The organism is Devosia lacusdianchii (assembly GCF_022429625.1).
GTDB lineage: Bacteria > Pseudomonadota > Alphaproteobacteria > Rhizobiales > Devosiaceae > Devosia > Devosia lacusdianchii.
In genome coordinates this window covers 1,763,172-1,819,912 of record NZ_CP092483.1, presented here as the reverse complement: position 1 = coordinate 1,819,912, position 56,741 = coordinate 1,763,172, and the positions used below count along the sequence as shown (strand labels likewise).

58 protein-coding genes (1 of these 58 only partly in view) are annotated in these 56,741 nt (G+C 63.2%); 23 read left to right on the top strand and 35 right to left on the bottom strand.

What is annotated here, in order from left to right; genetic code table 11:
- Positions 1–227, top strand: partial view of a hypothetical protein gene (locus tag MF606_RS08710; RefSeq protein WP_240233405.1) — the 3' end only. Its footprint begins 301 nt before the window's first position; 227 of the gene's 528 nt are visible here — the last part of the coding sequence; its start codon lies off the left edge, out of view; it ends in the stop codon at positions 225–227.
- Between the two features lie 32 nt (positions 228–259).
- Here MF606_RS08710 and map read toward each other — a convergent pair whose 3' ends face one another.
- The 4 genes from map to MF606_RS08690 all read right to left on the bottom strand — a co-directional run bounded on the left by map (position 260) and on the right by MF606_RS08690 (position 4,109).
- Positions 260–1,015, bottom strand: coding sequence for a type I methionyl aminopeptidase (map, locus tag MF606_RS08705; RefSeq protein WP_240233404.1), 756 nt, complete (start codon positions 1,013–1,015; stop codon positions 260–262).
- Positions 1,012–2,649, bottom strand: coding sequence for a glucose-6-phosphate isomerase (gene pgi, locus MF606_RS08700; RefSeq protein WP_240233403.1), 1,638 nt, complete (start codon positions 2,647–2,649; stop codon positions 1,012–1,014). The genes map and pgi overlap by 4 nt, the downstream gene beginning before the upstream one ends.
- A 21-nt stretch (positions 2,650–2,670) precedes the next feature.
- The gene (gene tgt, locus MF606_RS08695; RefSeq protein ID WP_240233402.1) at positions 2,671–3,810 is read right to left on the bottom strand and encodes a tRNA guanosine(34) transglycosylase Tgt; all 1,140 of its coding nucleotides are present in this window, start codon (positions 3,808–3,810) and stop codon (positions 2,671–2,673) included.
- Between the two features lie 158 nt (positions 3,811–3,968).
- Positions 3,969–4,109 (bottom strand): hypothetical protein, encoded by a 141-nt coding sequence (locus MF606_RS08690; RefSeq protein ID WP_240233401.1) that lies wholly within the window; start codon positions 4,107–4,109, stop codon positions 3,969–3,971.
- A 29-nt stretch (positions 4,110–4,138) separates the two neighbouring features.
- Here MF606_RS08690 and MF606_RS08685 point away from each other — a divergent pair, with 29 nt between their 5' ends.
- From MF606_RS08685 to MF606_RS08675, 3 genes are all read left to right on the top strand, one after another.
- Entirely contained in the window at positions 4,139–4,345 is a 207-nt protein-coding gene (locus MF606_RS08685) for a hypothetical protein (protein WP_240233400.1), read from the top strand.
- A gap of 135 nt (positions 4,346–4,480) precedes the next feature.
- A complete protein-coding gene (locus MF606_RS08680) occupies positions 4,481–4,909 on the top strand; it encodes a hypothetical protein (protein WP_240233399.1) in 429 nt (142 codons plus the stop codon).
- Positions 4,906–5,307, top strand: a complete 402-nt coding sequence (locus MF606_RS08675; protein ID WP_240233398.1) for a hypothetical protein — start codon at positions 4,906–4,908, stop codon at positions 5,305–5,307. The genes MF606_RS08680 and MF606_RS08675 overlap by 4 nt, the downstream gene beginning before the upstream one ends.
- A gap of 99 nt (positions 5,308–5,406) precedes the next feature.
- Here MF606_RS08675 and ampC read toward each other — a convergent pair whose 3' ends face one another.
- The 10 genes from ampC to MF606_RS08625 all read right to left on the bottom strand — a co-directional run bounded on the left by ampC (position 5,407) and on the right by MF606_RS08625 (position 12,818).
- The gene (gene ampC / locus MF606_RS08670) at positions 5,407–6,507 is read right to left on the bottom strand and encodes a class C beta-lactamase (protein ID WP_240233813.1); all 1,101 of its coding nucleotides are present in this window, start codon (positions 6,505–6,507) and stop codon (positions 5,407–5,409) included.
- A 130-nt stretch (positions 6,508–6,637) separates the two neighbouring features.
- Positions 6,638–7,702, bottom strand: a complete 1,065-nt coding sequence (gene queA / locus MF606_RS08665) for a tRNA preQ1(34) S-adenosylmethionine ribosyltransferase-isomerase QueA (RefSeq protein ID WP_240233397.1) — start codon at positions 7,700–7,702, stop codon at positions 6,638–6,640.
- 69 nt (positions 7,703–7,771) lie between these two features.
- Positions 7,772–8,221: a DMT family transporter gene (locus MF606_RS08660; RefSeq protein ID WP_240233396.1), complete on the bottom strand. Its 450-nt coding sequence runs from the start codon at positions 8,219–8,221 to the stop codon at positions 7,772–7,774.
- A gap of 82 nt (positions 8,222–8,303) precedes the next feature.
- Positions 8,304–8,564, bottom strand: coding sequence for a hypothetical protein (locus MF606_RS08655; protein WP_240233395.1), 261 nt, complete (start codon positions 8,562–8,564; stop codon positions 8,304–8,306).
- A gap of 118 nt (positions 8,565–8,682) precedes the next feature.
- On the bottom strand, positions 8,683–9,162 hold the full coding sequence (locus MF606_RS08650) for a peptidylprolyl isomerase (protein ID WP_240233394.1): 480 nt from the start codon (positions 9,160–9,162) through the stop codon (positions 8,683–8,685).
- Positions 9,163–9,396: 234 nt separating this feature from the next.
- Entirely contained in the window at positions 9,397–9,984 is a 588-nt protein-coding gene (locus MF606_RS08645) for a peptidylprolyl isomerase (RefSeq protein ID WP_240233393.1), read from the bottom strand.
- Positions 9,981–10,475 (bottom strand): pantetheine-phosphate adenylyltransferase, encoded by a 495-nt coding sequence (gene coaD / locus MF606_RS08640; RefSeq protein ID WP_240233392.1) that lies wholly within the window; start codon positions 10,473–10,475, stop codon positions 9,981–9,983. The genes MF606_RS08645 and coaD overlap by 4 nt, the downstream gene beginning before the upstream one ends.
- A gap of 47 nt (positions 10,476–10,522) precedes the next feature.
- Complete coding sequence (locus tag MF606_RS08635) at positions 10,523–10,981, bottom strand: GNAT family N-acetyltransferase (RefSeq protein WP_240233391.1); 459 nt, start codon at positions 10,979–10,981, stop codon at positions 10,523–10,525.
- Positions 10,978–12,198, bottom strand: a complete 1,221-nt coding sequence (locus MF606_RS08630) for an MFS transporter (protein WP_240233390.1) — start codon at positions 12,196–12,198, stop codon at positions 10,978–10,980. Before MF606_RS08630 ends, MF606_RS08635 begins: the two co-directional genes overlap by 4 nt.
- 2 nt (positions 12,199–12,200) lie before the next feature.
- A complete protein-coding gene (locus MF606_RS08625) occupies positions 12,201–12,818 on the bottom strand; it encodes a LysE family translocator (RefSeq protein ID WP_240233389.1) in 618 nt (205 codons plus the stop codon).
- A gap of 170 nt (positions 12,819–12,988) precedes the next feature.
- Here MF606_RS08625 and MF606_RS08620 point away from each other — a divergent pair, with 170 nt between their 5' ends.
- The gene (locus tag MF606_RS08620) at positions 12,989–13,489 is read left to right on the top strand and encodes a DUF805 domain-containing protein (protein WP_240233388.1); all 501 of its coding nucleotides are present in this window, start codon (positions 12,989–12,991) and stop codon (positions 13,487–13,489) included.
- A gap of 64 nt (positions 13,490–13,553) precedes the next feature.
- Here MF606_RS08620 and gyrA read toward each other — a convergent pair whose 3' ends face one another.
- Positions 13,554–16,316 (bottom strand): DNA gyrase subunit A, encoded by a 2,763-nt coding sequence (gyrA, locus tag MF606_RS08615; protein WP_275693138.1) that lies wholly within the window; start codon positions 16,314–16,316, stop codon positions 13,554–13,556.
- Positions 16,317–16,501: 185 nt separating this feature from the next.
- Here gyrA and MF606_RS08610 point away from each other — a divergent pair, with 185 nt between their 5' ends.
- The 3 genes from MF606_RS08610 to MF606_RS08600 all read left to right on the top strand — a co-directional run bounded on the left by MF606_RS08610 (position 16,502) and on the right by MF606_RS08600 (position 18,462).
- Entirely contained in the window at positions 16,502–16,843 is a 342-nt protein-coding gene (locus MF606_RS08610; RefSeq protein WP_240233387.1) for an ArsR/SmtB family transcription factor, read from the top strand.
- Between the two features lie 2 nt (positions 16,844–16,845).
- On the top strand, positions 16,846–17,340 hold the full coding sequence (locus MF606_RS08605; RefSeq protein WP_240233386.1) for an SRPBCC family protein: 495 nt from the start codon (positions 16,846–16,848) through the stop codon (positions 17,338–17,340).
- A gap of 129 nt (positions 17,341–17,469) precedes the next feature.
- Positions 17,470–18,462, top strand: a complete 993-nt coding sequence (locus MF606_RS08600; RefSeq protein WP_240233385.1) for a S66 family peptidase — start codon at positions 17,470–17,472, stop codon at positions 18,460–18,462.
- A 45-nt stretch (positions 18,463–18,507) separates the two neighbouring features.
- On the opposite strand, the gene MF606_RS08595 is transcribed toward MF606_RS08600, so the two are convergent.
- Positions 18,508–18,909 carry a winged helix-turn-helix transcriptional regulator gene (locus tag MF606_RS08595; protein WP_420842246.1) on the bottom strand — a complete coding sequence of 134 codons (402 nt, stop codon included), beginning with the start codon at positions 18,907–18,909 and terminating at the stop codon, positions 18,508–18,510.
- Positions 18,910–19,057: 148 nt separating this feature from the next.
- Between MF606_RS08595 and MF606_RS08590 the strand changes: the two genes are divergently transcribed.
- From MF606_RS08590 to MF606_RS08575, 4 genes are all read left to right on the top strand, one after another.
- Complete coding sequence (locus tag MF606_RS08590; RefSeq protein ID WP_240233384.1) at positions 19,058–19,936, top strand: SDR family oxidoreductase; 879 nt, start codon at positions 19,058–19,060, stop codon at positions 19,934–19,936.
- 150 nt (positions 19,937–20,086) lie between these two features.
- Positions 20,087–22,486, top strand: a complete 2,400-nt coding sequence (locus MF606_RS08585; protein WP_240233383.1) for an efflux RND transporter permease subunit — start codon at positions 20,087–20,089, stop codon at positions 22,484–22,486.
- A gap of 133 nt (positions 22,487–22,619) precedes the next feature.
- The gene (locus MF606_RS08580; protein WP_240233382.1) at positions 22,620–23,147 is read left to right on the top strand and encodes a hypothetical protein; all 528 of its coding nucleotides are present in this window, start codon (positions 22,620–22,622) and stop codon (positions 23,145–23,147) included.
- 93 nt (positions 23,148–23,240) lie between these two features.
- Positions 23,241–24,572 (top strand): GGDEF domain-containing protein, encoded by a 1,332-nt coding sequence (locus MF606_RS08575; RefSeq protein ID WP_240233381.1) that lies wholly within the window; start codon positions 23,241–23,243, stop codon positions 24,570–24,572.
- 67 nt (positions 24,573–24,639) lie between these two features.
- Here MF606_RS08575 and ssb read toward each other — a convergent pair whose 3' ends face one another.
- Positions 24,640–25,158 carry a single-stranded DNA-binding protein gene (gene ssb / locus MF606_RS08570; protein ID WP_240233380.1) on the bottom strand — a complete coding sequence of 173 codons (519 nt, stop codon included), beginning with the start codon at positions 25,156–25,158 and terminating at the stop codon, positions 24,640–24,642.
- Between the two features lie 409 nt (positions 25,159–25,567).
- On the opposite strand from ssb, the gene MF606_RS08565 reads away from it, so the two are divergent.
- From MF606_RS08565 to MF606_RS08540, 6 genes are all read left to right on the top strand, one after another.
- Entirely contained in the window at positions 25,568–26,212 is a 645-nt protein-coding gene (locus MF606_RS08565; RefSeq protein WP_240233379.1) for a LysE family translocator, read from the top strand.
- A 216-nt stretch (positions 26,213–26,428) separates the two neighbouring features.
- Positions 26,429–29,326, top strand: coding sequence for an excinuclease ABC subunit UvrA (gene uvrA / locus MF606_RS08560; protein WP_240233378.1), 2,898 nt, complete (start codon positions 26,429–26,431; stop codon positions 29,324–29,326).
- Positions 29,327–29,455: 129 nt separating this feature from the next.
- Entirely contained in the window at positions 29,456–29,722 is a 267-nt protein-coding gene (locus MF606_RS08555) for a hypothetical protein (protein WP_240233377.1), read from the top strand.
- A gap of 200 nt (positions 29,723–29,922) precedes the next feature.
- The gene (locus MF606_RS08550; RefSeq protein ID WP_074797262.1) at positions 29,923–30,072 is read left to right on the top strand and encodes a DUF1127 domain-containing protein; all 150 of its coding nucleotides are present in this window, start codon (positions 29,923–29,925) and stop codon (positions 30,070–30,072) included.
- 202 nt (positions 30,073–30,274) lie between these two features.
- Positions 30,275–31,657, top strand: coding sequence for a methylenetetrahydrofolate--tRNA-(uracil(54)-C(5))-methyltransferase (FADH(2)-oxidizing) TrmFO (trmFO, locus tag MF606_RS08545; protein WP_240233376.1), 1,383 nt, complete (start codon positions 30,275–30,277; stop codon positions 31,655–31,657).
- Positions 31,654–32,106, top strand: a complete 453-nt coding sequence (locus tag MF606_RS08540; RefSeq protein ID WP_240233375.1) for a YiiD C-terminal domain-containing protein — start codon at positions 31,654–31,656, stop codon at positions 32,104–32,106. Before trmFO ends, MF606_RS08540 begins: the two co-directional genes overlap by 4 nt.
- Here the strand turns inward: MF606_RS08540 and MF606_RS08535 are convergent.
- The 4 genes from MF606_RS08535 to yajC form a co-directional block, all read right to left on the bottom strand.
- Positions 32,103–32,948, bottom strand: coding sequence for a phytoene/squalene synthase family protein (locus MF606_RS08535; protein ID WP_240233374.1), 846 nt, complete (start codon positions 32,946–32,948; stop codon positions 32,103–32,105). The genes MF606_RS08540 and MF606_RS08535 overlap by 4 nt on opposite strands.
- Entirely contained in the window at positions 32,948–33,331 is a 384-nt protein-coding gene (locus MF606_RS08530; protein WP_240233373.1) for an Mth938-like domain-containing protein, read from the bottom strand. Before MF606_RS08530 ends, MF606_RS08535 begins: the two co-directional genes overlap by 1 nt.
- Before the next feature lie 11 nt (positions 33,332–33,342).
- The gene (gene secD / locus MF606_RS08525) at positions 33,343–35,892 is read right to left on the bottom strand and encodes a protein translocase subunit SecD (RefSeq protein ID WP_240233372.1); all 2,550 of its coding nucleotides are present in this window, start codon (positions 35,890–35,892) and stop codon (positions 33,343–33,345) included.
- A gap of 62 nt (positions 35,893–35,954) precedes the next feature.
- Positions 35,955–36,308, bottom strand: a complete 354-nt coding sequence (gene yajC / locus MF606_RS08520; RefSeq protein WP_240233371.1) for a preprotein translocase subunit YajC — start codon at positions 36,306–36,308, stop codon at positions 35,955–35,957.
- A 206-nt stretch (positions 36,309–36,514) separates the two neighbouring features.
- On the opposite strand from yajC, the gene MF606_RS08515 reads away from it, so the two are divergent.
- Entirely contained in the window at positions 36,515–37,396 is an 882-nt protein-coding gene (locus tag MF606_RS08515) for an ATP-binding protein (protein WP_240233370.1), read from the top strand.
- On the opposite strand, the gene MF606_RS08510 is transcribed toward MF606_RS08515, so the two are convergent.
- Positions 37,393–38,187: a hypothetical protein gene (locus MF606_RS08510; RefSeq protein ID WP_240233369.1), complete on the bottom strand. Its 795-nt coding sequence runs from the start codon at positions 38,185–38,187 to the stop codon at positions 37,393–37,395. The two genes, MF606_RS08515 and MF606_RS08510, sit on opposite strands and share 4 nt — an antisense overlap.
- Positions 38,188–38,272: 85 nt before the next feature.
- On the bottom strand, positions 38,273–39,100 hold the full coding sequence (locus tag MF606_RS08505) for a M23 family metallopeptidase (protein WP_240233368.1): 828 nt from the start codon (positions 39,098–39,100) through the stop codon (positions 38,273–38,275).
- A 662-nt stretch (positions 39,101–39,762) separates the two neighbouring features.
- On the opposite strand from MF606_RS08505, the gene MF606_RS08500 reads away from it, so the two are divergent.
- Positions 39,763–41,184, top strand: coding sequence for a TIGR03808 family TAT-translocated repetitive protein (locus MF606_RS08500; protein ID WP_240233367.1), 1,422 nt, complete (start codon positions 39,763–39,765; stop codon positions 41,182–41,184).
- Positions 41,185–41,228: 44 nt separating this feature from the next.
- Here MF606_RS08500 and surE read toward each other — a convergent pair whose 3' ends face one another.
- The 11 genes from surE to MF606_RS08445 all read right to left on the bottom strand — a co-directional run bounded on the left by surE (position 41,229) and on the right by MF606_RS08445 (position 53,196).
- Complete coding sequence (gene surE / locus MF606_RS08495) at positions 41,229–41,999, bottom strand: 5'/3'-nucleotidase SurE (protein ID WP_240233366.1); 771 nt, start codon at positions 41,997–41,999, stop codon at positions 41,229–41,231.
- The gene (serS, locus tag MF606_RS08490) at positions 41,999–43,327 is read right to left on the bottom strand and encodes a serine--tRNA ligase (RefSeq protein WP_240233365.1); all 1,329 of its coding nucleotides are present in this window, start codon (positions 43,325–43,327) and stop codon (positions 41,999–42,001) included. The genes surE and serS overlap by 1 nt, the downstream gene beginning before the upstream one ends.
- A 118-nt stretch (positions 43,328–43,445) precedes the next feature.
- Positions 43,446–44,264, bottom strand: a complete 819-nt coding sequence (gene tatC, locus MF606_RS08485) for a twin-arginine translocase subunit TatC (protein WP_240233364.1) — start codon at positions 44,262–44,264, stop codon at positions 43,446–43,448.
- Positions 44,265–44,267: 3 nt separating this feature from the next.
- The gene (tatB, locus tag MF606_RS08480; protein ID WP_240233363.1) at positions 44,268–44,978 is read right to left on the bottom strand and encodes a Sec-independent protein translocase protein TatB; all 711 of its coding nucleotides are present in this window, start codon (positions 44,976–44,978) and stop codon (positions 44,268–44,270) included.
- A 45-nt stretch (positions 44,979–45,023) separates the two neighbouring features.
- Positions 45,024–45,233, bottom strand: a complete 210-nt coding sequence (gene tatA / locus MF606_RS08475; protein ID WP_240233362.1) for a twin-arginine translocase TatA/TatE family subunit — start codon at positions 45,231–45,233, stop codon at positions 45,024–45,026.
- A 58-nt stretch (positions 45,234–45,291) separates the two neighbouring features.
- Positions 45,292–46,380, bottom strand: coding sequence for an ABC transporter ATP-binding protein (locus tag MF606_RS08470; protein WP_240233361.1), 1,089 nt, complete (start codon positions 46,378–46,380; stop codon positions 45,292–45,294).
- Positions 46,380–47,036 (bottom strand): SMC-Scp complex subunit ScpB, encoded by a 657-nt coding sequence (gene scpB / locus MF606_RS08465; RefSeq protein ID WP_240233360.1) that lies wholly within the window; start codon positions 47,034–47,036, stop codon positions 46,380–46,382. Before scpB ends, MF606_RS08470 begins: the two co-directional genes overlap by 1 nt.
- Entirely contained in the window at positions 47,033–47,821 is a 789-nt protein-coding gene (locus MF606_RS08460; RefSeq protein WP_240233359.1) for a segregation and condensation protein A, read from the bottom strand. The genes scpB and MF606_RS08460 overlap by 4 nt, the downstream gene beginning before the upstream one ends.
- A gap of 120 nt (positions 47,822–47,941) precedes the next feature.
- Entirely contained in the window at positions 47,942–50,155 is a 2,214-nt protein-coding gene (locus MF606_RS08455; protein WP_240233358.1) for an SPOR domain-containing protein, read from the bottom strand.
- Positions 50,156–50,226: 71 nt separating this feature from the next.
- Positions 50,227–51,972 (bottom strand): arginine--tRNA ligase, encoded by a 1,746-nt coding sequence (argS, locus tag MF606_RS08450; RefSeq protein WP_240233357.1) that lies wholly within the window; start codon positions 51,970–51,972, stop codon positions 50,227–50,229.
- Positions 51,973–52,002: 30 nt separating this feature from the next.
- Positions 52,003–53,196 (bottom strand): deoxyguanosinetriphosphate triphosphohydrolase, encoded by a 1,194-nt coding sequence (locus tag MF606_RS08445; protein ID WP_240233356.1) that lies wholly within the window; start codon positions 53,194–53,196, stop codon positions 52,003–52,005.
- A gap of 87 nt (positions 53,197–53,283) precedes the next feature.
- Here MF606_RS08445 and MF606_RS08440 point away from each other — a divergent pair, with 87 nt between their 5' ends.
- The 3 genes from MF606_RS08440 to xth all read left to right on the top strand — a co-directional run bounded on the left by MF606_RS08440 (position 53,284) and on the right by xth (position 55,657).
- Positions 53,284–53,634 carry a HesB/IscA family protein gene (locus MF606_RS08440; protein WP_240233355.1) on the top strand — a complete coding sequence of 117 codons (351 nt, stop codon included), beginning with the start codon at positions 53,284–53,286 and terminating at the stop codon, positions 53,632–53,634.
- A 73-nt stretch (positions 53,635–53,707) separates the two neighbouring features.
- Positions 53,708–54,823, top strand: a complete 1,116-nt coding sequence (locus MF606_RS08435; RefSeq protein WP_240233354.1) for a serine hydrolase domain-containing protein — start codon at positions 53,708–53,710, stop codon at positions 54,821–54,823.
- Between the two features lie 54 nt (positions 54,824–54,877).
- Complete coding sequence (gene xth / locus MF606_RS08430) at positions 54,878–55,657, top strand: exodeoxyribonuclease III (RefSeq protein WP_240233353.1); 780 nt, start codon at positions 54,878–54,880, stop codon at positions 55,655–55,657.
- 2 nt (positions 55,658–55,659) lie between these two features.
- Here the strand turns inward: xth and MF606_RS08425 are convergent, their stop codons facing one another.
- Positions 55,660–56,469: a tetratricopeptide repeat protein gene (locus tag MF606_RS08425; protein WP_240233352.1), complete on the bottom strand. Its 810-nt coding sequence runs from the start codon at positions 56,467–56,469 to the stop codon at positions 55,660–55,662.
- Positions 56,470–56,741: the final 272 nt, after the last annotated feature.

The window sequence follows — 56,741 nt, the reverse complement described above, 5'->3', positions numbered from 1 at the left end:
TCACGGCCCTGCTGGGCTTCGTCGGCGGGCATATGATCTACCTGCAGCTCACAGAAAAGACGGCATTCGTCCTTTCGCCGCTGACCCCGGCCTTCATTGCGCTGGCGGCATTTCTGGTGCTGTCGACGCTCCTCAGCGTCCCCAGCCTGCGCCGACTGGGCAACCTCCGGTTCGTGGCGGCAATAGCGCTGGTTCTGATCGGCCCAATGCTGCTGGTCTGGCTGTAAGACGCGGTATCTCTGCGAAATCAGTCAACCCTTTAGGCCGCCAGCGTCACCACAACAGCGCCACGCGGTGTGGCCACGACCGTATGTTCATACTGAACACAAGGCGCTGCGGGGCGGCTGATCAGGGTCCATTCGTCATCGGGCGTCTTCTGGTCGGCCATCCGGCCGCCGAGCGACAGGAAGGGTTCGATAGTGAACACTAGTCCGTTGGTCATGCGGCGGCGTTCGGACTTGTCGGGCCAGGTTGAAATCTCGGCCGGCTCGTCATGCAGGCTGTCGCCGACGCCGTGGCTGGCGAGGTTGCGGATCAGCGTATAGCCGCCCTTTTTCGCAAATTTTCCAATGGCTTCGCCGATATCGGCCAGCGGTGCGCCGGCCTTGACTGCGCCGATGCCGGCCCACATGGCCTTCTTGCCATCGCGGCAGAGATTGACCAGACGCTGGTCGCCCTTGCCCAGGATGAAGGACGAGCCACAATCGGCGTAGACCCCGTCCTTGACCGCGGAAACGTCGATATTGACCAGGTCGCCTTCGGCGAGAACGCGGTCACCCGGAATGCCGTGGGCGATCTCTTCGTTGACCGAAATGCAGGTCGCGCCGGGGAAGTCATAGGTCAGCACCGGGGCAGAAAGCGCGCCGTTTGCTGCCAGCATGCTGGCACCTATCTCGTCAAGTTCTTGCGTTGTCATGCCCGGACGCATGGCCGAGGCCATGGCGTCGCGGGTAATGGCGCAGATGCGGCCAATGGCCTTGAGCTTTTCGAGCTGTTCTTCGGTGGTGATGGTCACTTGTTCGCCAGATAGTATGCCAGCAAGCCCTGGGTAGAGCTGTCATGCCCTTCCCCGCTCTGCTTGCCCTCGACCTTGGGCAGCAGTGCCTTGGCGAGCTGCTTGCCGAGTTCGACGCCCCACTGGTCGTAGGAATTGACGTTCCAGATCACGCCCTGGGTGAATACCTTGTGCTCGTAGAGCGCGACCAGCGAGCCGAGGGTCTCGGGGGTGAGCTGCTCGTAGAACAGGGTGTTGGAGGGACGGTTGCCGGGGAACACCTTGTGCGGGGTCAGTTCCTTGATCTTGGCCTTGTCAAGGTTCTGGGCCTTGAGTTCGGCGACGACTTCTTCCTCCGTCTTGCCCAGCATCAGCGCTTCGGACTGTGCCAGCACGTTGGCGACCAGCTTGTCGTGGTGTGGTGGCAGGTTCTCATGCGGCTTGGCGGCGATGAGGAAGTCCGCTGGGATGACGTCGGTGCCCTGGTGGATCAATTGATAGAAGGCGTGCTGGCCATTGGTGCCTGGCTCGCCCCAAACGATTGGGCCGGTAGACCAGCCGACGGGCTTGCCTGATAGCGTGACCGACTTGCCGTTCGACTCCATATCCTGCTGCTGCAGATAGGCGGCGAAGCGGCTGAGGCGCTGGTCGTAGGGCAGCACGGCATGGGTCGAGAAACCCCAGACGTTGCGGTACCAGACGCCAAGCACGGCCATGATCACCGGAAGGTTTTCCTCCAGCGGGGCGCTGAGGAAGTGGCGGTCCATGGCATCGGCGCCCTTGAGGAACTTGGCGAAATTGTCATAGCCGATAGCCAGCGCGATGGGCAGGCCGATGGCCGACCAGACCGAGTAACGCCCGCCGACCCAGTCCCAGAAGCCGAAGATGCGGTCTTCGCGGATGCCGAACTTGGCGCAGGCCGGAATATTGGTCGAGACGGCGGCGAAATGGTTCGGCACGGCCTCCTCACCCAGCGCGTCAGCCAGCCATTTGCGGGCCGAGTTGGCATTGGTCATCGTCTCGTCGGTGGTGAAGGTCTTGGATGCGACGATGAACAGCGTCTTCTTGGGATCAAGGCGCTTGAGGGTATCGTGGATGTGGGCGCCGTCGACATTGGAGACGTAGTGAGCCCGAAGGTCGGCGCGGGTATAGGGCTCCAGCGCCAGGGTGACCATGGCCGGGCCGAGGTCGGAGCCGCCAATGCCGATATTGACGATGTCCGTGAACTGCTCGCCGCCATGGCCGCGGATTTCGCCTGACCGGACACCATTGGTATAGGCCTCGATGGCATCCAGCACGGCGCGGATGTCTGGCATGACGTCCTTACCGTCGACCGGCACCGGCTTATCCCCTTGATATCGCAAGGCCATGTGCATCACGGCGCGGTCTTCGGTGATATTGATATGCTCGCCTTCGCACATCTGGTCGCGGCGTTCTTCGACGCCGGCCGCGCGGGCCAGATCGAACAGGGCCGCGAGCGCGTCGCCATCGATGCGGTTCTTGGAATAGTCGAGCAGGATGCCCGCGCCAGTAGCCGAATAGCGCTTGAAGCGGTTCGGATCGACGGCGAACTGCACGCGCATCGGCTGCTCTTCGAGGCGCTTGCGATGCTTGTCGAGGCTCGTGAAACTCGCCTTGCGTCCAGCCTTAGCCATATCGAGAACCCTTGTTTCTGATCAGAGGACCGGCAGGTCGCCGGCGGCCCATGCCGCGCGCGTCTCTGCCGCAAAATCGTTGAACCGGCCGCCTTCGATTGCCCCGCGGCAGCCCTGCACCAGCTCTTGATAATAGGCCAGGTTGATCTGGGAAAGGATCATCGCGCCCAAAATCTCCTCAGTCTTAACGAGGTGGTGCAGATAGGCGCGGCTCCAGCGGCGGCAGTTGGGATTGGGGGAAGCCTCGTCGATCGGCCGGTGGTCATCCCTATGCCGGGCGTTCTTCAGATTGATGACGCCGAAGCGGGTGTAGACGTGACCATGGCGACCGGCGCGGGTCGGGTGCACGCAGTCGAACATGTCGATGCCGCGGCCCACAGCGCCGAGAATGTCGTCAGGCTTGCCGACACCCATGAGATAGCGCGGACGATCGGTCGGGAGTTCTGGCGTGATCTCCTCGATCACTTTGAACATGACGTCTTGCGGCTCGCCGACAGCGAGACCACCGACCGCGTAGCCGTCAAAGCCGATGGACTTGAGACCCTGGGCCGAGCGGGCGCGTAGTTCGGGGTTGTCGCCGCCCTGCACGATGCCAAACAGCGCCCGGTTGGCCTGATTGTTGAATGCGGTCTTGGAACGGTCGGCCCAGCGGAGCGACAGCTCCATGGCGCGCTCCATTTCCTTGTATTCGGCGGGCAGCTTCAGGCATTCGTCGAGCTGCATGATGATGTCGCTGTCGAGCAGCGTCTGGATCTCGATGGAGCGTTCGGGGGTCAGCTCATAGCTGGAGCCGTCGATATGCGATTTGAAAGTAACCCCCTTTTCGGTGAGCTTGCGCAACTGGGCCAGCGACATGACCTGAAAGCCGCCGCTATCGGTCAGGATGGGTCGCTGCCAATCCATGAAATCATGCAGCCCGCCCTGCGAGGCCACGCGCTCGGCGCCGGGGCGCAGCATCAGGTGATAGGTATTGCCCAAGAGGATATCGGCACCGGTCTCGCGCACCTGTTCGGGATACATGGCCTTGACGGTGCCGGCCGTGCCGACGGGCATGAAGGCGGGCGTCTGGATGTCACCGCGTGGCGTGTCGATACGACCGCGTCGCGCCATGCCATTGGTGGCGGAAAGGGTAAAGGTGACTTGCTTGGTCGTGGAGTTCATGGCCGGCGTTGTACCGGTTCATCTTGTGCAGGACAACTGGTCGGCGCGGGCCGATTTTGGCCATGATTGCTCACGAAGCATTGAGCCGAAGCCCATTGGTCAATCAGTCCAGAGTCTAGCCATGAAACGTTTCGTCTTGCCCATCCTTGCCGTCGCCATCATGACGGGGAGCTGCCGGAAATGGTCTCCAGCGTGACGTCGAACATATCGCCGTCCTGGCGCTCGAAGGTGGCAGTAATCTCGCCTTCCCCGGAGCCGACATAGGTGCCGGCAATGTCCCAGCCCTCCGGCTGCGCCACGGAGCTGTAGCGGCTCGATCGCTGGCGAAATGGCGTTCACGCTCGATGGCGGCACGCTACAGGTCGCGAACGAAAATCACGTCGAGGGCTCCGACGGCGAGCAGTTCTGCGAAGTCAACATGACCTTCGACGAAGAGGGCTTTCTCAATCTCGAGGAAAGCTCCGGCTGCGTGAATTTCCACGGCGCGGCCTGCAGTTTCGATGGCCAGGTTGTCAGCCTGAAAGCGGCCGGGTGATCCCCGCACACACCCCGCTTGTTTCGTGGGGCGGCCTTGTACCGGTTCACCATAGGTGGGACAACCGGGCCGATTCCGGCCATAATTGCCCGCGAAGGCTCGTTTTAGTTTGACCCCTGACTATAGGCTTATCCCATGCTTCGTTTTGCCCTGCCCCTGTTTGCCATCGCCTTGCTCGCTTCTCCCGCCCTTGCCCAGGAGGGCAGCTATGTCGGTAGCGGCGAGGGCGAGCTGACCGCTGAAATCAAGCATATCGAGAACGACGTCTATGCCGTTTCGCTCGGCACTGTCGTGGCGATGACCGAGGACGGCATGCCTGGCTGCGGCGGCGGCATCGAGGGCGAGGCTATCCTTGACGAGACCGGCGGTAATTTCTTCGTCGAGAACGAAGACTACGACCCAAAGTCGGACAGCCCAATGCTTGGTGAGCAGTACTGTGAAATTGCGCTGAACTTTGACGAGGACGGCTTCCTCAATATCGAGGAGAAGTCCGGCTGTATCGCCTATCACGGCGCCTCTTGTGGCTTCACCGGCCAGCTGATCAACACGAGCGCGATCAATTGATCGTTGCTAGCCTGCTTCGGCCGGCGCTCGCATTGCTCGTGCTCGCTACCTTTGCCTGCCCTACACTCGCCCAGGAAGGCGAGTATTCGGACGGCAAGGACGGCGAGCTGTCTGCGAAAATCAGCCACATCAAAGACGATCTCTACGCCGTCGCGATCGATACCTTCGTGCTGGAAGGTGACGTGGCGGGCTGTATTGCCTTCATCGAAGGCGAGACGAACCTCGACGCCACGGGTGGCACCTTGGTTGTCGAGGACGGCGGGGAACACCGCGAGATCAGCCTCAGCTTCGACGCGGCCGGTGCCCTGACCATCACCGAACAGGGCGGCTGTTTTGCATTCACTGGCGGTCAATGCAGCTTTGACGGCCAGGTGATGAAGGTGGTTGCGGCCAACTGAGGCGCGTCGCCGCCCACCCGACTTTCGCGTGATCCCAGTGATATCGGGCTCAACCTGGACTGCCCGGACGAGCCGGGCAATCCAGGTGAGGCGCCCCCTCTAGTTCAGCTTGGCCAATTGCTCCAGGACGGCATGGGTGGCGGTGACCCGGGCCGGAATTGGGAAGGCGGTATTGGCGAGCATGACCACGCCGATTCTCTGTGCGGGCACAAAGGCCACATAGGCGCCGAAGCCATTTGTGGAGCCGGTCTTGTTAAAGAGCGTCGGCCCGGATGGCTGGGCTGGCGGATTGAGCGCGGTGGCGGGATTGGGCTCCATGGACATGGCGGGAGAATTGCCGGCCAACAACTGATCGAGCGCAACCGGGAAGGGATATTGCTCCCAACCAAGGCCCTGCACGGTGTCGTTGACACGGAAGTAGCCGACCTGGGTGGCTTGCACCGCGCTTTTGAGCGGGCCGGAGAGGTCATCGGGCGCGATATTGGCTTCGACGAAGCGGATCATGTCGGCCGTCGTGGATTTTACGCCATAGGCTTCGTCGCTCAGCCAGCCGGGATTGACACGCATCGCCCTGCCATCCCTGTAGCCCCAGGCGTAGTTGGCCATCGCCGCTTCGGGGACGTGGATATAGGTGCTTTGGAGGCCCAGGCCGGGGAAGATTTCCGTCTGCGCGATATCGGCAAAGTCCCGGCCCATCGCTTTGGCGGCGACATAGCCGAAGAGACCGATGGCAGGGTTGGAATAGTCGCGCCGGGCGCCGGGCGCGGCTTGTGGCTGCCATTGCTGGAAGAAGGCCTCCATGGACGCGGCCTCGGGGAATTGCAGTGGCAGGCCGCCGACCGTGTAGGTGCCAAGATGCAGCAAAGCCGCCTGGTCGATCGGCGTTCCGGCGAGTTCCGGCATGTATTTGGACGGATGGTCGTCCAAGGCCATGTGGCCCTGCGCCACGGCGTAATTGCCCAGGGTAGAGGTGAACATCTTACTGACCGAGCCCAGCTCGAACAGTGTGTTCTCGTTGACCGCGGCCCTGGTATCGCGAGCAGCGACGCCATAGTTGAAGAAATAGTGCTCGCCATTCACGGTGACGCCGACGGCGAGGCCGGGCACGTCATACTGCGCCAGAAGCGGCTCAAAGGCCGCATTCACGGCGGCGACGACGGCTTCCGGCGCTTCGGCAGCATGGGCAGACAGACAGGACATGGCGGCCAGTGCCAGCGGCGCGACCGTCTTTATCAGAATACGCAAAACCAGTTTCCTTCAGGCTGTCAAAAACGAACGCCGGGAGGAGGCCGGGGCAATATGGCAAGACTTTGGGTGGGCGGCTGTACTATTACGAATCCGCCCGCAGGAGCAGGGACGAATCCCCATACGAATAGAAGCGGTAGCCGGCAGCGATCGCGTGCTCGTAGGCCTGCCGCATCATGTCCATGCCCGCAAAGGCGCTGACCAGCATGAACAGGGTCGACTTCGGCAGGTGGAAGTTGGTCATCAAAGCGTCGACGATGGCGAAACGGAAGCCGGGGGTGATGAAGATATCGGTATCGCCCATGAAGGGCTGCAGCGTGCCCGTCGCCCGGGAGGCCGTCTCAAGCAGGCGCAGGCTGGTGGTGCCCACGGCGATCACGCGGCCACCGAGCGCCTTTTTGGCATGGATGCGTTCGACCGTGGCCTGATCGATCTCGCCCCATTCGGCATGCATGACGTGGTCGTCGGTATCATCGACCTTCATCGGCAGGAAGGTCCCTGCCCCGACATGCAGCGTCACCCGCTCGATGGTGACGCCCTTGTCGGCAAGCTGCTGCAACAGCGCTTCGGTGAAATGGAGGCCCGCCGTCGGCGCGGCGACAGCCCCATCCTCTGCGGCATAGACCGTTTGGTAGTCGACCTTGTCGCGCTCCTCCACGCCGCGCTTGGCGCCGATATAGGGCGGCAGCGGCATGGCGCCGTGTGACTTGATGGCTTCGTCGAGCTCGGCGCCGCCGAGATCGAACTCCAACGTCACCTCGCCGGTATCGCCCTTGCCGGCGACCCGGGCGGTCAGAGCATCGGCCTGTCCGTTGCCCAGTTCGAGCTGATCGAGCAGCGCCAGCCGCTTGGCGGGACGGGCAAAGGCGCGCCAGGTGTGGCTGTCGACGCGCTTATGCAGGTTGAAGGACACGGTCGCGCGGTTATCGCCACGGACACGCGTGCCGCGCAGTTCGGCGGGCAGTACGCGGGTGTCGTTGACGACGAGGACGTCGCCCGGCTTCAGGAGCCACAGCAGATCGGGGATGTGCCGGTCGGAGAGCCCCACCTCTGGGTCCACCACCAGCAGGCGCGCGCTGTCGCGTGGCTCAACCGGGTGGAGGGCTATCAGCTTTTCGGGCAGGTCGAAGTCAAAATCGGAAACTCGCATGGGGCGTCCGTTAGCACAGCGGGCGGAGGGCGGGTAGCAGGGGAATAGCCGCGGGTACGCAGTGGTTCCCTATAGCACCCGGATCATCAGCGCGCCGGTGACCAGCAGGATCGCCCCGCCAATGCGGCCGACAGAAATCTCGCGCACGGCCATACCCATGAAGCCGATCTTGTCGAGGAACATGCCGCCCACCAATTGCCCGGCCACCGACAGCGCCATGACGGCCGCCGCGCCGATCATCGGGGTCAGCATGATGTTGGAGAACACGTAGAACGCCCCAAGCACGCCTCCGGCAACGAAGGTCCATGGCGCGGGCGCGCCAAAGTTGATCGGGATGGCAGCGACATTGCTGTAGATGAAGGCAATGGCCCAAAGCAGGATGGCACCGGCAACAAAGGACACACCGGCCGCGGCGATCGGCACCCCGAGATTGCGGCCGAGTTGCGCGTTGATCGGCGCCTGGGTGGCGATGCAGGCACCCGCGACGATGCCCATCAACGCCCAGAGGACTGTATCCATTTTCATCAAACGACCTGAAGTGGTTCGCCTTACGGCGCGGGTGGCGACCTAAAGCCGATTCCCGGACCAAGGCAATGCACGGTCAGCCTTCGCCGCAACGCACCGGATAGGTTGCGCCGTTGGCAGCTACCGTTCCGGTCAGCGGCCAGTCCTCATCGCCATCAAAGCGGAGGCGGACGCTGACAAGGACAGTTTCCATATTGGGATCGGTGAGGTCGACCAGAACCTGCTGGTCATCGGCAAAGGCCTGTCCGACCACAAACGGAATGCCCTCGCCCCGTTCGGGGCCGGTAGACCAGGTCGTGCCATCTGCCTGCGCATAAGCGCCGATGACGTAGAGCACCGGCAGGCGCCCGGTGGCCAGATCGAGGGCAATGTTATCGCCCTCGCAGAAGATGCCGCCACTGGCCGCCGCAGGGACAGCCAGGGCTAGGCTGGCTGCGAAAGCCAGCCCGGCGGGCTTAGGCAGCGATGTCAGCCGCGACCTTGACCGAGACCATCTTGTCCGGGTTGATGACAGGTTCGCCGCGCTTGATCTTGTCGACATTGTCCATGCCCTCGATGACCTTGCCCCAAACGGTATACTGCTTGTTGAGGAAGGGCGCATCGGCGAAGCAGAGGAAGAACTGCGAATTGGCCGAGTCCGGGCTCTGGGCGCGGGCCATCGAGGCGGTGCCGCGCACGTGGGGCTCGGCGTTGAATTCCTGCTTGAGGTCCGGATACTTGGAACCGCCGGTGCCGCGGCCCTGCGGGCAACCGGTCTGGGCCATGAAGCCCTCGATCACGCGGTGGAACACGATGCCATCGTAGAAGCCTTCACGCGCCAGCTTCTTGATGTGCGCGACGTGGTTCGGCGCCAGGTCCGGACGCATGGCGATGACGACATTGCCCTGCGTGGTTTCGATGACGAGGGTGTTCTCGGGATCGGCGTATTCAGCCATTTGTGCAACTTTCGATTGGGAGGTTGTGGCCCGCATTTAGGCCGAAAGGGTGGTCGGTGCAAGGCCAGGGCGTTGGGGTCTGCCACCGCAATATCTAGTCGACGGCTGCGAAACCCATCCCGCTATCGTCATTGCCCGGCTCGTCCGGGCAATCCATCGCCATCCCGGTCGCCGAAAAATGGATCACCCGGACAAGCCGGGTGATGACGATAAACAGATGGGTCCGAGCGGATCTTACTTGTATTCGATCTTTGCCGTGACAATCTTGTCCGGGTTAGCCACGGCGCCGTTCTGTTCCTGCGGGCCCTTTTCGAGCGCGTCGACAGCTTCCATGCCGCTCACGACCTTGCCGAAGACGGTGTACTGGCCGTCGAGGAAGCTGGCGTCATCGGTGGTGATGAAGAACTGCGAATTGAACGAGTTCGGGTCCTGCGAGCGAGCCGCGCCGAGCACGCCGCGCTGGAAGCTCTCGGCATTGAACTCGGCCTCGACGTCGGGCAGGTCCGAGCCGCCCATGCCGGCCTGGGCCAGGTTGAACTCGGCACCGCCGGTCTTGCCGAACTTGACGTCGCCGGTCTGGGCCATGAAGCCGTCGATGACGCGGTGGAACACTACGCCGTCATAGGCGCCGGCTTCGGTCAGTTCGATCACCCGGGCGACGTGCTTGGGGGCAAGCGCGGGCAGCAGTTCGATATCGACCGTACCGTCCTCCAGCGTGAGGATCAGGTGCGGCGTGCCGGCCTGGGCGAAGGCAGGCGCGGCAGTCAGGGCCGCGGCGCCGATGACGAGGGCGCCGAACAGGCGACGGGTAAGGACGGTCATTTGGTTTTCAGGGCCTTGAGAACGATTTGCGGGACGAAGGCGGAAATATCGCCGCCCATTTCTGCGATCTGGCGCACCAATGTGGCCGAGATATGCCGAACAGGAGGGCTGGACGGCAAGAAGACGGTCTGTAAATCGGGCGCCATCTGCGCATTCATGCCGACCATCTGCATTTCGTAATTGTAATCGGTGGTGTCGCGCAGGCCGCGGATGATCAGCTTGGCGCCATGTTCGCGCGCGGCATTGACCATGAGGCCGCTGAAATCGACGATCTTGAATTCGGTGTCGGTGCGCTTGCCGACCGGCCCCAGCACCTGTTCGAGAATCGCGAGGCGATCCGCATGGGCGAAAAGCGGGGTCTTCTTGCCCGCATTGATGCCGACGGCGACGACCAGCGTGTCGACCAGCTTGCAGGCCCGCTCGATGACATCGAGATGACCATTGGTCAGCGGATCAAACGAGCCGGGATAAAAACCTACGAGCCTGCCCATGCCGCCCTCCCCTTTGTTGTTACAGGGGTTTTGTCACGCAAGCAGATTCATGGCAAGGCGCGGCGGAAGATGTAGAGGTGGTCGCGTCCCACATCGCTCTCGACCAGCGTCCAGCCGCGTAGCGCGTAGAAGTCGTGCAAATGCGGCCGGGCCGAGAGATAGGCTTTCTTGAAGCCAAGGCTGACATAGAGGGCCAGCACCGCGCCGATCAGCGATTGGGCAATGCCCCGACCGCGCGCGTCCGGTTCGACCCACAGGGCGGCGACGCAGGGACCGAGATGCGGGCGGTCCGAAATGTCAGACTGGATGGCGGTGACCGTGCCAAGAAAACGATCGTTATCGCTCGCGACAAAGGTGCAGGGAAAACCGTCGGCGGCGCCGACCTCGCGCAGCCCCTCGACCAGATCCGAGATCGGGTCGCCGTCAGCCTCCCACCAGGCGCGCCAGATGCGATCGGCGACCGTGTCGAAATGCTGCGGTGCCTGTTTGAGGTCGGTGATGATCATGGTGTTCTCGACTTGCCAACGAGGGTGACGACGGCACTGACAGCGCCCAACGTGAACAGCAATGCGCCGCCGGCTAGAAAGGCCATGCCGGTGCCGAAGGCGGCAGCGATGGCACTGCCGATGAAGGGGGCCGACAGCATCACGGCGGTCGTCACCGCCTCGCCTGCGGCGAACACCCTGGCGATGCGGTCGGGCGGCGTTTCGGTCTGCACGATGGTGCGATAGGGCACGAGCATGAAGGCGAATGACCCGCCCATCAGTGCCAGGATGATGAAATAGGGGATTGCCGGCATGTCGTAGCCCTGCAGCGCCGCCAGCGATACCAGCATGGTGACTGTGCCCGAAAACAAAGCCGACACGATCATGCTGGAAACGGGATGCCTGGTGGCGAGGCTACCCGCCAGCAGCGCGCCGATCAAACCGCCGCCGCCGGAAGCGGCAATGCCGAAGCCAAAAGCGGTGACGCCAAGCCCAAAATCTTCGGCCAACAGGGCAATGAGCGCGTCGTAAAGAAACACCGCGAAGAACGCCACCGCCGAGAAAACGAGCGCGACCAGCAGCAGGCGGCTGCGGCGGAATTCGCTCACACCAGCCAGTAGTTCACTCCGGAAATCGGTGGCTTCGCTCTGCGGCTTGGGCGGCAGGGCAATGTCAAACACGAGGGCCGCCGCGATCAGCGACAAGACGGCGTTGAGGCCGAACACCGATTGCGCCGGCATGACGGCCAATAGCAGCCCGCCAACCGCGGGGCCGGCAATCTTCGAGGTTTGATTGATGGCTTGATGCAGCCCATTGGCGCTGGCCAGCAGGTCGGGTGGGGTCGATGCCTGGATGGCCGCCTGCCGGGCCGGGGTGAAGGCGGAATCGATGCAGGCCCGCACGAAGACGATGGCGAGGACAATCGCGGTGTGCCCGGCAAAGACCAGGGCCAGGGTCGCCAGTCCACGCCCGAGATTGCTCACTACCAGGACGCGAGCCAGCGGTGCGCGATCGACAAGCACGGCCAGCAGCGGCCCGACCGCGACATAGGGCAGCGTCAGGCAGAAGGCGAACAGGGCCAGCACGAAAGGCCCCTCGCCCCAGGCGAAAACCAGCAGAGCAACGATGGCGGCGTAGTCCAGCCAGTCGGCGAAGTCCGCCGGAATCGAGGCCAGTGCCAATCGGCGCGGCACCGGCATCGCCAGCAGCGACCGGTAACCCGACGGCTTCGAGTCCACTGTTAGGCCCGCTTCTGCAGCGCCAGCCAGACGCCCCCAGCCATGAGGATGGCGCCCGAGACCCGGTTCACCATGCGCACGCGAGCAGCGGTCAAGAGATGACGCGCCTGTCCGGCCGCGATGGCGTAGACGCTATCGCTGATGGTGGCGACCGCCATGACGATCAGGCCGAGGGTCATGATCTGGCCAAAGGCGGGCCGGCTCAGGTCGATGAACTGCGGCAGGAAGGCGCTGAGGAACAGCAAGGTCTTGGGGTTCGACCAGCTGATCAGTGCGCCCTGCCAGACGTATCGGCCGATCGGCAGGCGTTCGCCATCGGCAAAGCTCAACTGGCCGGTGGAGCGAACCATTTTCCAGCCGATCCAGATCAGATAGGCGGCGCCGGCGAGTTTGATGAACTCGAACGCGCCCGAGACGACATTCATCACCGCTTCAAGGCCCACTGCGACGGTAAAGACCATGCTTAGCATGCTCAATTCGGTACCGAGGATGGTGAACAGACCCGCCCTGGTGCCGCCCGCCAGGGAATTGGCGATCACCACCGATACCGATGGTCCTGGAATGATGGAGAACAGCAGGCAGGCCAGTACGTAAGGCAGGATGATTGCGGGATCGATCATGATCGGTTCTTTCCGGCGACGGGGATGGTCAGAAAGCCATTGCCCCGGCCAAATGGCAAGGCCCCACCGCGCGCTGATCCGCAATCGCTAAAATTGTAGCGAGTTCGCGTATCGAAAAACAACGCGCATCAAATATTCGTGGTGCGTCGATACATCCATTGGGGACTGGGATGCGCTCTTACTTTGACGGATTGCTGCGGTATTTCGAATTTTCGGGTCGCAGCACGCGCATGCAGTACTGGATGTTCTTCCTGATGCAGATCTTCGTATACGCCGCGGCCATAGCCGTGGACTATTCGCTCGGCGGGATCGATCCGAAGAATCCCTATATGCCGGCGACCATCTTCGTGATGATCTTCCACGTCATTCCCGGCCTCACCGTGCAGATCCGCCGCCTGCATGATATTGGCAAATCCGGCGCTTGGTGGCTGCTCAACTTCGTGCCCTTCGGCGGTTTCGTGTTGCTGTTCTGGGCCTGCTGCCCGTCCGAGGAAGGCTCGAACGCCTATGACGGCCCGGCCCCGAGCACCTACGAGCCCCGATACCGGCCGCAGCCACAGCAGCAGCCGCGCTACTCCACCATCCCGCGCGGCGTCCGCATGGGCAATAACAGCCGCACGCCATCTATGGGTGGGGGTGCGCAGTCTCCGAGTTCGGGGCGGTTCATCTAACTCCCCGGGTGGAAATCCGAGCCACCGATACACCCAAAAAGGGGCGCCTGGGCGCCCCTTTTGCTTACTCGGTGACCGGGCTTTCCGGAGCCTCGGGGGCATCCGGTGCCTCGGGCGTATCGTCGCCCTCGGGTTCGCTGATGTGTTCCACCGACATCACTTTCTCGCCCTCGGCGGTGTCAAAGACGATGACGCCCTGGCTGCCGCGCGAGACGATGCGGATTGGCTTGTCGCCGCCCACGGGCAGACGAATGGTCTGGCCGCCGTCGCTGATCAGCATGATCTGGTCGTCGTCCTGCACGGGGAAGCTCGAGACGAGATTGCCGTTGCGCTTATTGACCGCCATGGCGACGATGCCCTTACCGCCACGGCCGGTGATCCGGTACTCGTGGCTGGAGGTGCGCTTGCCGTAGCCGTTTTCCGAGATGGTCAGGATGAACTGCTCGGTGGCGCTCATTTGAGCGTAACGCTCCTGCGGCAGTTCGCCAGCTACTACATCGCCCTCATCCGAACCCGCCTCTTCCTCGGCCCCTTCGCCACGCACTGCGCGGCTCATCTTGAGATAGGCGGCCCGTTCTTCGGCCGAAGCATCGGAGTGGTTGATCACGGCCATGGAGATGACGACGTCACCTTCAGCAAGCTGGATGCCACGCACGCCCATGGAATCGCGACCCTTGAACACGCGCACGTCGTCGACCTGGAAACGGATGGCCTGACCCAGCGCCGTGGTCAGCAGCACGTCGTCATTCGCGGTCGCCGTCTCAACACCGACGATCTGGTCGCCTTCGTCGAGCTTCATGGCGATCTTGCCGTTCTGGCGCACTTCGACGAAGTCCGCGAGCGAGTTGCGGCGCACCGTGCCGCGCGTCGTGGCGAACATGATGTCCAGGTTGCCCCAGCTCGTCTCGTCCTCGGGCAGCGGCATGATGGTGGTCAGCCGTTCGCCCTGCTCCAGTGGCAGGATGTTGATAAGCGCCTTGCCGCGCGCATTGGCAGCGGCCAGAGGCAGGCGCCAGACCTTGAGCTTGTAGGCAATGCCTCGGTCGGTGAAGAACAGCACCGGCGTGTGGGTATTGGCCACGAACAAGCGGCTGACGAAATCCTCGTCGCGCGTTGCCATGCCCGAACGGCCCTTGCCGCCGCGGTTCTGGGCCCGATAGGTCGAGAGGGGCACGCGCTTGATGTAGCCTTCATGCGACACGGTCACGACCATGTCTTCGCGGGCGATCAGGTCCTCGTCATCGAAATCGCCGACGAAATCGGAAATCTCGGTGCGCCGCGGCGTGTTGAACTGTTCCTTGATCTCGGTCAGTTCATTGCGGATGATTTCGACCACGCGGTCGCGGCTGCGCAGGATATCGAGATAGTCCTCAATCTCGAGGCCGAGGCCGTTGAGCTCTTCGCCGATTTCGTCGCGGCCGAGGGCGGTGAGGCGGGCGAGGCGCAGCTCGAGGATGGCGCGGGCCTGCTCTTCCGACAGGTTGAACGTACCGTCTTCGTTGATACGGTGGCGTGGATCGTCGATCAGTGCGATCAGCGGCGCCACGTCTTGCGCCGGCCAGCGGCGGGTCATCAGCTGCTCGCGCGCCGTCGCCGGATCGGGCGCGGTGCGGATCAGGGCGATGACCTCGTCGATATTGGCCACGGCCACGGCGAGACCGACCAGGATATGGGCGCGATCGCGGGCTTTGTTGAGCAGGAAGCGGGCGCGACGCGTAACCACTTCGTGACGGAAATCAATAAACGCCTGCAAAATCTCGCGCAGGTTCATCAATTGCGGCTTACCGCCGTTCAGCGCCACGAAATTGCAGCCGAAGGACGATTGCAGCGCGGTGAAGCGGTAGAGCTGGTTCAGCACCACGTCTGGCAGCGCGTCGCGCTTGATCTCGATGACCACGCGCATGCCCTCGCGCGATGACTCGTCGCGCATGTCGGCGATGCCCTCGATGCGCTTGTCGCGCACCAGCTCGGCGATCTTTTCGACCAGTACGGCCTTGTTCACCTGATAGGGCAGTTCGGTGATGATGAGCGCTTCGCGCTCCTTGCGGATCTCCTCCACGGCAACGCGACCGCGCACCATGATCGAGCCGCGACCTGTCTCATAGGCCTGCCGAATGCCGCTGCGGCCCAGAATGATGCCCGCGGTCGGGAAATCCGGCCCGGGCAGCACGGCGAGCAGTTCCTCGGTAATGACCGATGGATTATCGAGCACCAGCAGCGCGGCATCGATGGTCTCGCCCAGATTGTGCGTGGGCACGTTGGTGGCCATGCCGACGGCGATGCCGCTACCGCCATTGACCAGCATGTTGGGGAACCGCGCCGGCAGTACCGATGGCTCCTTTTCGGAGCCGTCATAGTTGTCCTTGAAGTTCACCGTGTCCTTGTCGAGGTCGTCGAGCATGGAATTGGTGATCTTCTGCATGCGCACTTCGGTATAGCGCATGGCGGCGGGCATATCGCCGTCGACCGAGCCGAAATTGCCCTGGCCTTCGACAAGTAGCTCGCCCATCGAGAAGTCCTGCGCCATGCGCACCAAGGCCATGTAGACGGCCTGGTCTGAGTGCGGATGGTACTTACCGATAACGTCGCCGACGACGCGGGCCGACTTGCGGTACGGCTTGTTATACTCGTAGCCGTTCTCGTTCATCGAGAAGAGGATGCGCCGGTGCACGGGCTTGAGGCCATCGCGCACATCGGGCAGCGCACGGCTGACGATCACACTCATCGCATAATCGAGATACGATTTGCGCATCTCGTCGGTGATGGAAATCAGCGAAATGTCGGAGGGCGGCAGCGCGCCAGTTCCGTTTTCAGGCGTATCGGTCACTGGGGTGATTCTTGGTTGGTTTTGCTAGCCGATATGTAGGCGATTCCGGGGGGAATTGCTAATTTCGGGCCGCGAAGGCTGTGGAGAGGCAAGGCCGGTCTCCAGCGAGCAACGCCCCCTCCCCTTGACACCTCCTCTGAATGCGCATTAGTTGCGCACTAACGTAATTACTAAGGCATGCAAATATGGACGACGGACTGACGTCGACATTTGCCGCACTCGCCGATCCAACGCGTCGCGCTATCCTGGCGCGGCTGGCTCTGGGTCCGGCGACGGTCAATGAGCTCGCCGAGCCGTTTGCGACCACCCTGCCAACGGTGTCGCGGCACCTCAAGGTGCTCGAAGAGGCAGGGCTTGTGGTCAAGGAGCGGACGGCGCAGTTCCGGCCTTGCCGGCTGGAGGTCGCGCCACTCGAGGCTGCGGATGCCTGGATCGCCCAGTATCGCGCCTTCTTCGGCGAGCGCTTCGACCGGCTCGATGCCCAACTCAAGACCATGATGGCCAAAAAGGCCAAGGAAGGAGAATAGCTATGGCAACCTACGATCGGGGTCGCGGCCTAACGCTCACCCGACTGTTCGATGCGCCGCCGGAAATGGTGTTCGACGCCTGGACCGACCCGGCCAGCCTCGACTGGTTCTACAATCCCAACAATCTGGTCACCGAGCCGCTATCGGTCGACTTGCGCGTCGGCGGCGCCTGGCGGCAGCTCATGGTGGAGAATGCCGGGAAGCAATATTTCACCGGCGGCATCTATCGCGAGATCGTCCCGGCCGAAAAGCTGGTGTTCTCATGGGGCGCGGTCGGCGGTTGGCCCGATCTGGATCCGGACCGGCTCGAAGATTCTCCGCTAGTAACGGTGCTGTTCAGGCCCGTAGGCGCCGGCACCGAGATGGTGTTCCGGGTGCAGCTGGCCGACCACCTGACGGAGGACCGCGTCACCGAATGGATGAATTGCGGCATGGTGGAAGGTTGGAACATCACCATCGATCGCATGTTGCCGGATCGGCGGCGCAAGGCGGCGTAGTCTTGTCGGGCGACCGACCGCCCTCTACTGCTCGTTGGCCCCGGCCCGATCCGGGGTCCAACGGATCACAGCCCGATGCCCAATCTCGTCAGACCTAAGCGACTTTCGCCCGGAGACCGGATCGCGACAGTGTCACCGTCATGGGGCGGTCCGGGCGCGTTCCCGCATCGCTACGAGGCGGGCAAGCGGCAGCTGGAAGAGGCATTTGGCGTCACCGTGATCGAAATGGCGCATACGCTGGCATCGGCGGACTGGATTGCCGACAATCCCCAAGCGCGGGCCGAGGACCTGATGGCCGCCTTCGCCGATCCCGATATTGCCGGGGTTTTCGCGACGATCGGCGGCGAGGATTGCATCCGGCTGCTGCCCTATCTCGATCTTGATGTCATCGGGGCCAATCCGAAGGTGTTCCTGGGATTTTCCGACACCACCGCGCTGCACCTCGCCTGCTATGCGGCCGGTGTGACCTCGTTCTATGGCCCCAGCATCATGGCCGGCTTCGGCGAGAATGGCGGCATGCATGACTACACGGTGGCGGGCGTGCGGCAGGCGCTGTTTTCCTCCGGACCTATCGGCACTATCGAGGCCAATACCGCGGGGTGGACTAGCGAGCATTTGGGCTGGGCGGACCCTGCGCTACAGGCGCAACGCCGAAAAATGTTGCCGGCGGAGCGGCCGCGCGTGCTGCAGGGTAGCGGTTCAGCGATCGGCCATCTGCTCGGCGGATGCGCCGAAGTGCTGGAGATGGTCAAGGGCACGCCATGGTGGCCGGAGGCCAGCGCGTGGGACGGCGCGATACTCTTCCTCGAAACATCCGAGGAGGCGCCACCTCCGGGCTTCATGCGCTTCTGGCTGCGCAACTATGCGGCGGCCGGTATCCTGGGTCGGCTTTCTGGGCTCCTGATAGCGCGGGCTGATCCGCGTGGTGATGCGGGCTATCAGGCAGCGATCGAGGCGGCGGCGGTGGCAGTACTGCGAGAAGCTGGGCTTGATGATCTACCGGTGCTGGCCGGCCTCGATTTTGGGCATACGCAGCCGATGCTCACCCTGCCCTACGGCACCGACGCCCGCATCGACTGCGCGGCGGCTACGCTGACAATTCTGGAACCTGGCGTCAGCTAGTTTTGGTGGAGCGGCTGGTTCGGAGCAAAGTCCAGTCCCCCGCATCTACGCCGCCTTGTCGAATTCCACCCGCGCCCTATCGATGCGGGGGTGATTGTCGTCGGCCCAGCGGATCAGGTGGCCGAAAGGGACGATGATCGACTCGCCCAGTGGCGTCAGCCGGTATTCCACTGACGGCGGCTTGGTATCGAAGACGCGGCGGGCGACCATGCCGTCGCGCTGCAGGTCGCGCAGGGTCTGCGTCAGCATCTTCTGGGAGATGTCGGGCACGTCGCGCCGAAGCTGGTTGAAGCGCTTGGGGCCGGCGCCAAGGGTCATGATCAGCAGCATGCTCCACTTATCCCCGATCTTGTCGAGCACGCCTCGGACCGGGCAATTCTGCAATGGCCCATCCTGCTCGTTCCACTTGGTGACGAAACGGTCGGCTTCCTGCATCGCGTTGAGCATGGTGGTTACTTCCAGGTGACGTTTGGCGTTTGAAGTGCCTCCTTTCGCACCGCGATGCGGGCGACTAGATAGCAGTCTCCATTCGATACTTACTCTCCATTGGCATGCGCCACAAGGGAGGGCGGGTGCACAACAAGGAGAGTAAGCCATGTCTCAATTCAGGGATCAAACACTGCTGGTCACCGGTGCGGGTGGCCAGTTCGGCCGCCTGGCCGTCGAAGAGCTGTTGGCCAAGGGTGCCAGCAAGGTTATCGCCGGCACGCGCGATCCGTCCAAGCTCGCCGATCTGGCTGCGCGTGGCGTCGAGGTGCGCAAGGTGGATTTCGACGATGCCAATCTCGCATCGGCCTTTGCCGGCGTAGACCGCCTGCTGCTAATCAGCACGGATGCCATCGGCAAGCGCGTCGACCAGCAGCGCAACGCGGTCAATGCCGCCAAGGCAGCCGGGGTGAAGCACATCGTCTATACCTCGGCCCCCTCCCCGCGCCCCAATGCCGGCGGCGGCGTTTCGCCGGAGCACTACTGGACTGAACAGGCCATTGCGGCATCGGGCCTCGACTACACGTTGCTGCGCAATCACATCTATGCCGAGATTTCGCTCTTGGGCGCTCCGTCGGCCATCGGCTCGGGGCAGCTGTTCGACGCCACTGACGGCAAGGGGCGCAGCTACGTGACGCGCGCCGATACCGCGCGTACTGCCGCGGGCGCGCTCCTCTCGGCCGAGGGCAAGACGATACATGACGTTACCGGCCCCGCGGCCGTGACTCAGGCCGAACTGGCGGCGCTGTTTGCCCAGTTCAGCGGCAAGCCAGTTGCCCGTATCGGGCTCACCGCATCCGAATTGCGGGCGGGCATGGTCGCCGCAGGCTTCCCTGAGGGCATGGCCGATGTGATGGTTGCCTTCGACCGGGACGCCGCCGACGGCTTCCACGCGGTCGTCACCGATACGGTCGAAAAGTTCTCCGGTCGCAAACCGATGGCCCTCGCCGACTTCGTTGCCGAAAACCGCGCGGCTCTGACTGCCTGATGGTGGTGGCTCCGCATTTCGGTGCGGAGCCACTAATCCCAAGCACAATTGCAACAAACCTTGGGGAAACCCCCGCGCCGCCTGACGTAACTATCGCCAACCCGCAGAAATCACGCCACCTTGTCGCCGTATTCGCGGAGTCGGGTCGCAGTGTCCTCTGGTTCGTTCTTCCATCGTCTGTGGGCGCGCTTTGCGTACGACCGCTCCATTGGCTTCGGCCTTGAATATATCGGCCTCACCACGCTGCGCTTTCCTCGCGCCGTCGCCATCGCCGTGCTGGCCTTTTCGATCCTTTGCTTCACGCAAATCCCTCGAGCCAATGTCGACGGCGACCTGCTGCGCGTCTATGCGCATTCGGGCGAATATTACGACGCCTACGAACACCTGTCGGAGACCTTCGGCACCTTCGAGAACGACATTTATGTGCTGGTCAATTCGCCGCGCCTGACTGAGCCCGAGACGCTGGAGCGCGTTCGTGAGCTGGCCTTCGACCTTGAGCTCAACGAGTTCGCCGTGGGCACCATGTCGCCCTTCACGCTGCGCAAGCCGGATGGCAATGGCGCCACCGTACCGGCGGTGCCCGAGGGCATGGACGATTTTGCCGAGGTCGCCATCGCGCTGGCCGACCTGCAGCAGAACGACCCGATGATGCGCAACCTCATCACGCCTGACCTGTCGGGCGTGGTGCTGATCATGTTCCCCAATCAGGAAATGACCAAGGGCGACGGCACCAAGCGCATGATCGCCAGCCTGCGCGAGACGATCGCGCCCTATCAGGACGAGAATATCAGCATCGAGCTCACCGGTCCGCCGATCTGGACCTCGGAAATGCTCAATGCGGCAGTCGACGACCAGGTGAAGTTCACCGTCTGGGGGTTCGGGCTCGGGTCGATCATTGCGCTGTTGGCACTGCGCTCGCTCACGGGCGCCCTGCTGGTGGCGGCCACGCCGTTCCTCGCGGTGATGTGGTCGATGGGTATGATCCTGCTGGTCTTCGGCTCGTTCTCGTTCCTCACCATCATCGTCACCACGCTGGTGCTGGTGATTTCGTTCGCCGAGGCGATGTTCTTCATCTTCAACTGGCTCGCCTATTGGCGCGACGGCATGGAGCCCAACAAGGCCGTGGACGCGACGGTTAAGCTGGTCGGCCCAGCCAGCGCCCTGACCATGCTGACCACTTTCGTGAGCTTCGCTTCGCTCTCGCTGACGCCGGGCCAGGGTATCCGCGAATTCTCGATTGCCGGCTCGATCGGCACGTTCTTGCTGTTCGTGTGCCTGATGACCTTCCTGCCGCTGATGCTCAAGGCGGCCGTGCGCCTGGGCTTCAAGGCGCCCAAGCGCAGCAGCCTCGTGCTGACCGCACCGCTGCCGCTGGCCTGGTTCTTTGCCAGCCGCTTCGGCCGCCAGGTTTCGATCCTGGCGATCGCGGTCACCATCCTGCTGTTCATCCCCTATTTCCTGATCAAGCCGCATTTCTCATTCGAGGATTTCGTGGCCAAGGACTCGACCGCCCTCACCGCGGCCGAGGAGATCGACCAGGGCGTCGGCGGCGTGGCGCCGCTCTATATCCGCGTGCCGCTGGCGGAGAATGATCCCAATCTGGGTCCGAAGGATTTCGAGACCGTCCGCGCGGTCCACGAAATTCTTGAAAAGCACCTAGGTGAGAACAAGGTCATCTCGGCCGCGAGCATGACCAATTACACCGAGACCGGCTTCACCCGCGAAGAGGTGTTCGACGCTGTCGGGCCCTTCATGCGCAAGCGCTTCATCACCGATGACGGTTCGCAGGCGCTGGTGACAGGCTTCATGCCCACCATCATCGATTCCGAGGCGCTCAAGCAGTTGGTCATCGACGTGAACCGGGAGATGGACGCGGCTGGTATCACCGACGCCGAAATCGGCGGCTTCCGCATTCTCACAACCTTCGCGACCGACCAGATCGTCAGCGGGTTGCAGCTCGATCTAACCGTATCGGTGCTGGTCAACCTGGCGCTGATCGGCTTTGCCTTCCAGTCGTTCCGCGTGGCGCTGGCCTCGGCCATTCCCAACCTGTTTCCGGTCCTCGGCACCGAGGCCTGGCTCTACTTCAGTGGCCAGGGTCTGCAACTCACCACGGTGATCGCGCTGACCATCGCCTTCGGTATTGCCGTGGACGACACGGTGCATTTCCTATCGCATTATCTGCATTCGCGGCGAGAGGAAGGCCGGCCGCATATGGAGGCGGTCAAGCACACGCTCGACCGTATCGGCGGCGCTATCGTGGCGACGACGATCATCCTGTGTTCGGGCGTGGTGATCGTCACCTTCTCCGCCCTGCCCCAGGTGGCGCTGTTCGGCACGCTCTTCGTATCGACACTGGCCTTCGCCGTTATCGGCGACCTGTTCATCCTGCCGGCCTTGCTGGCGGCGGGCGGCAAGTTCTTCCACCCGCTCGGCAAGATCAAAGTGCGCACTGCCGACCATGACGCGACGCCCGATGACCCGACCGGCGACACCATTACCGGCGACGGCGGCACCGAGGGTGGCCAGCCCAATCCCGGGACGACGTGATGGCCGGTCGCTTGCGAGAAAAAGCGGCGCCCGCTTACATGGCCGGAGATGATTCTGGCGGCGCAAGCCCGCAGGTATCGGTTTCCGGCATCGGATTTGCCGGGGGGCAAGATTTTACTGGAGGCTTACCGCAATGACCTATTTCGCACCCCTGTCGCGCATGATCGCGCTGGCGGGTCTGCTTGTTTCGGCCGGCGCAGCCAGCGCTCCGGCCTTCGCCGCTCCTGCCGACGTCGCCCTGCTGCAGTCCTATCTGGGTGACTGGCGCGGGCGTGGCGTATTGATCGGCGCGAATACGGAGACGGTCGTCTGCCGTCTGGCGCTGACGCAGGGCAACCAGGACAAGGTCAACTATAACGGCCGCTGCACGCTGGCAGGCACTCAACTGTCGGTTGCGGGCACCATGGCCTATGTGGAGGCCAACAAGCGCTTCGAAGCCGCCATGAGCTCGAACGCCACTTTCACCGGCATAGCCGTCGGCCAGAAGCGCGGCGGTGGCCTGGTGTTCAACCTGCGCGAGCGCGACGAAGACGAAGAGGGCAAGGACATCAACATCTCCGCCCAAATCACCCTCAGCAATGAGGCAATCAACGTGGTGTTCGAGGTGGTCTATGTCGACAGCGGCGACAGCCTCCGCGCTGAAGTGCCGTTCAGCAAGTAACGCGGCTGATTGTTTTCAATCTCAGCGGCCTGTGGCTGAGGAAGTCTTAACCAAGCTCGCGCTAGCCTTCCCGGCCTATCCGGGAACGTCCAATTGCGCAGCCTCGCCGCGACCGCAGCTTTCGCATTGCAGACGCCCGCCGCCGAAACGCGACGGGACGAGGCGATTGATCTGCGATTGCAGCGTTTATGTGCGCTGCTCGGCATTGCCGGCGCGCGACTCAGCAGCATTGCCGCGGACATATCGATCGTCGTTGCCGCAGCAGGGGCCGATGCAGATCTCGCGGCGCTCGAAGCTCGCGCCATTGCAGCGGGAAGGCCGCTGGTCATTGCCGATGCTGGGCAGTATCCGCGCTTCTATGTCGGCATCGTGCTACCGGCCCACGACGATCGTCCGGCGCAATTGTTGAGCCTGTTCGATCCACGCCCCCGCAGCGCCATGATGGCTACCACTCTTGCCGCGCTGGCGGGTGAGGTCCTCGCGCGGGCCGCTATCACTCAGCAGCGCCGGCAGATCGAGTCACAAAGCCGCGCTATCGCCGACTATGCGGCGCTCGAAGAGCATCGGCGCAACCTGTTCGACCGCGCCTCGGCGACAGCACGCATCGGCATCTGGCAGTGCAACCTCAGCGACAGCAGCCTGATCTGGACCAATGGCGTCTATGATCTGTTCGAGATCCCCCGTAACACGCCGGTCACGCGCGAAATGACGCTGGCGCTCTACACCGAAAAGTCCCGCCTGGAGATGGAAGCGGCGCGCGCCAGGGCCATCGCCACCTGCACCGACTTTGCCCTCAACTGCGAGATCATCACCACATCAGGCAAGCGGCGATGGATGCGGCTGACCGGAGCGGTCGAGAGCCGCGACGGCCTCGCGCACCGCATTTTCGGCATGAAGCAGGACATTACCGAAGAAAAGCTCTTGGCCGATCGCACCCGCTATCTCGCCGAATTCGACGTGATGACCGGCCTCGCCAATCGTAGCCTGTTTCAGGCGCGGCTCGCTGCGCTGGACGAGGGGCGCGGCAACATCGACGCGCTGCTGCTGGTCGATCTCGACGGCTTCAAGCAGGTCAACGACACCTATGGCCACGCGCTGGGCGACGAGTGCCTCAAGGAAGCGGCCCTGCGATTGCTGGAAAGCTGTAGCGGTGCAGAACTGGTAGCCCGCATCGGCGGCGACGAATTCGCTGTCCTGCTCAACGACGCCGGATCACCTGATGATGTCGAACATCTGGCCGAAACGATCGTGCGAGTGATGCGCCGCCCGGTCACGCGCCTGGGCCAGACGCTTAGCCTTGGTGCCTCGGTCGGGGTAGCGCATTATCGCGGCGGCTCATCGGAACAGCTGTTCCGCCACGCCGATATTGCCCTCTACGCCGCCAAAGCCGCCGGTCGCGCCACCAGCCGCACCTTCGCCGCCTGAGAGCACCCTGCCCCCGACAAAAATGGGCCGCCAAGGCGACCCATTTGTCAGCGTATAGTCCCGCTCCTTAGAACGGGATATCGTCGTCCATGCCGCCGGGCTCGAAGGCCGGGGCGTTGGCACGTGGGCGCTGGGCACCGCCGCCGCCATTGTTGTCGCGGGCGCCGCGGAAACCACCGCCATTGTCGACGCCGCGGAAGCCGCCGTCACTATCGCCGGCACCGCCGCCTTCGCCACGACCATCAAGCAGGGTCATATTGGAGTTGAAGCCCTGCAGCACGATCTCGGTGGAATACTTGTCCTGGCCGGACTGGTCCTGCCACTTGCGCGTCTGCAACTGGCCTTCGAGATAAACCTTGCTGCCCTTTTTAAGGTAGCTCTCGGCCACGCGGGCCAGACCTTCCGAGAAGATCACCACACGGTGCCACTCGGTCTTCTCGCGGCGTTCGCCGGTATTCTTGTCTTTCCAGTTTTCCGAGGTCGCGATCGACAGGTTCACCACCTTGCCCCCGCTGGGAAGATTGCGCACTTCCGGATCCGCACCGAGATTGCCGACCAGGATGACCTTGTTCACACTGCCTGCCATCGCTCATTCCTTTCGATTCAGTCCCGAGGGCCTCTGCCGCTCGGGACGCTCACTTACATAGCGGCCGCCACTCTACTCCGCCGCAGGGGCTCCGTCCGAGGCCTTGGCAGAGTTGTGAACAGCACATTTGTTCTCATTATGTTCCACTCGATCGCCACAGTCAAGACCGGCGGGAGTTCGCCTCCTCCAACCTTGTCGCCTAGTCCGGGCGAAAGCACGCCACCAAGACAAGCCGCTCATCACATGAGGTTTGCATGCGAGCACGCCCCGCGTCGGCGTCAGTCCCCAGGCCTATCGCGACCGCTTTGCCCGTTGACCTGGACCGTGGGGCAAAACACCAACCCTGCTGACACAGGATGTCAGCAGGGTTGGCCGACATCGTCCTCGCGCGGAGGCAAGCGGCGGGGCGATGGGTTACAGTGAAGCTTTATGGATCTATCTGGTCCTGTTGTTCGGCATCATCGTGGTGCCGGGCATGGACATGTTCTTCGTCATCGCCAATGCGCTGACCGGAGGGCGCCGCACCGGCTTTGCCGCCGTTGGCGGAATCATGTTGGGCGGAGCGGTGCATACGCTGTTCGGTGCGCTGGCGGTCGGGGTGCTGACGCAGCTTCCCACCATGCTGTTCCAGGGCATGATCCTGGTCGGCGCTGCCTACATGGCCTGGATTGGCTACACCCTGCTGCGCAGCTCGATCACGGTGGACAGTATCGGCCAGGCCAAGAGCCGGTCTGACTGGGTGGCGTTCCGGCAGGGGCTGATCACCTGCCTTCTCAATCCCAAGGCCTATCTGTTCGTGCTGGCGGTGTTTCCCCAATTCATCAAGCCCGAATATGGACCGATCTGGTCGCAGGCCCTGGTCATGGGCGTGATGACCGTCGCGATGCAGTTTCTTATCTACGGCGCACTGGCGCTGGCCGCCGGAAAAGGCCGCGACGCACTGGTCGGTAACCCCCAGGTTACGATCTGGATCGGCCGCGGCGCTGGCGCGTTGTTTGTGGTCGTGGCGCTTTTTACGGCCTGGCACGGAGTGACGCAGCATGTCGGGCCTTGACCGAATCCCGATTGTTCCGCTTATGTTCACGATAGTGATTGCCGCTTTGGCAAGCCCCTCGCCACACGCTAAGGTGACTGGTACGCGGGGCGGCCATGCGCCTGCCCCGCTTGCGGCAGAAGGTACCTACGCCTATCTGTCTGGTCTTCCTAACCTCATGCCCGTTTACGACTTTGCCGCCGTGCTGCCGTTTGGCGCACCGAGCCATGGACTGATATGATGACGCCAAAGCCCAGCCAGAACCGTGAGATCATCGTGCGCGGCGCCCGCGAGCACAATCTCAAGGGCATCGACCTCAAGCTGCCACGCGACAGCCTGATCGTGATGACCGGCCTCTCCGGCTCGGGCAAGTCCTCGCTCGCCTTCGACACCATCTATGCCGAGGGGCAGCGCCGCTACGTGGAGTCGCTGTCGGCCTATGCCCGGCAGTTCCTCGAAATGATGCAGAAGCCCGATGTGGAGCACATCGAGGGCCTGTCGCCGGCCATTTCCATCGAGCAGAAGACCACGTCGCGTAACCCGCGCTCTACCGTTGGCACGGTGACGGAGATCTACGACTATCTGCGCCTGCTCTTTGCGCGCGTCGGTATTCCCTATTCGCCAGCCACCGGCCTGCCGATCGAAAGCCAGACCGTCAGCCAGATGGTCGACAAGGTGCTGGAAATGCCTGCCGACACGCGGCTCTACCTGCTGGCGCCGATCGCGCGCGGTCGCAAGGGTGAGTACAAGAAGGAACTGGCGGACCTGATGCGCAAGGGCTTCCAGCGCGTCAAGATCGATGGCCAGTATCACGAGATCGAGGATGCGCCTGCCCTCGACAAGAAGATCAAGCATGACATCGAAGTCGTGGTGGACCGCATCGTGGTCGGGCCCGATATTTCCGGCCGCCTAGCCGAGAGTTTCGAGACGGCGCTGAAGCTGGCCGATGGCATTGCCCTGGTCGAATTCGCCGACGAGAAGAACGAGGACGGCACGCAGCGTCAGGTGACGTTCTCGGAAAAGTTCGCCTGCCCGGTCTCCGGCTTCACCATCGCCGAGATCGAGCCGCGCCTGTTCTCGTTCAACAACCCCTTCGGCGCCTGCCCGGTTTGCGACGGCTTGGGCACCGAGCAGAAGATCGACCCGGACCAGATCGTGCCGGATGCGACCATGTCGATCCGCGACGGGGCCATCCTGCCCTGGTCCAAGACCTCGGCACCCTATTACCTGCAGACCTTGCAGGCGGTGGTGAAGCAGTTCGGCGCCTCGACAGGCACGGCCTGGAGCGATCTGCCGTTCGAGGTGCAGCACGCCGTGCTCTATGGCACCGGCAAGACGCCGGTGGAATTCGTCTATGACGATGGCCTGCGCCAGTACAAGACGACCAAGCCATTCGAAGGCGTGATCGGCAACCTTGAGCGCCGCTACAAGGAAACCGAAAGCGCCGGCATGCGCGAGGAAATCGAAAAATACATGTCGGCCAAGCCGTGTGTCGCCTGCGGCGGCTATCGGCTGAAGCCTGAGACGCTGGCGGTCAAGATCGATGGCCTGCATATCGGCCAGGTGACCGAGAAGTCGATCCGCTCGGCCTCAAATTGGTTCGAGCATCTGAGCGAACATCTCAACCCGACGCAGAAGCAGATCGGCGAGCGCATCCTCAAGGAAATTCGCGAACGCCTGAACTTCCTCAACGATGTCGGCCTCGACTATCTGACTCTGGCTCGCAATTCGGGCTCGCTGTCGGGTGGCGAAAGCCAGCGTATCCGTCTGGCCAGCCAGATCGGTTCGGGCCTGACCGGTGTGCTCTATGTGCTGGACGAACCGTCCATTGGCCTCCATCAACGCGACAATGCCCGCCTGCTCGAGACGCTGCAGCGGCTGCGCGACATTGGCAATACGGTGATCGTGGTCGAGCATGACGAAGACGCGATCATGACGGCCGATTATGTGGTCGATATCGGCCCGGGCGCCGGCGTGCATGGCGGCCACATCGTCGCCGAAGGACCGCCGGAGGTCATTCTCAACCATCCGGACTCGCTGACCGGCAAGTACTTGTCGGGCCGCATGGGCATTGCCATGCCGGCCGAGCGGCGTGAGGGGAAGACGGGCAAGGCACTCAGCATCAAGGGCGCCACCGGCAACAATCTCAAGAATGTCTCGGTCGATGTGCCCTTGGGCATGTTCGTCGCTATTACCGGCGTATCGGGCGGCGGCAAGTCGACGCTGATGATCGACACCATGTATCAGGCAATCTCGCGCCGGTTGAATGGCGCCCGTGTGGTCCCTGCCCCGCATGAAAGCCTGACCGGCCTCGAGTTTCTCGACAAGGTCATCGACATCGATCAGTCGCCGATCGGCCGCACGCCGCGCTCCAACCCGGCCACCTATACCGGTGCCTTTACCCCGTTGCGCGAATGGTTCGCCGGCCTGCCGGAAGCGAAAACGCGCGGTTACGGACCGGGTCGGTTCAGCTTCAACGTCAAGGGCGGACGCTGCGAGAAGTGCGAGGGCGACGGCGTCCTCAAGATCGAGATGCACTTCCTGCCCGACGTCTACGTCACCTGCGACGTCTGCAAGGGCAAGCGCTACAACCGCGAGACGCTTGAGGTTCAGTTCAAGGGCAAGTCGATCTCAGACATTTTGGACATGACCATTGACGAGGGCGTCGACTTCTTCTCGGCTGTGCCCGTCATCCGCGACAAGTTTGCCACTTTGCAACGGGTCGGGCTGGGCTACGTCAAGGTCGGCCAGCCGGCCACGACGCTGTCGGGCGGCGAGGCGCAGCGCGTCAAGCTCAGCAAGGAACTTTCAAAGCGCGCCACTGGCCGCACGCTCTACATGCTGGACGAGCCGACCACGGGCCTGCACTTCCACGACGTCGCCAAGCTGCTTGAGGTTCTTCACGAACTGGTCGATGGCGGCAACAGCGTCATCGTCATTGAGCACAATCTCGAAGTCATCAAGACGGCCGACTGGGTCATCGATCTGGGGCCGGAGGGCGGCGACGGTGGCGGCGAGATTGTCGCGGTGGGCACACCCGAAGAGGTCGCGGCCAATCCGCGCTCACATACCGGTCACTTCCTCAAGGAAGTGATGGCCAGGCGTCCGCACTTCGCTACGCGCGCGGCTGAATAGCAGGCTTTGCTGCTTCTGCGTCTTTCAGGGGTAACAGTCTGCTAGCACTTGGCGCCGTGGATTTCGCGATATCGAGTGGGGTGCGAAAGGGCCCCATTATCGTGCGGCGACGCACTTCGCGACTGTTCCGTGAAATTTGCCATGCGCGCCGCGCATAATGCGGTTGACGTATGCGGCATGGCGCTGCCGCTCAAATCACACCATGTTCCGGGCGTGGTAATACCAGCACCAGGGAATACGTCGATGTTTGTGCGAGCTGTCTGGCGCATCAAGCGCCTGATCGACATCAAGCAGACGTTGCGGGAAATGGACGTTCCCTCGACGCGCGATGCCGATTTATTGGGGATTTCCGGCCCCGACTTTGCGAAGATGACGCGGTCGCTTTTCGACCGCTGAGCATGGAAGTGGGTTTTGAGTTTTGCGGGGCCGCCGGATCGCCATCCGGCGGCCTTGGCGTTGCCCGATCGCTTAACCAGAGATGAACAACACTGGTTAAAGCCCCGCGTAGACCGCATGGCTCGTTTGACCAAAGACCCTCTGCTCATCTGGCAAGCACTGAACTAAATATAGCCTTGTAAACGAAAGGAGACTACCAAATGGACATCCGTAAGACTTTCAAGAAGTGGGCCGCTTATCAGCAGACCGTCCGTGAGCTTGCCGCTCTCGACAATCGTCAGCTCAACGACCTGGGCATTTCGCGCACCGACATCAATCGTATCGCGCGCGACCATGCTGCCGGCCTCTAATATTTGCTCCGCTGATCTTTCAGATTGTGCAAATCGAACGCCCGCTTCTCTCTGAGACGCGGGTGTTTTGTTTTCTGCCTGAGAATTCGCCATATGAAATTCTGCCAACAACTTAGGCAACTTATCCTCGCCTCTTGGATGGCGCGATAGTCTGATCGCCACAGTTGTTGCGCTTGCCGCCGGTGCTTGCTACCTGACGGCCATGCAAAACCAACCAATTCATATTATCGGCGGCGGGCTCGCCGGTTCCGAAGCCGCATGGCAGGCTGCCGAGGCTGGCGCCAGTGTAATCGTCCATGAAATGCGCGGCGTCAAAGCCACCGATGCGCATAGTACCGACAGCTTTGCCGAGCTGGTCTGCTCCAACAGCTTTCGGTCCGACGACCACGAGCAGAATGCCGTGGGCCTGCTGCACGAGGAAATGCGGCGCAAGGGCTCGCTGATCATGCGCGCGGCCGACCTGCACAAGCTGCCGGCCGGTGGCGCGCTGGCGGTGGACCGGCATGGCTTTTCCGATGAAGTGACTCGGGCCATCCACAATCACCCGAACATCACCGTAGTCCGCGAGGAGATTGCCGGCTGGCCGCCCGAAGACTGGCGCAATGTGATCATCGCCAGTGGGCCGCTGACCTCACCGGCGCTGGCCGAGGCTATCCTGGCCAAGACCGGCGAGGATGCGCTGGCCTTCTTCGACGCGATAGCGCCGATCGTGCACAAAGACAGCATCAACATGGACGTGGTCTGGGCCCAGTCGCGCTACGACAAGGCCGGCCCCGGCGGCACGGGCGCGGATTATCTCAACTGCCCGATGGACAAGGACCAGTACTTTGCCTTCGTCGAAGCGCTGAAGGCCGCGCCTCTGCACGAGTTCAAGGAGTGGGAGCACGTCCCCTATTTCGACGGCTGCCTGCCCATCGAGGTTATGGCCGAACGCGGTGTGGAAACGCTGCGGCACGGCCCGATGAAGCCGGTTGGCCTGACCAATCCGCGCAATCCGACCGTCAAATGCTACGCCATCGTGCAGCTCCGGCAGGACAATGCGCTGGGCACGCTGTGGAACATGGTCGGTTTCCAGACCAAGATGCGCTACGGCATTCAGGCCGAGATTTTCCGCATGATCCCGGGGCTGGAGAACGCGCAGTTCGCGCGGCTTGGCGGACTGCATCGCAACACGTTCCTCAACTCCCCCAAGGTGTTGGGGCCCGATCTCAAGCTCAGGGCCGATCCGCGCATCCGCTTCGCAGGGCAGGTCACCGGCGTCGAAGGCTATGTCGAGAGCGCTGCGGTCGGCCTGATCACCGGACGCCTGGCGGCCGCTGAAGCGCGCGGCGAGACGATGGCGACGCCGCCGATCACCACGGCGCTTGGCGCTTTGGTAGCCCACATCACCGGTGGTCATATCGAGGCCGAGGGCTATAGTGGTGCGCGCAGCTTCCAGCCGATGAACGTCAATTTCGGGCTGTTCCCCGAGGTGGCAATCGTCAAGCCGGAGGGTGCCGGACGCTGGCGTGGCAACGACAAGACCATTGCCAAGCGCCGTGCCATTACCTCCCGCGCGCTTGAGGACCTGAAAGCCTGGGCATGACCCCGTCGGAACTCGAAACCTACCTGCATGACCACATCCCGCTATCGCGGGCGATGGACGTGCGGGTGGTTTCGATCACCGACGACAACGTAGTACTCGGCGCGCCGCTCGGGCCAAATATCAATCACCGCGACACGGTTTTCGGCGGCAGCGCCTCGGCCGTCGCGATCCTGGCGGCATGGTCGCTGCTGCATCTGCGGCTGACGGCCGCCGGGCTGCCCAGCCGTGTGGTGATCCAACGTAACTCGATGGAGTATCTGGCACCGGTTGCCGGCGCGTTCACCGCGACGGCCAGGTTGGACGCAACAGCCGACTGGAACGCGTTCACCCGCTTGCTGGCGCGGCGAGGCATTGCGCGGATCAGCGTGATGTCGGAACTAGACTATGCGGGGCAAAGGGTCGGCCTGCTGCACGGCGAGTTCGTGGCGTTCGGCAACGACCACCTCTAGCGGTTGCGGAAGGTCCACCAGGCCAGCCGAGCAATCTTGCGCCAATCGGCATCGTCAGCTGGCGTGGCAAAGGGGCCGGCACTACGCTGCAGCAGGCCGCGATACTGCGCCTTGAGAACAGAGATCGGCGCGAAGGTCGGTTTGAGCGGCCCCGGCAAGGCTGCGATGGCCGCCTCGGCTTTTGTGAGGTGATCGCTGGCAAGCTCGGCGATCTGGCCCAAGGCCTCGACTACGCCTTCGCTCTGAGAGCCGGAAAAAATTTCGCCCTCGCGGACGCCATTGGCCTCGAAGATCGACCAGGGCAACATGATGCGGCCTTGGGCCGAGAAATGCCCGAACGCCCTGATATGACCTATCATTGCATGGGCAACGCCGAGATGGCCGGCAGCGTCGCCGGTTTCGATCGGCTTGCCGTCGTTGAGGATCATTGCGGCGAGTTGGTAGAGCGTCGACACGGTCTCGCCGGCATAGCCTTCGAAGCTTTCGAGGTCAGGCATAGGGTCGTCGTAGAGGTCGAAACGGCGGGCGCCGATGAGCCTCAGCAGAGTGCCGCTGGGAATGGCATAGCGCTCGATGGTGGCCAGCAGCGCGTCAGCGATCGGGTTCTGGCGGACGGCGCCGTGCCCCTCCCCCGCGAGCGCATCATTCCACCATTGCAGACGGATTTCACCGGGTGCGGGATCGGAAACGCGGTCTCGGATGGAAGCGACGTCGGCGTTGAAGGCATAGAGCGCCGTCACAGCATCGCGATGCGCGCCGGTGAGAACCAGCGTGGACAGATAGCGGTCGCGGTCACCCTTGCGCAGGGCTTCGGCAGCGTGGGCGAAGCTCTCGGCGGCCATCAGCGAACCTTGTCGACCGCAATCAGCGCCGCGGCCACCGCGCGCTGCTCGGCGAGCAGCACGTTGTAGGTGCGCACGGCGCTGCCGGTGCTAACCGCCTCGACGATGACTTTGCGGTCGCGCAATGCCTGCCGCAGGTCGCGGGGGATGGCGGCGATATCGTGTCCCAGGCCGATCAGCAGCACGTCGATCTGGTCGGCGGCGGCGAATACGGCGGCAAGCGTGTCCGCCGTCACTTCGCCGGGTACCGTCACCGGCCAGGCGTGCATGCCTGATGGCAGGCACAGCAGCGATCCACGATGCGACATCTCGGCGAAGCGGAAACCGCCATTGCCGTAGGCGTCGATGCCGACCTGCTGCGGATAATACCCGGTGTCGTTCACGTTAGCCCGCCTCAGACAGAGGCGCCGTCCGCCGTCTTGGTTGCTGGCGTATCATCCTTTTCCGACTTCGCCTTCAGGCCAAAATTGATCAGGATCGGGCCGTTGACGATGATCGAGGAATACATGCCCACGAGACAGCCAAAAGTCATGGCGATGGTGAAGCTGCGAATGACCTCGCCACCGAACAGGACCAACGGGATAAGCGCAAGGAACACGGTGAACTGCGTGATCGTGGTACGCACGATGGTCTGATTGATCGACAGGTCGATCAGCTCGGGCAGCGGCATCTTTCGATGCTTGCGCAGGTTCTCTCGAACGCGATCCGAGACGACGACGGTTTCGTTCAATGACAGGCCGACGAGCGTCAGCACGGCCGCGATCGATGTCAGGTTGAACTCCAGCCCTGTTATCGAGAACAGGCCAATGGTCATGATGATATCGTGCGAGGTCGTGACGATCGCCGCCAAGGCAAATTGCCACTCGAAGCGGAACCAGATGTAGATCAGGATCGCCACCAGCGCGATGATGACAGCGATCGTGCCCTTCCACGCCAGTTCGCCAGACACGGTGCCGCTCACGGCCTCGGTGCTGCGGACCGTATAGTTTTCGGTCGCCAAAGCGTCGCGAACCTTGGCCACGGCTGCCTGGTCGGCGTCCTGGCCGCCCTCCTGGGCCTGAACGCGGACCAAGACGTCTTCGGGCGTGCCGAAGCCTTGCACCTGCACCTCGCCCAGTTCGAGCCCGTCGAGCAATTGTCGAACCTGGCCGACATCGGCCGGTCCATCGTTGTGCTGGATGACGATGGCCGTGCCGCCGACAAAGTCGATGCCGAGGTTGAAGCCCTTGAAGTAGGCCGAGCCGATCGAGAGCAAGCTGGCGATGATCGAGAAGGCGATCACGTAGCGGCTGATCTTCATGAACGGAATTTTGGTGCCGTCCGGAATGAAGCGGAAATGCTGGATCTTGAGCGTCTTGGGACGGCGCGCCCGGTACCACATGCCCACGAAGTAGAGCGTGACAGTGTAGGACGTGAACAACGACGTCAGAATGCCGAGCGCCAGCGTCACCGCGAAGCCCTGCACCGGACCCGAGCCCAGGAAGTAGAGCACGATAGCCGCGATCAGCTGGGTCAGGTGTGAGTCGATAATGGTGCCCCAGGCACGCTCGAAGCCGGCGTTGATGGCCTGCAGAGGTGACTTGCCGGCCTTCTGCTCTTCTCGCATGCGCTCATAGATCAGCACGTTGGCGTCCACGGCCATGCCGATAGTGAGCACGATACCCGCGATACCCGGCAGGGTCAGCGTGGCGCCGAGCATGGAAAGCGCGCCGAAGATCAGCACGATATTGAGGATCAGCGAGATATTGGCGAAGACGCCGAACAGGCCATAGGCGATGACCATGAAGGCGACGACGAGCACGCTGGCGACGATACCAGCGGTCAGGCCGTGCTGGATCGAGTCCGCGCCAAGGCTGGCGTCGACGGTGCGCTCCTCGACGACGTCGAGTGACGCGGGGAGAGCGCCGGCGCGCAGCAGAACGGCGAGGTCATTGGCGGTCGCGGTGGTGAAGCTGCCGCTGATCTGACCCGTGCCGCCGGTGATTGGCTGCTGGATCTGCGGAGCGGTGATGACAGTGTTGTCGAGCACGATCGCGAAGCGCTGGCCGACATTGGCCGAGGTAATCTGGCCGAAGGTGATGGCGCCGCGCGTGTCGAAGCGGAAGCTCACGACCGGCATGGCGCGCTGTGTGTCATAGCTGGGCTGGGCGTCGACAAGCGACTCGCCACCGAGCGCGACGTCTTCATACAGCAGCTCTTCGCCACCATCCTGGCTAGGCAGGATCATGGTGCCGGCGGGCAGGCCCTGGGCCTGCGCCTGGGCGGCACTCATGCCGGGATAAACCATGTGGAAGGTCAGGCGCGCCGTGCGCGAAATGATGTCCTTGAGGCGCTGGCTATCGCCGAATCCGGGGACCTGCACCAGCACGCGGTTGGTACCCTGGCGCTGGATAGACGGCTCGGTGGTGCCCAGCTCGTCAACGCGCTTGCGGATAACTTCGATAGACTGGGCCACCAAAGCGGACATGCGCTCGGTGACACCTTCGGGCGTCAGGCTCACGGTCAGCTTGCCATCGGGCGTTTCGCCAAAGGCCAGTTCCTGCACGCCGCCAACCGAGATCAGCGAATTGCTGACGGTGTTCTGCAGTGCCTGGATGGCGGTGCGGGCCGCTTCTTTCTGGGTCGGGTCGGTCAGCTCGATGGTAAGCGACTGGGTCGCCTCATCGGTGGTGATCAGATTGCCGATGCCATTCTGGTTGGCCAGCGTGTTGCGAACGTCACGACGCAGGGTCTGCAGACGCTCGGTAACAATGCCGTCTTCGTTCACCTGCAGCAGCAGATGCGAGCCGCCTTGCAGATCGAGCCCCAGCACCACTGTCTGCTTCGGCAGGAAGCTGGGCCAGGCGTCGCGCACATTCTGCGGGAGGAAGCTCGGAACGGCAAAGAGCACGCCCAGGAGAGCAACGATGGCGATGATGGCGGTGCGGATCGGCGAGAACTGCATAGAGGGACGTCCTGAAAGGAAAAAACCGGAGCCCGTGGGCTCCGGCCATAGACGGATGCTGCTTACGCAGGCTTGTTGTCGTTCACCGGCTCGCCCTTGGAGCGGACGTCAGCAACCATGCCGCGCACCAGCTTCACCTTGACGCCCGTGGCAATCTCGACCTCGAGGTCTTCGCCATCGACGGCCTTGGTAACCTTGCCGACGATACCGCCGGTGGTGACCACGGTATCACCACGCTTGATGGCAGAGAGCATGGCCTGCTGGGCCTTCAGACGCTTTTGCTGGGGACGGAAGATCAGGAACCAGAAAATCACCACCAGAAGAAGAATCGGCATCAGCTGGATGAAGATATCGGTGATGCCGCCACCCGCTGCGGGGGCGCCGGCTGCCTGGGCAAAAGCGGGCGTTACAAACATGAGGCGAGTTCCTTCGTTTCTTCTTGGTCTGTTGAGGGATGGCGCCGGGGAAACCAGCATCGGCGCGCGACGCTACTGGACGCATATCGGGCTTGCTGCACTTGCGCCCCAGTCAAAATCGCGCGGACTATACATTTGCACCCCCGTGATTGCAAAGGCATTCAGGGGGCCGCAAATTGCCGCGCCGATGAGAAGGACGACCCGTTTTGAAGAGCAAAGACCACCTCGCTGAAATCGCCGCTTATCTTGGGGAAATCGCCATATCGCTCAAGGCTTTGGCACCAAAGGCCGAGAAATCGATTCCGGTGCTTGGCGAGGCCGAGGCCTACCATTGGGATGCCGATGCCGGGGTGTTGATGCCTGTGGCGACGGTGAGCCGCGTACCTCTGGCCATGCTTAAGGGTATCGACCGCGTGCAAGACATACTGCTGCGCAATACAGAACAGTTCGCGCGCGGGCACGGCGCCAACAACGCCCTGCTCTGGGGCGCGCGCGGCATGGGCAAGAGTTCGCTGGTCAAAGCAATCCACGGCGACATCGCTGAACGGGCGACGGCGGAAGGCTTCCAGCGCCTGATCCTCATCGAGATCGCACGCGAGGACCTGGAGACCCTCCCTGCCCTGATGCGTCGCATTGGCCGTGAGGGCGCGCGGTTCGTCATCTTTTGCGACGACCTTAGTTTTGACAACGGCGAGACCAGCTACAAGTCGCTGAAGACCATTCTGGACGGCGGACTCGAAGGACGACCGGAGAACGTGCTGTTCTATGCGACGTCCAACCGGCGGCACCTGATGCCGCGCGACATGATCGAGAATGAGCGCTCCACAGCGATCAATCCGGGCGAGGCCGTGGAAGAAAAGGTTTCGCTCTCCGACCGGTTCGGACTGTGGCTCGGCTTCCACAATTGCGATCAGCCGACTTTCCTGACCATGGTCCGGGCCTACGCGGACCATTATGGGCTGGAAATCGACGACGAGACATTGCGGGCGCGGGCGATCGAGTGGGCGGCGACTCGCGGCGCTCGCTCGGGTCGCGTGGCGGTGCAGTTGGTTCGAACGCTGGCCGGCGAGATGGGCAAGCCGGCTTAAGGCTGCGTCTTGGCGTAGACGCCGGAAAACGTCACGCCATGGCCACCGCACAGGTTGTTATCGTCGACATGAAGATAATGGCCGGCGAATCGGAAGCGAATACGACAGCTGTCCATGGGCGTTCGAGGCGCACTTGCCGGCTCCTCGCCGCCATAGTGGTCGTCCTCATAGCCAGCCAGCCGATTGTTGTCCGACATGTAGGCCGGGCCGCTAAACGCTCCCATATTGTACGACGGAGGGCCACGCGAGGCGTCACCCTCTACCAGGACGTAGGCCCCCTCGCCTTCGGCGCTGGGGCTGATGGTGATGGTGCTGTCGTAGAGTGCGTTGACCCATTCGCCATAGGCTTCAGGGCTGTCAAACGCGACGAAGTCGTCACCGTAAGCGGCCAGCTTTGATTTATCGAGCCAGCCGCTGCTGACCTTGCCGGTCGCAGAGATGTAGTGGGCGCAAGCCAGTCCCTCCGATCCGAACTCGGTGATGAGAACCTCGTCACCCGCCACCAGATAAGCGGGAAGACGACATTCTTCGCTCAAAGAGGGGCAGTTTGGCGTTTCCGCGGACTGCGGGGCCAGAAAATGCAGCCGGTCTACGGTGGAAGCCACTTCCGGGGTCGGGAAGTCGTCTGCCCCCCAAAGGTCGGAGGCTTCGCAGCTTGCCCATGCGGGAGTTGTAACCGCAATTGAGAAGGCCGCGGAAGATACGGCGGCAAGCCATGCTTTCATTCCAGCTCGCATGTTGAATCCCATCATCGACCAACAAGTATTGCGGTAGACAGCTTGGCGGGCCAAGCGATTCCTGCTGTTCAGCCCGACAAGTGATCGAAAGCAAAACCCCCGCTTTCGCGGGGGCCTCACTTCGTAGTTTGCGCTGTGATCAGCTTGCAAGCAGCGGCACCGGATCGACCGGCGTCGCGCCTTTGCGCAGCTCGAAATGCAGTTGTGGCTTGTTCACCGAACCGGTCATGCCGGCCGCGCCGATGGTATCGCCGCGGGCAACATTGGCACCCTTGGCGACGTTCATCGAACCGAGGTGGGCGTAGGCCGAGACGTAGCCGTTGGGGTGACGGATCAACACCAGGTTGCCGTAACCTTCGACACCCGAGCCGACATAGATCACTGTACCGTTCTCGGCCGCCTTCACGGCTGCGCCTTCGGCGGCCTCGATATTGATGCCGGTGCCCTTGGACGAAGCGAAATCGACCAGGACGCGGCCGCTGACGGGCCACCGGAACTTGTCGCTACCGGACATGACCGGCTCGGCGGCCGGGACGTTGGCGACCTGTGTCGGCGCGGCCTGGGCAGGAGCTGCCTGGACGGGCGCGGCCAGCGGAGCCGGCGCTGCGGCCGTTTGCAGGGCGTTGGGCGCTGCCTGTGGGAGGGTCTGCGCTGCGGGAGCCGGGGCTGCCATCGGTGTCGTGCTCGCAACCTGGGTGGTCGGCGCTTTGGTCGCCAGGAGGTCAGCGCGACCCGGGATAATCACCGACTGGCCGACAACGATTTTGTCAGGCGAGCTGAGATTGTTGGCCTGGACGATGGCCTGGGTCGTGACCTCGTAGCGGCGCGCGATGGTATAGAGCGACTCGCCGCTGGCGATGGTGTGCTTGAAGGTGCCGCCCGCCGCAGCCGGGGTCGCGGTGACCGAGGCCAGGGCGGGAACGGAGCTATTTGTGGGCAGGCTGCCGAGGGCAGCGGGCGATGGCATCGGGGCTGCCGACGCAAATGAGGGCTGGGCTTGCATGGCTGGAAGGGATCCCTGGGACGAAGAACTCAGTACAGGAAGGTCTTGGGACTGCACGGAAGGCATTGCGCCCCCCGTAGCGATTGGCGCCATCGGCTGGCTGTAAGCCGTTTGCGCCGGCTGATTCCAAGCGGGCTGACCCGCTGGCTGGCTGTTCCAGTTCCCGCCAACATTGGCGGGCGGCAAGAACTGGCCCTCGGCCACCATGTTCTGAGGGGCACCCAGACTAGAGGGCATGGGTTGATTGAAACTGGCGGGAGACGATTGCGGCACGGAGCTCGTCGTCGTCGAGTCGCTGAATGCCCGGCTACCAAGGCTGGAACACCCGGAAAGGGCAACGGCTGCGGCGACCAGGCCAGCCATTGCGACGGCACCTTTGGGCGCCCGGCGGGATACGCGGATACTCATCAGCTCACTCGTACGCAGGTACTCAACACGAGTTTGAGACTAAGCGGGTAAGGTAAAGACGAGTTTAAAGTCGATGCGATTTGAGCAAAAACCTGCGAGCGGGATTCTGGATTGGGTAAGGTTAAGGGGCCCGACCAGAATTTCTGCTCCTTATCCCCGTCCTTCTGAGCGGGCTTAGTGTCAGCGCGTTTTCAAGCCCTGACATTAAGGACCATGGGATGGCAATTTATCAAAAGAGCCTAGACGACACGCTTGTTGCTATCAACGCTGCCAGTTCTCCCGGTACGGGATGGTCGCTCGCAGCCAACCTCCAAGCCGTGCTCAATGCGGCCCGCACGGCCAACATGCCGCTATTCCTCCGAGCCGGCACGTATAGCACCGGCGCTCTCGACGTAACCGCAGCGACCGGCGGCGGCAAGCCGCTGGAGCTGATTGCTGAACCCGGCACTGTGACCATCTCTCTGTCCGGCTCGGCGCTGCATCTGTTGCAGGTCGACGGCGTTGCCGACGTCACCATCCGCGGCATCATTTTCAATGGCAACAACCAGGCCTTGACCGGGTCGGGCACGCGCGGCCTCGTCCGGTTCATCAATGCCGGCGCGAGCAACTTCTCAATTGAGAACAGCGCCGTTCTCAATTCGACCGCGGCCGGTATCGTCGCGGAGGGGGGCTCAAAGGGTCGAATCGCCAACAATCGCGTCAGCGCCTCGGTCACCGGAATCTTCGCCAACGACAGCGTCGTCGACATTGAAGGAAACCACCTCTCGACGCTAGGCGACAACGGCATCGCCGTGTGGACCAGTTCCATCGCCGCCAACGGGTCGATCGTGCGCAACAACACCATCGACAACGTCAACAATGCCTCAGGCGGCACTGGCCAATATGGCAATGCCATTCTGGTATTCCGCGCGGGCAACGTCAAAGTTGCCGAGAACACCATCTCCAACGTGCGCTACTCGGCCATCCGCCTCAACGCGACGTCGAACACGACAGTCGTCAACAACTACTGCAAAACCAGCCGAGAAGTCGCGATCTTCGTGGAGGCGCCGACGTCGGGCTTGAACACCAATGGCTGCGTTATCGCCGACAACGTGATCGATGGTGCAGGTTGCGGCATCTCCATCGCCAATGCGGGCCTCTACAGTGACGGCATTACCAGCCTCACCGTGGTCAGCGGCAACATCGTGCGCAACATCACGAAGAATGCCATCCCGGATCCGGGCTATACACCACCGACCACCACTGGCGGCGGCATCGGCGTCGAGCACTCGACCAACGTGACTGGAAACCTGATCACGGCCACGCAAGGCGCCGCCATCACCTTGGGCACCAATGATGCGGCGATCAACCTTGCGGCTGTCGGCAACACGATCGTGTCCTGCCCGATGGGTATCGGCTACTCGGCCGATGGTTCGGCGCGTTCGCTGCTGATCAGCTCCAACCTGGTTCGCGGTTTCCGCAACATCACCAATATCGCCGACCCGCTTTATCCGGTCTCGGGCGCTATCGTGTCACTGAGCTTCAATGGCACCACCTATGACCGCGATACCAATGGCGCGTCCGCCAATACCGACTATGGCATTTCGAGCCAAACCAGCGTTGGCAACCTAACGGTGGGCATGAACCGCGCCAACGTCTAGGCAAATCCGCTACGGCCAGCTTCTGGCCGTAGCCTCCCCCGGGGCTAGTCGAGCGAGAGCTTGCCTTCGAGTCGCCGGATCGTCGTCATGTCCGACTGCTGCAACAGCATCGGCGTCACCGTCACATAGCCATCGCGGCGTAGGACTTCGAAGTCGGCGGCGCGGTCCAGTGGCAGCGGGGTTTCGGGGATGGCGACGAAGAACTTGCCGGCATTGTCGCTCGGATAGTGGCGGAATGGCGAGCGTGAGAAGCGCTGGTGCGGCACGACCGAAATGCCCTTGGTCTGGGCCGGGTCGCAGAACGGGAAATTGACGTTGTAATAGTGCTCGCGTCCGTCAGCTGCGGCAATGATGGTGCGCGCTGCCGCCAGACCGTGATGACGGGCATTAGCCCAGTCGACCTCGCGGCCATTCTCGTAGTTGACCGCCTGGCTCATGGCGATGCCGATGGCGCCCTGCAGGGCCCCTTCCCGGGCGCCGGCGGCCGTGCCCGAGCAATTGATGATGTCACCCAGATTCTGGCCGGCATTGACGCCGGAGAGAACGACATCGGCCGGGCGATCACCCAGCAGATGCGTCATGCCCGCCACCACACAGTCGGCGGGCGAGCCGCCGACGATCGCAAACGTGCGGGCGGTGCGCTGCTCGATGGAGAGTTCGTGGCCCAGGGTGAAACGGTGCCCTGCACCGGATTGATTGCCATCGGGCGCGACGATCCAGACGTCGTCGCTCAGCGCGTGCGCAATCTCGGCCATGATGGCGATGCCGGGCGCATCCACACCATCGTCATTGGTGATGAGGATGCGCAACGCCATCAGCGGCCGCCGATCGACTTGATGCCGCCCATGTAAGGCTGGAGCGCTTCCGGCACGAGGACGGAACCGTCTTCCTGCTGATAGTTTTCCATCACCGCGATGAGGCAGCGGCCCACTGCTGTGCCGGAGCCGTTGAGCGTGTGAACGAAGCGCGGCGCCTGCTTTTCGCCAGCGGGACGGTAGCGCGCGTCCATGCGGCGGGCCTGAAAATCGCCGCAGACCGAGACGGAAGAGATCTCGCGATAGGTGTCCTGGCCGGGGAGCCAAACTTCGAGATCGTAGGTCTTCTTGGCGCCGAAGCCGATGTCGCCAGTGCACAGGTTCATGACCCGATAGTGGAGGCCGAGTCGCTGCAGCACGGTTTCGGCGCAGGCCAGCATACGCTCATGCTCGTCAACCGAGGTTTCGGGCGTGGTGATGGAGACCATCTCCACCTTGTTGAACTGGTGCTGGCGCAACATGCCGCGCGTGTCGCGGCCGGCCGAGCCGGCTTCGGAGCGGAAGCACGGCGTGAGCGCGGTGAGGCGCATCGGCAGTTCTTCCTCGGCCACAATGGATTCGCGGACGAAGTTGGTGAGCGGCACTTCTGCCGTGGGGATCAGCGCCAGACGGCCTTCACCATGCGGCGTGAAGAACAGGTCTTCCTCGAATTTCGGCAGTTGGTTGGTGCCGAACAGAGCGTCGTCCTTCACCAGCAGCGGCGGCTGGACCTCGGTATAGCCGTGCTCGTTGGTGTGCAGGTCCAGCATAAACTGGCCCAGAGCACGTTCGAGGCGGGCGACCTGCCCCTTGAGCACGACGAAGCGGCTGCCGGAGAGTTTGGCGGCGACTTCGAAATCCATCTGGCCCATGCCTTCACCGATCTCGTAGTGCTCCTTGGGAGCAAAGCTGAGAACGGGTTTTGGCGCGCGGACCTTGGCGGCGATTTCGGCAGTGCCGTTGCGGCCGAAATACTCGACATTGCCGGTTTCGTCGGTGCCGTCGGGCACATCCTCGAAGACCAGGTTGGGGATGACCGAGAGCGCATTGCGCAGCTCGAGTTCGATGGCCCGCTCGTCGGCTTCGCCCTGGGGGATGGATTCCTTGAGACGAGCGACCTCGGCCATCAATTCCTGGGCCTTGGCCTCGTCCTTCTGGGCCTTGGCCTGGCCGATCTGCTTAGAGAGCGCGTTGCGCTTCTCCTGCGCCTCGTTCAGCCGAACGATGATGTCGCGACGGCGATCGTCGATAGCCAGGAGATCAGAGGAGCGGATGGAGACCCCCTTGCGCCGCGAAACGGCGGCATCGAAGGCTTCTGCGTTGGCTCTGATCCACTTGATATCGAACATCGGTGCTACGGGTCGCTGCCCGCCTCTCTGGTTGGCACAGGCTGGTCACTCCGCTCATGGTGAGCCTGTCGAACCATGAGGGCGGCATGGCCGGCCCTCGATGAATCGAGAAACCGGCCTATTCGGACGATGAGCTGGAGAGTCCCGCTTCCTGAGCAGCCAGGGCTGCGGCGCGGCGACGCTCGACCATCCGGACGGAAATGATCGAGAGTTCGTAGAGCAGGTACATGGGCACGGCAAGACCGATCTGGGAGATCGGATCAGGCGGCGTGATGAAAGCGGCAAAGATCAGGATGCCGACAATCGCGTAGCGGCGACCCTTCTTGAGAATATCGACATGCACCAGGTCAATCTGCGCCAGCAATGTCAGGATGACGGGGAGCTGGAAGCAGATGCCGAAGGCCAGGATCAGCAGCATGGCGAGGCCAAGATACTCGCTGACGCTGGTAAGCATCTTGATGTCTTCTGTCTGCATTCCCGCGAAGAAGTGCAGCGCCATGGGCAGGACGACGAAGTAGACCAGCGCCGCGCCGGCAACAAAGAAGATTGGCGTGGCAATCAGATAAGGAATGAACGCCTTGCGCTCGTGCTTGTAGAGGCCGGGTGCCACGAACATGTAGATCTGGCTGGCGATGACGGGGAAGCCGAGGAAGATGGCGCCGAACAGCGCAACGTTCAGGTAGGTGAAGAACAGTTCCTGCGGCGCCGTGTAGATCAGCTCCGCGCCGGGCACGGCATTGAGATAAGGCACCAACAGCGCGTCATAGATATTGCGCGCGAAGATGAAGCAGATCGCCATAAGCACCACGATGGCCACGGCCGAGTAGATCAGCCGCTTGCGCAGCTCGACCAGATGCTCGAGCAATGGCGCTTCGCTGCCGGCGAGTTCATCGACGGTCTCTTTGCTCTTGTCTTCGATTTGCTTTGCGTCGGCCATGTCTTACTTGCTTTCGGCGTTCGCGGTGGTCTTCTGGCGTGGCTTGCGGGCGCGCGGCGTCTTGGTGGCCGGCGAGTCAGCAGGCTCGGTGGGCAGCGCCGGCACAGGTTTGGCGGCCACGACCTTGGGTGTGCGGGGTTTCCTCGCAGTCTTGGCGATGGGCTGGGTTTCCGCCGGCGCGGGCACGGCTTCGATCGCGGGCAAATCAGTGGTGATAACCGGGCGGGTCGGGGCGGCCTTGGCCTTTACCGGAGCCTTGACGGCCTTCGTGGCGGCGGCAGGCGCAGTTGCCTTGGAGGCGGTTGGCGCTGGCCCCGCGGGCTTGAAGCCGGCCTCAGCTGCGACCTGATCGGCGGTCTTTGCGGGCGCCATCCCAGCGGCGGCCTTGATCTCGTCGACCACGCTTTCGGCCTTGGGATCAGCCGGCTTGATGATGCCGCTGGGCTTGGCGCCGCTCGGCGTCATCGTGTTGAACTCGCGCCGAATTTCGTCGCTGGTCTTCTTCAGCGGCGCGGTGATCGAGTTGCGGAGGTTCCGAACTTCATCGAGGCCGGTGGTCTTGTTGATCTCGCGCTGGAACTCGCTGCCCATGCGCCTGATCTGGCCGGCAATCTTGCCAATGCGGTTCATCACCACCGGCAAGTCCTTCGGGCCTATGACGATCAGCGCAACCACGCCGATCACCAGCATTTCTGTCCAGCCCAAGCCGAGCATAGTACCTATTCCTTCAAAGCAACGGCGCGGCCGGGAAAGGCGTCGTCAGACGTCTTTCTTCTCGGGTTCGCGAGCGTCGACATCGGAAGTGGTCGCGACGCGCTCAACCGGCTTTTCGTCGTCCTTCATGCCCCGCTGGAAGGCTTTGATACCAGAGGCGACTTCGCCCATCATGCCCGAAATCTTGCCGCGGCCGAACAGCAGGATGACAACGACGGCGACAACGAGAATGCCCCAAATTCCTGGCGCGTGCATTTTAGTCTCCCTAGGATTGCAGAACGCGTTACACGCGAAATGTAGGTCAGAAATAGGTTCAATCGCACCCAAACACAAGAACGTGTTCCGGGTTGAGGGTCACGAACACATCGTGACCCACCGCAATCGCCGCGTTTGATGGCTGACGAATGCCGATGGGTGTCTCCACGCCGTCGATCTTCACCTCGCATATGTCGATGCCGATGGCGTCCCGCTTGCTGATGACGCGTCCTGCCGTCCCGGGCCCGCTAGCACTGACATTGGCGCCACCGGCCGGCCGGATGGCAATGACCACCTTCGTCCCGTTCGCCAGACCGGGTGTCGCCACCTGGCCTAACGGGGTGGAGGCATGGCCGGATGTCACGGTGGAGCTGATCTCGCTTAGTGGCGAGAAGAAGCGGGCAGCACTGAGATCGACGGGCTGGCGGTAGATTTCAGCGGCCGTGCCGATCTGGGCGATGCGGCCGTGGCGCAGCAGGGCGACACGATCGCCGAGGACCATGGCTTCCTCGGGATCGTGCGTGACAATGAGGCTGGTCACGTTGGTCTCTCGCAGCACGGCCAGCGTCTCCTCGCGCACGGTTTCGCGCAGGCGGGCATCGAGGCTTGAGAACGGTTCGTCCAGCAGCAACACGCCGGGACGCGGGGCTACGCTGCGTGCGAGCGCGAGGCGCTGTTGCTGGCCGCCGGACAACATGTGCGGATAGTCCGCCTCGCGTCCGGCCAGACCGACGCGGCGCAGGGCCGCCTGGGCCTGGCCCATGGCGGCGGCGCGGCCGAGCGGCTTGAGGCCAAACAGGACGTTCTGCAGCACGGTCAGATGCGGAAACAGGGCAAAATCCTGAAACATCAGACCGATCCCACGGCGATCTGGCGGGACCGTCCGAATCGGCAGAGACACCACTTCGCCATTGATGCGAACGGTGCCGCCATGAACCGGCTGGATGCCGGCGGCAACGCGCAAGGCGGTGGATTTGCCGGAGCCGGACTCGCCCAGGAGGCAAACGATCTCGCCGGGCCGCAGGGCGAGGCTGAAGCGGTCGAGCACCACCCTGCCCCCAAGGCGGACATCGACCTCCTCGAACTCAAGCGTTGCGGCGAAGCTGACGCCCGTCGTGCCGCGCGCTCCCCAAAGGTCTTCGGTCATCAGGTGTCTTCGTCCATGCCGCTGATATCGTCGGGGTCCAGCGGGTCCTCGTCATCGCGGAGCGCGCCGTCGAAAGGCAGCGGTATCTGCATGTTGGGCTGCAGGCGGCCGGAGAGCAGACCGGCGCCCTTGAGTTCCTCAAGGCCTGGCAGATCGCCCAGCGCCTCAAGCCCGAAGTGATCGAGGAAGGCTTCCGTCGTTGCGTAGGTGACCGGACGGCCCGGGGTGCGGCGACGGCCGCGCATGCGGACCCAGCCGGCTTCCATCAGCAGATCGATGGTGCCTTTGCCGGTGGCAACGCCCCGGACTTCCTCGATTTCGGCGCGGGTGGCGGGCTGGTGGTAGGCGATGATCGAGAGGGTTTCGAGGGCCGCGCGGGAAAGCGGGCGAGTTTCCTGCTCCTCGCGGCGCAGCAGGAAACCGAGGTCTTCGGCGGTGCGGAAGGCCCATTTGTCGGCGCGGCGAACCAGGTTGACGCCATGGCCAGCGTAGCGGGCCTGGAGGGTCAGGAGCAGTCGACCAATGTCGGCGCCCTCCCCCAGATACGGCGACAGGCTCCTCTCATCCAGAGGCTCCCTGGACGCGAAGAGCAGCGCTTCGAGCACGCGGATGTTGCGCTCTGTCACTTCGCTGCTGTCATCGTCAAACCCGCTCACTGGCGGTCTGCCTTGTGGCGGCGCACCAGCAAGGGACCAAAGGTCTCGGTCTGGCGGATGTCGATCTTGCCCTGACGAACGAGTTCAAGGCTCGACGCGAAGGTGGAGGCGCGAACGGTGGCACGCTCAGCAGGGGTCGCCAGATACTCGGACAGATAGGTGTCCATCGGTATCCAGTCGAAACTATCACCGATCAGGCGCTGGAGGATATCTCGCGCGTCCTGCAGCGACCAAACCGTGCGCTGGGCCGGGCTATAGTCGGTGTGGTTGCCGCGTTCGCGCTGGGCAGAATAGGCCTTGAGCAGATCGTAGAGGGTGGCCTCCCAGATACTCTTGCGGGCAATTTCGATCGGCTCGGGCATGCCACGGTCGTAAATCTGAAAACCAAGCCGGGGCCGGTTCATGAGCTGCCCAGCGGCCCGACGCATGGCTTCGAGCCGCTTCAGGCGGAATTGCAGCATGGCGGCGAGCATTTCGCCTGACGGTTCATCATCGGATGGCGCCTGCGGCACCATCAGGCGGCTCTTGAGATAAGCCAGCCAGGCCGCCATCACCAGGTAATCGGCGGCAACCTCGATACGCTTCTCGCGCACCGTCTCGATGAACCTCAGGTACTGCTCGGCGAGCGCCAGGATGGATATGGCGGCGAGATCGACCTTCTGGCGGCGTGCCAGATCGAGGAGCAGGTCGAGCGGCCCCTCATAGCCGTCGACATCGACAAGCATGACGTCGTCGGCCGCCGGTGGGGCCGGCGTATCAAACCAGTCGGTCTGGGCAGTCGTCATGGGTTCAGCGCCGCGCTGCGGAGATTTCGCCCCATCCTTGGCCGCTCGTTCGGGCAGCGTCAAGCTTGGCGCGGCAGCGCAAAGTCGATGTGCACCGGTCCTTTACGAACCGGTGCTGCGTTACATGGTGAAGCAGTCGCCGCCAGCGGCCTTGACGTTGGTGCACATGGTATTGGCTTCCTGCATCGAGCCGGCCGGCACGCGAACGCGGTAGTAGATGCCCTTAGCGCCGAGGTCGACGCGCTGCACTTCCATGTTGGCGCCGCCAAACAGGGGGCCAAAGCGCGACACCATGGCGCTGGCAGTCGCCCGCGCCTCCGCCTCGCTACGCTGGGAAGCGAGCTGGACATAGGCCGGCGCGTTGTTGGGCAATGCATCAACTTCAGTCGCGCCGGCGGGAACCGCAGCGGGCTGCGCTGCCGGCTGCTGCAACTCGGCGGAAACAGGCGCGGCAGCGGCGGGGCTGGGCTCGACCAAAGCATTGACGGGCGAGGCTGCGGCGGGAGCAATCGCCTGCTGGGCGAAGGTCGTCGGGCGCAGACGCGGCACGACGGCGGTCTTGCCAGCGATCGGATTACCGGACGTATCGAATGCCGGGACCGTCGAGCCCGGTTGCACGGGCGTGACGGCCGGCTCTGGGGTCACCGACGCAACGGGGGCCGGCACGGGCGTCGGCTCAACAGCGGCAACGAGTTCGGGGCTGGCCGTCTCGGCACCCGGAACGGCGGGCACGACCGGGCGATCAACCGGCAGGATCGCGTTGCCGGCAACGCTCTCATCGCCACTCACGATGGTGCCATCGGGACGGACGGTGACCGTGCGGACCTTGCGATTTGCCAGGCCCTCTTCGCTAAGGTCGGGCGTGGCGACCTGAGTCACTTCGTTGACGTCAGCTTGATCCCGCGAGACGAGCTGCTCTTCGGCACCGGGTACAACGCCGTCCATCTCGTTGAAAACAACGGACTGCTGGGCCGCGGCGGCTTCGGGCTGTGCGGCTGGAGTTTCCTTGACCGGCGTAGCATCGGCGGTGAGCAGCGGCGCCGGGCCGCTGTCGCGACCAAGGCCAAGAACCCAATAGAGGCCAAAACCGGCCGCCAGCAACAGAACGACCGCAACGAGCGGACCAGCCAGCGCCCGGGTCATACCGAGAGTACGCGGTGCGCGCTGCGGGCGCTTCTGGGGGAATGGCTCGGGCTCGGAGACCTCGGGGGCTTCTACCCAGCCCACCTGAGCGCCGGAGGCCTGCGCCGCCGCGAAGATGGCTTCGTCGGCAGCGGACAGAGCGTGCGGTGACGACTGGGCCGGCGCAACTGGCGTGGCGGGCGCAATGGGTGTGGCCAGGCTGCGAAGCGCCGGGCTTGGCGCCGGCCTTTCGGCAGCAACGGGCTTTTCGGCGTCAGCGGGCCTATCGAACTCGACCCTCATGGCACGACCGATGAGGCTCTCGATCTCGTCAATCGGATCAAGGCCAAGCGCGTCGCTCGCCGGAGCCTCGGGGGCAGCAGGCGCGATAACTGGATTGGACGCGGCCTGGGGGAACACCGGGGTCGCTTGCGGTCGAGCCGTCTGAGTTGGCTGGGCGATCGCTGGAGAAACGGGCGCGGAATTCGGCTGCGCCACTGGCTCGCTCGCGGGCGTCGGGCCTGGCGTCGTGCCGAGACCGAATACGGGCGGAACCTTGAAGCGGTCCTGATCGGAGCGCTGGGTGGGCTGGAGGCTGATCGTGCGCAACGCCGGACGCGGCTGACGTTCACCGCCGCCAAGATTGGTCGCGACACTGGTCGGCGTCCAGCCGGCGGTGTGGACCGGCGCCGGGCGCGGCTCTGGCGTCACGACAGGTTCATCCGCCGGCGGCATATCAGAGCTTGATGTGGGCTCGGACGAGAGCTCGGCAGCAATCAGATCGGCTATGCTGTCGTGATCGGCCTTGGCGGCCGGCTCTGGCGAGGCAGGAGCAGACGGCGCGGGGGTCGACGAGACGATAGGTGCAGCCGGCCGTTCGACTTCGCGCTTGGGCTCGGACAGACCGAAGTCAAAATTGAAGGGCTCGGGCTCAGTTGGCTCAGGCGTGTTCTGCTTGAGCTCGAGCGCGATGGCGGTGGGCTCAGGCTTGGCGGCCGCCGGAGGAGCCGACGCACGAGACGTATCGACGTTGACGTTCGGAACGGCGGCCTTGTCGGGCTCACCACCAGGGATGCGGACAGAAAAAGCAGGAACGGCCGGCTGTGCCGGGCGTTCACCTTGCGCGTCCTGCGCCATCAATTTTGCCAGCTCGGCGATCAGATCGTCTGCGGCGTCGGATTGTCCGGCCATTGGCTGCGGTTTCGCTGTCATGAAGCAGCGCCCTCTCTGCACGGCGCCCAATTGGGCAATTTGCCGCGAGTCAACACAGTATTACGCCCGAATTATGAAAGCTCCTCCGGGGCGGAGACGCCCAGAATTCCGAGGCCATTGACGATGACCTGACGGACGGCATCGACCAGGGCGAGTCGAGCCAATGTCAGCTTTGGATCGTCAGCATTAACAAACCGTAACGACGGATCAACCCCACCCTTGGCCCAGAAGCTATGGAAGGCCGCAGCGAGCTCGTGCACGTAGAAGGCAATGCGGTGCGGTTCGTGGGCCACAGCGGCTGCCGTAACGGTCCGCGGCCAAGCGGCGAGAACGCGTACTAGGTCAAGTTCGGCTGGCGTCACGATGCGTTCGATGTCAGCTGCCGCAAGCGCGGCAGGCGAGAAATCCAGGGCCGGCAGGTCGCGAGCGGCGGTCTTGAAGATCGAATGGGCCCGAGCATGGGCATACTGGACGTAGAAGACCGGGTTGTCCTTGGTCTGCTCCTTGACCAGGGCAAAGTCGAAATCCATCGCCGCGTCATTGCGCCGGTACATGAGCATGAAGCGGGTGGCGTCAGCGCCGACTTCCTCGACCACGTCGGCCAGGGTGACCAGGTCGCCGGAGCGCTTGCTCATCTTGAACGGCTCGCCGTTCTTGAGCAGCCGCACGAGCTGGCAAATCCGCACATCCATATCGGCGGCATTGAGCGAGACCGCCTTGGTGGCTGCCTGCAAACGCTTGACGTAGCCCGAGTGGTCGGCGCCCAGCACGTTGATCATGTGCTTGAAGCCGCGCAAGAACTTGTTGCGGTGATAAGCAATATCCGCGGCAAAGTAAGTATAAGAGCCGTTGGACTTGATCAGCGGGCGATCGATGTCGTCACCGTAATCGGTGGCGCGGAACAGGGTCTGCTCGCGGTCTTCCCATTCTTCCGGGGCCTTACCCTTTGGCGGCTCCAACCGGCCTTCATAGACCATGCCCTCCTGGCGCAGCCAGGCAAGCGTTAGCTCGATATCGCCCCCCTGCCCGTGCAACTGGCGCTCCGAGAAGAACACGTCATGATGGATGCCGAGCTGGGCCAGGTCGGTCTTGATCAGATCAAGCATGGCGGCAAGCACGCGCTCTTTTACCAGCGCGGTTACTTCGGCCTCCGGCTTGGACAGCAGGCTATCGCCGAACTCGGCCTTCAGCGCCTGCCCGACCGGGATCAGGTAATCGCCAGGATAGAAGCCCGATGGTATCTCGATGGTTTCGCCGAGGGCCTCGCGGTAGCGCAGGAAGGTGGAGCGCGCGAGGGTGTCGATCTGGCTGCCGGCGTCGTTGATGTAGTATTCGCGCGTCACGTCGTAACCGGAATAGGCCATGAGCGAGGCCAGCGTGTCGCCGAAGACGGCGCCGCGGGTGTGGCCCACATGCATGGGGCCAGTCGGATTGGCCGAGACATACTCGATGTTGACGGCTTCGCCACCGCCGAGGGTTGAGCGGCCGTAATCGGCGCCCTGCGCGGCGATGGAGCGCAGCACCTGATGCCAGATCGGCGTGGCGAGGCGGAAGTTGATGAAGCCGGGGCCGGCTATCTCGACGCTGACGACATCAGTGTCGTGTTTGAAATGCTCGACGAGGGCAGCCGCAACCTCGCGCGGGTTTTTGCCGAGCGGCTTGGCCACGACCATGGCGGCATTGGTCGAGAGGTCACCATGAGCGGCATCTCGCGGCGGCTCGACCACGATGCGGGCGATAAGATCGGCGCCGGCTTCGGGGAACAGAACCTGCATCGCATTGGCGACGCGCGCGGAAAAAAGGGCAAAAACGTCCATGATGTACTCGGGGTCGTGAATTGGGCCCGACTAAAGGAATTCCGGGCGAGCGTCAAACAGGCGGGCATACTGGTCGAGGGCATAGGGGTCGGTCATGCCGGCGATGAAGTCAGCAATAATGCGGGCCAGGTGCTGGTCGTCCACGGCTGCGGCGGCTGCAATACCCCATCGGCCGGGCAGATCGCGGGTAACGAGGAAGCGCGCGAAGAGCTCGGTGACTACCTGTTCGCTCTGGCGCACCGGCACCATGACGGCCTCGTGGCGATAGACGCGCTCGAAGAGGAAGGCCTTAAGGCCACGCTCACCATCGGCCGTGGCCTGCGAAAAGGCGACCAGGGTTCGGCCGGCATTGCGGACATCTTCGGCCGAAGTGACTCCCGAGGCGGTGATATTGGCCCCGGTCGTGGCGATGACGTCCTCGATGGTGCGGGTAATCAGGCGGCGCTGGACCTCGTGCGCCTGCCGTTTGGGCGTGACCTCGGGGTAGAGCTGCAGCACCTCGCGTACGATGGGACCGGCCAGGGGGACATCGGCCAGATCGCTGAGGACGATGAGGCCGGCGCGCAGGGCGTCGTCGATATCGTGGGCGTTGTACGCGACGTCGTCGGCGATCGCGGCCGTCTGGGCCTCAAGCGAGGCGTGGCTGGAGAGGCGCAGATCGGCGACGGCAGGAACGTCGTCGAGGCCGGATGGCAGGCCCTCATGCACATAGCGACCGTAGGGCGTGCCGTCGGCGTTGGTCAGGGGGCCGTTGTGCTTGAGGATGCCCTCGAGGGTTTCCCAGGTCAGGTTGAGGCCGTCATGCTCGGCATAGCGGTTTTCAAGGCGAGTCACGACGCGCATGGCCTGGATGTTGTGATCGAAGCCGCCGAAGGGTTCCATGCAGCGATGCAGGGCGCGCTCGCCGGCGTGGCCGAACGGGGTGTGGCCAAGATCGTGCGAGAGGGCGACGGCTTCGGCGAGGTCTTCATCCAGCCGCAGGGCACGGGCCATGGAGCGGGCCATCTGGCTGACTTCGAGGGTGTGGGTCAGGCGATTGCGAAAGTGGTTGCCGTCGTGCTGCAGGAAGACCTGGGTCTTGTGTTGTAGCCGACGGAAGGCGGTAGAGTGGATGATGCGGTCGCGATCGCGCTGGAACTGGTTGCGCGTCGGGCTGGGGCCGGTGCCGTGGAGACGACCGAGCGACAGCTCAGGCTTGCTGGCATAGAGGGCGGTATCGCTCATCGGTGATGACAAGACCCTTTTCATTTCGGGCGAGAGTTACTATTTTAGCCTGACCGTTATGACATTACGAAACGGCTTGGATTGCAGATGACCGATACCGCGCTCGCCCCCACCGAAGTTGTGCTAACCGACCGTGCGGCCAAACGCGTGTCGCGTATCCTGTCCAAGGAGCCCGATGGGACGGTCCTGCGTATTTCGGTAGCGGGCGGTGGTTGCTCCGGATTTCAGTATGAATACAATCTCGTACAGGAAAAGCCGGCTAGCGACGATATCGTTTTGCAGAAGGGCGATGCGGTGGTGCTGATCGATTCCATGAGCCTCGAATTCATGGGTGGGTCAGAGATAGACTTCGTCGACGACCTGATCGGCCAGGCGTTCCAGATTCGCAACCCGAACGCCGTGGCGTCCTGCGGCTGCGGCACGAGCTTCGCCGTCTAATCCCGGACGACACCCTAAACCTGACAGCGGCATAAAGCCGGGCTAAGCTCCTCCGCCAACGGGAGGAATCGTCATGGATATGGAACGGAAGCTCGATGCGGTGGTCAGGTCGGCTATCGAGGGTAACCGTATCGTGGGAGCGGTGCTGATCGTCCGCAAGGATGGCGAACTGCTGTATGAGAAGGCCCACGGGCTTGCCGATCGCGAGGCCAGACGACCGATGGCTATCGACGCGATCTTCCGGTTATCTTCGCTGACCAAGCCGATCGTGGCGGCGACCATACTGGCGCTGGTAGATGCCGGAGAATTGCGGCTCGATGACCCGGTGACGGCCTATCTGCCGGACTTCCGGCCCCAGCTGCCTGAGGGCAGCACGCCCGCGATCACGATCCATCATCTGCTGACCCACACGTCGGGCCTTGGCAGCGGCCCGATCGTCACCGATGCGGAGCGCGCGGCCAAGATCAATCGCTGGCATCTGGGCGATGAGACGATCATCGCACGGCTGGCCGGGCTGCAATTGCTGTTCGCGCCGGGAAGCAGCTGGTCTTATGGCCCTTCAACGGATGTGCTTGGCCATATCGCGGGCCGGCTGGTGGGGGGATCGCTTGACGACGCCATGCGCCGCTACGTCACCGGGCCGCTGGCCATGAACGACACCGGCTTCCGGGTACCGGATGCTGGCCGGTTGGCCGCGGCCTACGCGGATGGCGAGCGTGGACCCGTGCTGATGGGCGATCCGCATAGCGTGCCCAACCCATTTGGCGGCATCACCACGTTCGATCCCGGTCGCATTTTTGATGACAAGGCGTTCCAATCCGGCGGTGGTGGCGCTGCGGGAACCGGCGCGGACTATATGCGGCTGCTCGAAGCCTTGCGGACGGGCGGTGGCGCTATCCTGCGGCCGGAGACGGTGCGGACGGGATTGAGCAACCAGACGCCGCAGCTGGCGCAGGCACAGGGGCCCGGATGGCAGTTCAGCTATTTTGGCGCCTGGCTTGACGATCCCACCATCGCGCAGTCGCCAGCGGCGCGGGGCACCAACCGCTGGGGCGGCATCTATGGCCACAACTGGTTCATTGACCAGGCGAATGGGCTCTCGCTTGTCTCGATGAGCAATACCGGGCTCGAAGGGTCAGATGGCCCGTACAAAGATGACGTGCGTAACGCTGTTTACGCCGGGCTCTGATGGTTGCCCCCTGCCCCTTCGGCGCGTAGGTTTCGCCGACTTCGGAGAAAGCCCATGCGGATCGCGACCTGGAACATCAACGGCATCAAGGCCCGCCTCGAACTGCTGCTGCGGTGGCTGGAGGAGGAAAAGCCCGACATCGTCGTGCTGCAGGAGATCAAGACAGTCGACGAGGGATTCCCGCGGCTGGAAATCGAGGCGCTCGGCTACAATGTTGAAACGCACGGGCAAAAGAGCTGGAACGGCGTCGCCATCCTCTCGCTGCTGCCGTTCGACGAGATCACGCGCGGGCTGCCCGGAGATGACAGCGACGAGCAGGCCAGACTGATCGAAGGCGTGTTTTCGGTCGAGGGCGGCGCCATCCGCGTCTGCGGCATTTACCTGCCGAACGGCAACCCGGTCGACACCGAGAAGTTTCCTTACAAGCTGGCCTGGATGCGCCGGCTGGAGGCGTTCGTCGAGGGGCGATTGGCGCTCGAGGAACCATTCGTGCTGCTCGGTGACTTCAATATCATCCCCGCTCCCATCGATGCACACGATCCGGACGCGTGGTGGGGTGACGCGCTGTTTCGTCCTGAAAGCCAGGAACGCTGGCGCACCCTGACCAACCTTGGGCTGACCGACGCCTTGCGCGCCACGACCTCGGAGGCCGCTTACACATTCTGGGATTTTCAGGCGGGCGCGTGGCGGCGCAATGCCGGCATTCGCATCGATCACCTGATGCTGTCACCCCAGGCGGCCGATCGGCTGGACGGGGTGACCGTGCACAAGGATGTGCGTGGCTGGGATAAGCCAAGCGATCACGTGCCGGTAGAAGGTCAGTTCAGGTTCTAGGATCAGAACCCGGCGAACTGCGGCGCGATGCTCTGCGCCAGAGCTGAAGCTTCGGCCTGATCCTGGGGCGTTGCGCCGACAAGGGCGTTGTTGAGCATCTCATCAACCCAAGCGGCGTCGGCGGTCGCGGCGCAGCGCTGATGGGCAATCGTCAGCCACATAAGGCCTTCGACCGGTTGCGCCTCAATGCCCTCGACGCCATTGAACAGCAACTGGCCGAGCTGCGCCTGCGCCGGGCAATGGCCCTTGCGCGCAGCCAGGGAGAACCAGCGCGCGCTTTGCAGCGGGTTCACGCCCATTTCTTCTTCCTGCATGTAGAGCAGGCCAACGCGATACTGCGCATCGGCATCGCCGAAATAGGTGGCCGCGTGCAGCAGCAGCGCGTGCGAGCGCTGAGCATCGGCGGGAATGCCGGCATCAGGCACGCCCTGCTTGTAATAGTCCCCGACCTTGACGAACGAGCGCGCCACGATATCGGCCTCGACGCCCTTGGGCGCTGCGTCGGCATGCTGATTGGCGATCTGGGCGAAGTAGCCGAAGGCCTTGGCCGGGTCGCGGGCAACGCCCTCGCCGTTCTCGTACATGGTGCCGAGCTGCCACATGGCCATAGGCTGGCCGGCATCGGCTGCATTCTCAAGCGCCGCGAGCAGGTCGCCGCTGGACACGCCACCGCCTGCCCCGTCGAGCATGTTGGCCATGTTCAGCGCCGCGTCTGCCGCGGTCTGTGCGTGCACGGGCAATATCGTGGCCGCGAGGGCCATGAAGGCTGCCGTCGTCACGGAAATCAGGGAATGGTCCCTAATGGTCCGCATCGTACTCCTTTTGCCCGCGAGGTGGCGGGCGAACATCGACACATGAGCCCGGTAACCCGGGCCCTGGGAGGACGCGCCAGCGATAGCGGCTGCATCCCGTCTTGCTTGCCAGCTTCCACCACAAATCTTGTGGACGAAAGCCGACGTTAAGAACTCGGTAAACTTCGTTTGTGACCGCATTGAAGCCGAACCCATCACAACAATGCGCTCGCTATCGAGAGGTGCGCGCCGTCGTCTATCGGCCTAGCCGCATTCTGAATGGTCACGTCGAA

Bases quoted from the DNA above. Each gene is read 5' to 3' on its own strand.
- MF606_RS08445 (WP_240233356.1), bottom strand. From the start codon at position 53,196: ATGAGCGATACCGCCCTCTATGCCAGCAAGCCTGAGCTGTCGCTCGGT.
- ampC (WP_240233813.1), bottom strand. From the start codon at position 6,507: ATGTCCTGTCTGTCTGCCCATGCTGCCGAAGCGCCGGAAGCCGTCGTC.
- MF606_RS08660 (WP_240233396.1), bottom strand. From the start codon at position 8,221: ATGGATACAGTCCTCTGGGCGTTGATGGGCATCGTCGCGGGTGCCTGC.
- MF606_RS08610 (WP_240233387.1), top strand. From the start codon at position 16,502: ATGGACGACGGACTGACGTCGACATTTGCCGCACTCGCCGATCCAACG.
- yajC (WP_240233371.1), bottom strand. From the start codon at position 36,308: ATGTTTGTAACGCCCGCTTTTGCCCAGGCAGCCGGCGCCCCCGCAGCG.
- queA (WP_240233397.1), bottom strand. From the start codon at position 7,702: ATGCGAGTTTCCGATTTTGACTTCGACCTGCCCGAAAAGCTGATAGCC.
- MF606_RS08435 (WP_240233354.1), top strand. From the start codon at position 53,708: ATGGATATGGAACGGAAGCTCGATGCGGTGGTCAGGTCGGCTATCGAG.
- xth (WP_240233353.1), top strand. From the start codon at position 54,878: ATGCGGATCGCGACCTGGAACATCAACGGCATCAAGGCCCGCCTCGAA.
- MF606_RS08440 (WP_240233355.1), top strand. From the start codon at position 53,284: ATGACCGATACCGCGCTCGCCCCCACCGAAGTTGTGCTAACCGACCGT.
- MF606_RS08460 (WP_240233359.1), bottom strand. From the start codon at position 47,821: ATGACGACTGCCCAGACCGACTGGTTTGATACGCCGGCCCCACCGGCG.
- MF606_RS08685 (WP_240233400.1), top strand. From the start codon at position 4,139: ATGGCGTTCACGCTCGATGGCGGCACGCTACAGGTCGCGAACGAAAAT.
- MF606_RS08550 (WP_074797262.1), top strand. From the start codon at position 29,923: ATGGACATCCGTAAGACTTTCAAGAAGTGGGCCGCTTATCAGCAGACC.
- serS (WP_240233365.1), bottom strand. From the start codon at position 43,327: ATGTTCGATATCAAGTGGATCAGAGCCAACGCAGAAGCCTTCGATGCC.
- MF606_RS08580 (WP_240233382.1), top strand. From the start codon at position 22,620: ATGACCTATTTCGCACCCCTGTCGCGCATGATCGCGCTGGCGGGTCTG.
- tatC (WP_240233364.1), bottom strand. From the start codon at position 44,264: ATGGCCGACGCAAAGCAAATCGAAGACAAGAGCAAAGAGACCGTCGAT.
- MF606_RS08635 (WP_240233391.1), bottom strand. From the start codon at position 10,981: ATGATCATCACCGACCTCAAACAGGCACCGCAGCATTTCGACACGGTC.
- surE (WP_240233366.1), bottom strand. From the start codon at position 41,999: ATGGCGTTGCGCATCCTCATCACCAATGACGATGGTGTGGATGCGCCC.
- MF606_RS08605 (WP_240233386.1), top strand. From the start codon at position 16,846: ATGGCAACCTACGATCGGGGTCGCGGCCTAACGCTCACCCGACTGTTC.
- MF606_RS08425 (WP_240233352.1), bottom strand. From the start codon at position 56,469: ATGCGGACCATTAGGGACCATTCCCTGATTTCCGTGACGACGGCAGCC.
- MF606_RS08595 (WP_420842246.1), bottom strand. From the start codon at position 18,909: ATGCTCAACGCGATGCAGGAAGCCGACCGTTTCGTCACCAAGTGGAAC.
- tgt (WP_240233402.1), bottom strand. From the start codon at position 3,810: ATGAACTCCACGACCAAGCAAGTCACCTTTACCCTTTCCGCCACCAAT.
- trmFO (WP_240233376.1), top strand. From the start codon at position 30,275: ATGCAAAACCAACCAATTCATATTATCGGCGGCGGGCTCGCCGGTTCC.
- coaD (WP_240233392.1), bottom strand. From the start codon at position 10,475: ATGGGCAGGCTCGTAGGTTTTTATCCCGGCTCGTTTGATCCGCTGACC.
- MF606_RS08565 (WP_240233379.1), top strand. From the start codon at position 25,568: ATGGGTTACAGTGAAGCTTTATGGATCTATCTGGTCCTGTTGTTCGGC.
- ssb (WP_240233380.1), bottom strand. From the start codon at position 25,158: ATGGCAGGCAGTGTGAACAAGGTCATCCTGGTCGGCAATCTCGGTGCG.
- MF606_RS08620 (WP_240233388.1), top strand. From the start codon at position 12,989: ATGCGCTCTTACTTTGACGGATTGCTGCGGTATTTCGAATTTTCGGGT.
- MF606_RS08535 (WP_240233374.1), bottom strand. From the start codon at position 32,948: ATGGCCGCCGAGAGCTTCGCCCACGCTGCCGAAGCCCTGCGCAAGGGT.
- MF606_RS08625 (WP_240233389.1), bottom strand. From the start codon at position 12,818: ATGATCGATCCCGCAATCATCCTGCCTTACGTACTGGCCTGCCTGCTG.
- MF606_RS08540 (WP_240233375.1), top strand. From the start codon at position 31,654: ATGACCCCGTCGGAACTCGAAACCTACCTGCATGACCACATCCCGCTA.
- MF606_RS08680 (WP_240233399.1), top strand. From the start codon at position 4,481: ATGCTTCGTTTTGCCCTGCCCCTGTTTGCCATCGCCTTGCTCGCTTCT.
- uvrA (WP_240233378.1), top strand. From the start codon at position 26,429: ATGATGACGCCAAAGCCCAGCCAGAACCGTGAGATCATCGTGCGCGGC.
- MF606_RS08470 (WP_240233361.1), bottom strand. From the start codon at position 46,380: ATGACCGAAGACCTTTGGGGAGCGCGCGGCACGACGGGCGTCAGCTTC.
- tatB (WP_240233363.1), bottom strand. From the start codon at position 44,978: ATGCTCGGCTTGGGCTGGACAGAAATGCTGGTGATCGGCGTGGTTGCG.
- MF606_RS08455 (WP_240233358.1), bottom strand. From the start codon at position 50,155: ATGACAGCGAAACCGCAGCCAATGGCCGGACAATCCGACGCCGCAGAC.
- pgi (WP_240233403.1), bottom strand. From the start codon at position 2,649: ATGGCTAAGGCTGGACGCAAGGCGAGTTTCACGAGCCTCGACAAGCAT.
- MF606_RS08505 (WP_240233368.1), bottom strand. From the start codon at position 39,100: ATGCCATCGCCCGCTGCCCTCGGCAGCCTGCCCACAAATAGCTCCGTT.
- tatA (WP_240233362.1), bottom strand. From the start codon at position 45,233: ATGCACGCGCCAGGAATTTGGGGCATTCTCGTTGTCGCCGTCGTTGTC.
- MF606_RS08500 (WP_240233367.1), top strand. From the start codon at position 39,763: ATGGCAATTTATCAAAAGAGCCTAGACGACACGCTTGTTGCTATCAAC.
- MF606_RS08645 (WP_240233393.1), bottom strand. From the start codon at position 9,984: ATGACCGTCCTTACCCGTCGCCTGTTCGGCGCCCTCGTCATCGGCGCC.
- MF606_RS08650 (WP_240233394.1), bottom strand. From the start codon at position 9,162: ATGGCTGAATACGCCGATCCCGAGAACACCCTCGTCATCGAAACCACG.
- argS (WP_240233357.1), bottom strand. From the start codon at position 51,972: ATGGACGTTTTTGCCCTTTTTTCCGCGCGCGTCGCCAATGCGATGCAG.
- MF606_RS08590 (WP_240233384.1), top strand. From the start codon at position 19,058: ATGTCTCAATTCAGGGATCAAACACTGCTGGTCACCGGTGCGGGTGGC.
- secD (WP_240233372.1), bottom strand. From the start codon at position 35,892: ATGCAGTTCTCGCCGATCCGCACCGCCATCATCGCCATCGTTGCTCTC.